Origin of the sequence: Pseudomonas sp. Choline-02u-1 (assembly GCF_002836515.1) — a bacterium.
Classification (GTDB): Bacteria; Pseudomonadota; Gammaproteobacteria; order Pseudomonadales; family Pseudomonadaceae; genus Aquipseudomonas.
Window position 1 is genome coordinate 1 of the sequence record NZ_PJBC01000005.1, and the last position, 57671, is coordinate 57671.

Consider the following 57671-nt stretch of genomic DNA (forward strand, 5'->3'; position numbering starts at 1 on the left):
GCGCTGTTCTATTGTGGGGGTGGGTCAGAGGTGTAGGAGGGGGAGGGGGGGGGGGGGGTGGGGGGAGGGGGTGGTGTTGCCGAGGTTGGTGAGGCCCGAATTGTAGAGTGGGGGAAAAAGAGGCAATTCCTAGGTCGTAGCGTTCTCTTTAACCCAGAAACCAACAATCGTGTTTGTCCGCTATCGGCCAAAAACAGTCGCTCCTAATAAAGATGACTCTGTGCTATCGCGGTATCCGAGTCTGACGCTATAGGCGAAATCGTCATTCAATATGCTTTAATCCCGCAGATCTTGAACGCGTCGTACCGGATCTTGCACCAGCCACTGAAGTCGAAAAGGATTAGCGTTGGGGTCTTCACGGGGAAGTTGAGGGGAGTACAAAAAGCAAAAAACGAGGAGGTATTTATTTTTAGACATAAATACCTGCCCATTATTTAAAAATGATCCTCAATGTAAGCTATAGCTTGCCTTATACCGAGCAAATCTGTTTGAGGGCCTATCCTCACATAAAATAAATCATCATTCTTACTTTGCCCCGCAACTTTCCACTTTAGGAACACTGGTCGATTACTGGGAAGACAGCTCACAGAAAAAACAAATTTACCATCAACTTTTATTACATCCGACCTGACAAATTCAGAAAATTCCGCACCAATTGCCTCCCTGAAAATATTCCAAAAATGAAGTTGAAATTTATCATTATTGGGAAACAAGTCACTATCAATACCCAAGACTTCGCCGTCGTCGTTGACCCCGACCAACAACGTCCCTCCTGAAGAATTGAAAAAACCGGCTATGGTTTTAAGTACCGAAAGCTCCATCTCACGATCTTTAATACCGGTTCGCAGATTTATCCTCAAGGTTGATTTAAATTCGACAACATCTGTTTCACCGCACTTAATTATAGACAGCAAGCTTGTTTGCTGTTGTGATTTATTATCTAAGGCGCGCTTCAGCTGTTGTGGAAGTTCAGTTAGGAGATTCTCTTTTGTAACATAATCGACAGCCCCTAATCGGATCGCCTTGATTGTCTCAGCTTGACTGCCCTCCCCAGAGACAACTATTGAAGGGAGGTTGAGTTTTAATTCATTGATTTTTTGCAAAAGCCACAACCCCCCCCAACGGCCTGGGGGCATGGCCAGATCAATAAGTACGAGGTCATAAGTTTTTTTTTGGATTTTGAGCAGGGCATCTTCGCCGTCATTAGAAAATTCGAAAACTACGTCAGCCAGCCCTAAAACTCGCACTATGCTAGCAATCACTTCCTGTTGGTCGTCAGCCCAAAGAATATTTATCATAAACTGTACTCGCTACTCTGCTCTTCATTATTGTGTACTGAAGGGATCCAGACTTTAACAGCGCCCCCTCCATTTTCACCATTCGAAAAAACTATGCTCCCGCCTAATTCCTTAGCCGTTAACATTACTGCCATGAGACCTATGCCATGGCCATTTTTCTTAGATGTTTTAAGCGGAACACCATTTTCCAGCGCGACTAGCTGTTCCGCCTTAAACCCAGGGCCCGAATCAGATATAACGAACTCCATGCCTTCCAACGTCTCTTCTATACTGTATGAAATATAGACGCTCCCGCTACCAGACATCGCTTCTACAGAGTTCTTGACGAGATTACTTATTAACGCCCGCAAGCGAAGCTCGTCAGTAGAGACCTCAACCTTCGAATCGCAAGGTGAAAAAATCAAATTAATCGAACTCGGAATCCATGACCACAACTCGCTTATCAATGCCTTAATGAATACACTTATTTTTACGGGAGCAACGGTTGCTGAACCAGTTTCCTTGGAAAGATTCTTTACGATATTTAGTGCGACCCTAGCCTTATCCAAGTGGCCGCTAGCATCAGCAGCAAGCAAGTACCGTTCTCGCCCTATGCTTTTATTTCTAGCATACTCAGAAGTAAAGCAGTAGCCCAATATGCTATTTTTTACATCGTGCAATATAGAAGATATACGGTCATTTGCAGCCCTCTCATAAGGGTCTTTAAAATAGTATTCCCACCAAAGCTCCAAGGTGATTTTTCTAGTAACACTTGTTGCGAGCGAACCTATAGATATTACAATAACATCTTCAGATACAACTATTTTAGTTACACCAAGTATAATCTTTAAATCAGTCAAGGTTGAAGACAAAAGCACAGACTCTTGCTCACTCTTTGTGAGACCTTTAATTTCTATGCATAGCTTGTCGTTATCAATATCAAACTCAACAATGATCGCATCATCCTTGGCGTCCACAGCTTTAAAAAAAATGTCAAGTAGACACAAGTGGGCCCCATCGACCTCAAAGACTTCAGCAAGGGGATCAGCCTTGCAGATTATATTTGCCTCACCTCGTCGAAGAAGTTTAAATTCCTCAACAATTTCGCCGATACTGGTAACGGCTACATCTCCACCTTTTAACCGAGTGATGGTTGCTTCAGAAATCAAACTTTTAAACGCACTCATTTTTCGTATATCGTGCGATTCTTGAAGGGGATCCGCTTCAGACAACTCCAATTCGAGATCAGTAATAGTTTTCGACAACCCAATATTTTTGTTTGACGCTAAATTCCTACCAGCATGACCGTAATATTTTATAAGGCCAGCCTTATTCAAGTGTGCTTCCAGATCAACAAACTCACTTATTAGCTCAATGAAGCGTTCAAAACTCGTAAAGTTCATTTTTTTAACAAAATTTACAGCCAGGAAATTTTTATTTATGAGTTTGGAAATCCTTAATGACTCACTTTTCCCTCCCGCATTCCTTGCCAAACTAATGGAGTGCTCAATAAGCCACTTTACATAATGATATTGATTGACCTCAAATGCGGGAGCGTCCTCACTAATAAAAATTGCGTCGAATATGCTTTTGTTGTTCCGAGCGAGTTCCGACTCTAGTACAACATTTGGTTTTCCCTCGCTTATTTTAGAAAGCTGTGTGTCCCCTTGGATCCTTAGGACACTATCAAGGTAGTTCGATTCAATAGTGATACTCGGCGCTGCGCTCCGTTGTTGATTGCGAACTAACACTTCGGTGTTAAATCTAACCTTCAAACCTAAAATCTGGCATTTTTCTTGAAATACTGATTTTACCGGGACGACCTCGTCGCGAGACAAATCCATGTTCTTAGGTTTAGTTACAAAGTGATCTAAAAATATAGGCACGTCGTTAATTAAAGCTTCTGCAGACTCTAACTCTCTTTCCTCAAGTAAGAAAATCACACCAAATAACGCTTGGACAAATTCACACTTAGTGGCTTGAGTTAAGTTTTTTTCGCCAGCCCCTAATAAAAGCACATCGAAAGTTAGAAGCCCCTCATAAATATTACTAATACTACGCTCATTGACTATAGCCCTAACTATCTCTCGAATTCCTCCAGCTTTTGAAAGATCATCCAAGCTGAAATTTCTAATAACCGAATCGAATGCTATCCATTCAATAACGCTAGCTCCCAAAAAGGACAAAACAGTATTGTTTTTACCTATAATTGAGTTCGCCTTTGCCAAATTGTAGCTGCGATGAGTTAAAGCCAGACTAACTAGCGGGGCAGACCAGATTGGCAGCTTCAACTTTTTTATAATCGAATCAAGTCTACGAGAGTTGATCGGCGACGGCATCAACTTCGTCGCTGAAATATAATCGACCTGTTTTTTTGCATTTACCGATTTCTTTTTTCGCTGCACTCGTATGGAGTGATTTTCAATAAAACGCTCTGCGGCTTGGAGTTCAGCCAATCGCTTAGACGGCCCCACACCTTCACATTGAAAGTTTAGAGCTTCCACCTTGACTTTGAATCTCCGTAAGTGCGCAGGTCCTTCCTCTTCAAGTAGAGTATAACTTGGCAACCTCTTGCCAACACTTTGACAATACTCCTGTAGTTTCGTCTTGCTATCTTTTTCCGGGGCTATGTCTATTGACTCTAGGGACAATAGCATATCAATAAACTCATGGTTTAATTTTGTATAGCCAAAATTGTACTGAATAGATCCGACTAGCTGATTGGTAAGGGAGTTATTAACTTCGACGGAGTTCTTTTCGTGCGAAGCCGCTCCGCGACCAAACATCCCTTTATTGGTCAACTTGATCTTGTTGCCTAGCTGCTCATAAACGCAAACTTTTATTTTTCTTTCTGCTAAAGAGCAAGCTCCCGAGGTTTTATCAGCAATATCAACAGCTCGGCAAGCTGAATATAAATTTATTACAGATTTACCAACCGACTCCCACGCATCAATTATTCGATTGTCGAGATTGTATTCTTTTAATTTCGCCGAGGCGCTTTTCCTTGCCGATTTATGATGGAGAGCGGCCAACATAAAATTATGCTTTTCAATTTCTATAACCAGCTTTTTGATGTCATCCATGCCTATCCCCACCCTTGTAATAAATTCTATCGAAGGCCTTTTATGTAATTCTGAGAGCACCCTTAATCACAGTCTAAACATTGAGATGTGGCCAGCACCAGTTTTTTCCTCCTCATTAGGGCCCAACGATTTACCATTCCGACCCAATGCTGCGTAAAGACACGGTAGGGTGCAAAAAATCGCCACGTAAGGAAAGATGTTAGGGATGAACCGTGTCTCTATCCTCGCAGCTATGATCTAAGCACAATTGTCTCCTTTTGACCGTTCTCTTTCGGTCGTCACTGCTGAGTCTGACGATCAAGTCGAATGCAAACGGTCGGTCAGTACTGACGCCCCCTAATTTCATCGGAACTTCTTATGTAATAGGGGTAATTGGGGGGTGGACGTGCCTGTGACTTCCGTAGTCGCAGAATCGTGTCTGATGTCTTGAGTATTCGCGTCCAGCGTTTCCATGGCCGTAATTGCGTTTGCAGCGACACTCCCTGCACTATTTTCAGAGAGCCGCCTGGCCACCTCTTCAATTGCCGCACATATGGCGTGCTGTACAGGAGCAGTGTGAGACCGTCCACTGTGGCTATGTTGACTCCAGAATTACATGGCTTGGGTATCGTCCTTGATTATCTGGTGCGGGAAGAATTAGCTGAACTCACCGCTGGCTGGAGCGACTTATCAACATCTGCTGTCACCTGGGTGACTTAACGGACTTGCCTTCATCCCTTCACTATTGCACCAATCATCTTTAGCCCTAGTTACCTCTCGAACGATGCCACAGATAGACGCTTTGAAATGACTGCTTTTGGCCGATAGTTGCCCTCCAAGAAAGGGCGACTGTTGGCCGATTTACTGCCGTTCATGAACGACGATTTTCAACCAAAAGGAGCCCGTCGAAGGCGTCTAGGAAGTCAGAGGCGATTCGGTTTGTTGCTTCGAATGCCCCGCAGGCGACTGCTGTTTAATGGAAGTCTGGATCGTAGCCGTCTTCGTTGTATTCCTGGATGAGTGACTGAGACGGCCTCACACCAACCTCAACGTTAGCCCAATCTCTTACGCTTTTTGCCACACCATGGAAGCCGGGAAAGAGCGTTGAGCCATCAACGCCAAGTCGCGAACAAAGGTCTAGTAAAGTGGGGGCCTCCCCAATCGGCAAGGTCATTTTGACAAGTGGCGTGTGGCTCCCTGTCATGCTGTAAATCTCTTCAACATCCTCTAGCGCTTCTACCTGATACAAGTCGTCTGGGTTATATCCTTTAACCTCATGGGTAGTGAATGAACCCGACTGAGCCGCCTGATTTTTGCTCGTTCCCCCTGGAGTCCTAATCACCCTCACTGTTTTCCAGTGCATAGCATAAGTGGTGTCCAGAGCCCAGATAGCCAGCCTCGGCATATCTCTGCTATCAATCTCAAGGTTTGCCGAAGAGGCAGCGAAGTAGCAGGCGACAAAGCTTCTCTCAGTCCAGTCTAGGAGGCGAGTGGGCACATCGTAGTGTTGAGCTACGGCCATGATTTCGTATAGTTGAGTCGACGGCCAAGGGATATGCGGACTTTGGAACGAACCCCAACCATCGGCAAGTGTTCCGCTCAACTGTTCGGTGTAACCCGGAACATTTAGCCCTGAGCGATCACAGCCAATCAGAAATTTCCTCAATATCTCCAGCTCAAAGGCCACTTGCCCAGCCGTTGAGGCGTCAAACATCCTCCTTGGCGAGCCATAGGCGAATGAGCCTGTTCCACGCCTGCACACTGATGGTGTCAGCTTGTACTCATCACTTGGCTGACCTCTAAAGATGAATCTTCCAGCATCCCAAATAGGGTTTAGAGGGGACAAGTGGTCCAGCAACTGGCGCGCAGTGTGGAAAGGTATCTCTGTTGGATATGCCATCGTTCCTTGACTCCGCTCCGTTTGGCGATTTCCAGTGTATTGGCCTTTTGATAGGCAGGCTATTACAGTTCACTCAGGTCTATGGCCGCCCTTGAACGGCCGTTAAGAGCAGTACAGCACGTATTCCTTTCCGTTCAGAGTCGATTGCGGGCCTTTGAAGCGCTACGGATTTCGAAGAAACCTCCAAACCTTAACGTAAACTTGTTGTTAGGCCATTGCTGAATGGTCTGCTTTTGGCCGAAAGCTGCCGTTTTCAAGGGTGAAAGTCAGCTTAACAGGCCGATACGGGACGCATCTGTCCCGCCCAACGTGGCGCGATTCCGCCTCATAAACACAAATGTTTAAAAAAACATCTCCAGTCACGCTCCCAGGCTACATATCCTTGCGCCTTTGCCTACAGCTGCGCCAGAATCCGCCGGCTTGTGCGCTTTGGGGCCGGGTTCTATTGTGGTCGGGTCGCTGACGAATCAGCGATCGGGTTTGGTAGCCCGGCTTAGACTTGGCGCATTGCGTCACCCGATTCAGTCCTTTTAGGGGCTGTTGCTTTATGGTGGCCATGCGCAGGGCGTCTTCGGGCGCGCCGGTTTTCCAAGTCACCGGTCTACCAACCTTCGTATGGCCACCACCCCTTCGTTTGGTAGCGAAAAGATGATGGCTCCTTTTCTATGATTTGGAGATTCACTCATGATCAAACCAACCCCCAACCCGCCCGAAACCGACCCCACGTCTCCCTACGAATCCCTAGATTCCAACAAACTCCACGAAGCCGCTGATCGCGCGCTCGATCATTACCTGTCGCCCAACAATCTCCTGCCTCCGCCACGTAAGGCGCGGGGGATGTATGCGGTGACGGCGGATACCAAGAATGAAGAACTGCTGGCTGATGCGAGTGAAACGCTTGCTTCGGCGAAGACGATTGCTCAGGACATTTCCAGCCTGTTGCCCGCTCCGCAGCGGCGGGCGTTGTTGGGGGTTGCTCAACTGATCATGTTGGGGGAGCTGGCGGTGAATCGGGTGATGGATAATTTGGAGGTGGCGGGGTGAGGTAGATGTCTGTGGGCGCCAGAAAGATGATTTGTTATCAGGGCTGGCGCTTTCGCGAGCAAGTTCGCTCCCACAGGGTTTTATGCTGATTGCAGATGTTGTGTACGACGCTGACACCTGTGGGAGCAAACATTGGCGACGGATCTATTTTCTGCCCCACCCAGTGCCGCCATAAAACATTGATGATTTGAGCGCGGCGTCTGTAAGTCAGAAAGCCGGATTTTCCCTACAACGGACACCGATCCGTCCTGCATTCAAACCTGAGTCCGTTCGCCAAAGTCCTGCGTTTTCAGAACGGGACACGGATGTGACCAGACTCATCCCGCTAAGCGAGTTCCATGGGCAGCGAGAGCAGATCCTCGATGCCTACGAAGCCATGGAGCAGTTCCGACAGGCATTGAGTCGTCCGGACGACTTGCCCGGATTCGACGACTTGTTAAACGCCATGGGCCTGCACCGTAGCAACTACATGCAAGGCGCAAATGAGCGAAAACTCATCGATGCTGTGCGTAACGGTGATTGGGCACTGGTGAAGCCGCGCATGGCTACAGACAACGGCGGCGCCTCCTGGAATGCCTTCAACCCCAAACCCGAGCCACCTCCTGCACAACACTTGGTGGAGGAACACGCCTACACCTTGCCGCAACCGGCTGAATCGGGTTTTCACATCGTTCAGAAACCCATGACGCTAGCGGCGCTTGAACGGGAGTTGTACGAAATCAGTCCCGGCGACTCACTGCGTCGCGAATTCCGTTCACTCAATCGACATCTCGGTGAGCGGGTCAAGCCTGGGCAAATGGTCTTGTTCAGCGACTCACGTAACTACATGTGCCGACGCGAAGAAGCACAAATGATGGCGGCTGCGGAGAAGGTGAACGAGGCGTTGAAAGATCTTTCGGATGAAGAAGCTTCGTTCATGGTTGAGCATCATGAGGTCATTGAGCCGTTTCTGGAGGTGTCGGCAGGCACATTGGGCGTTGCGTCATTCATGATCGGGCAGCATCTGGAAGGATTGAAAAACACCCTCAAAGCGTTGGAGCAACTGCATCAGCAGCAATACACCCAACATCGCCATCTGCATTCGCCGGAGTTCTTTGTCAAACGCAAACGCCTGATGGTGAAACTGGATGCCAGCCTTGGGCCGCTGGTACGCAAAGGTTCCGGTCTGCCAGATCATCCAAAACTCAAACGTGCACTGGGATTGTCCACCCGCCGAATTGTTCACCGGTGGGGTAAAGCAGGTGCACCGGCACAACTGCCCGGATATGCGACCAACATTGCGGGCGTTGCCAGAGCAGCGAAGTTCATGAAGGGAGGTGGTTATCTCGGCATAGGTCTGCAACTGGGCGCATCCAGCTCAAAAATCTACGAGGTCTGCGCGTCCGACCGCGAGGCGGAATGCAGGCAAGTGAGGTTTGTCGAGGGAGGGAAAATGGTCGGCGGTACCGCTGGAGCTCTTGCTGGTGGATATCGGGGGGAAAGTAGGTTTGGCGGTATGTGCGAAATTGAAAGGAATGGGAAAACTTGTGTGTGTGCTTGTGGTCGGTGCGGCAGGTTCCGTGGAGACAGGAACAAAGATGACAGAGCTAGGAGAGTTAGTGGGACAAGAAATTCATGAGTATTCCGAGTAATGGAAATCACCAGCACAGTATTTGCCTGGGCATGTGGGGTGCAAATCTTGATGGGCGTGATCAACTGCGCAATGATTTTTTATGCCGTTTATACAAAACTCGATGCTCTGGAAAAACACTTTGCTGAGTGGCTGTACCTATCCATGGACTGTGGTTCATCAGGGGGAAGTTTTTACTCGAGAACTCAGCGGATGACCGCTGTCAGTCGGTTGATTACATCCAAGAGTATCCAACGGCAGGAACCCTTGCTGATCGACGCCGTTCAACGCCTTCCCAGAGGACTCAGGTTCTGGGCGACGAGTCCATTTCATGTCGGCTATTTCGTGTGCGGCGGGACGTCACTGCTTTGGCTGTATGGGAAATACAGAGGTTTTTTGTAGGATCAGGTTAGTTTGATGGTTCGACGTTTCGGGAGAATCAGGGCGATTGGTTTTCCGGGCGGCTTAGCAACGTCTCAAGCCTGGCCAACGGTGGGGCGTCTTGGTTGCGGTCGAATACTTGGATTCCAATCCTGAGCAGCCGCCCATTCTCTGCGCTGGCGATCACCTGTTCACAGCGCAACATAAGCCGTCCTTGATCACATTCAACAGCCTTCACCCCATTCGGCAATCGACCTTCCAGCCGTAGCTCAGCCATCCGGCTCTGCGCAGCAATCAGCGCAATCGATCTATCGCGCAACAGCCCATTACTCTGCGTCATCAACCCCGCCACACGCACGGCGGCTGACATGGCGACGGCGATGATCGCCAGCGCCACCAGCACTTCAATCAGGGTGAATCCTTCCTCTCGCGTTCGCGCGCGCATACATGGCCCAAAAGCAAAACCCAGCCCTCGACGCTAACCCGCGTCCTTGACGGCTTGACGACGGAAACACCCGAGGATTTTCAACATCCCTGACATATCTTCTTGCAACACTGCGCGTCGAATTCGGATCAAGCCAGGGAATGTCGAGATGGATATCGCACCTTTGAACACGCTCAGTCAGTCGCCGCGCATGCCGCGTAGCCAGCAGGGTTTTACCTTGATCGAGATCATGGTGGTGGTGGTGATTCTGGGGATTCTGGCTGCGATGGTGGTGCCCAAGGTGCTCGACCGGCCGGATCAGGCACGGGCGACGGCGGCGAAGCAGGATATTGGTGGGTTGATGCAGGCGTTGAAGTTGTATCGCCTCGATCACGGCACGTATCCGAGCATGAATCAGGGGCTGAAGGTGTTGGTCGAGCGACCGGCGGATGCGAAGAACAGCAACTGGCGTTCGTATCTGGAGCGTTTGCCTAATGACCCGTGGGGCCGGCCTTATCAGTACCTCAACCCGGGCGCGAATGGTGAGGTCGATATCTTTTCCCTCGGCGCCGATGGCCAGCCGGACGGCGATGGCGTGAATGCCGATATCGGTTCCTGGCAGTTGTAAGGCCGGCCGTGAACACAGGTTCGCTCAACGGGGCGAAGCAACGGGGTATGGCGATTATCAGCGCGTTGTTGATTGCCGCCGTGGTGGCGGTGATTGCGGCGGGGATGTTGACGCGTCAGAGCGTGGCGACCCGGGCGCTGGAGGCCGATCAGCAGCGGGTGCAGGGGCGTTGGGTCGCGCAGGGTGGTCTGGAGATCAGCCGGCAGTTGCTCTGGGATGCGCGCCTGCGTGATCCGTTGACCCGGCGTGATCAGCCCTGGGCGCAGCCGTTGCTGGCGGCGGGTTTTGCCGGGCGGCTGGAGGACGAGCAGGGCAAGTTCAACCTGCGCAATCTGGTCGCCAATGAGCGCATCGATGAGGCGCAGGTGCAGGCGTTCGAGCGCTTGTGCGAGCTGATTGGTGTGAGTGCCGTTGTCGGCCAGCGCATTCGTCAGCGGATGATTGCCGGTTATCCGCATTTGCTGAATGCGCAGATTGGCGCGACGGGCAAAGCCGGTTTCGACAGTGGCCGCGCCACTTCGCCGGATGCCGATCACAAACCGCCACCGAAGGTGCCGATGCTTCGCACACTCGATGACTTGCGCAGCGTCGAAGGCGTGACCGATGCGCTGATCGGCCAACTGGCGCCGTATGTGACGGTGGTTCCGGCGACGACGTGGATCAACGGCAACACCGCCACGGCGCAGGTGCTGGCGGCGTATGTGCCGGGGCTTTCGCTGGAGCGGGCGACGGCGTTGATCGCCGAGCGTGATGCCGGGCGCTGGTTTATCAATCGCGGCGATTTTGTCAACCGCTTGCGCATGCCGCAGCTGGAAATGAGCAGCGTCAAAGTCGGCATCACCAGCGACTGGTTTCGTTTGCGCGGTGAGGCGCGGCGTGATCAGCGTCGGGTCAGCCTCGACGCATTGCTGCACCGCAGCGAGGATCGGCTGCCGCAGGTGATCTGGTCGCGGGTGGGCGCATGAGCCAGTTGCGCGTCGCGTTGCCGCCGTTGGCGGAGCTGGCATTGCACAGCGAAGTGAGCTGCGCCTGGCTGGATCGTCAGGGGCAGGTCAGCCGTGAGGATCGGCTCACTTTGAGTCAGTTAGGGCAACGGCCGAAGCAACCACCGCTGCTGTGTTTTCTGCATCCGGCCGACAGCCTGCTCGCCAGCATTGATCTGCCGCCGTTGCCCGCGAACAAAACGGCGGCCGCTGTGCAGTGCGCGGCGCAGGCATTGATGCTCGGCGACAGCAGCCAGATGCATATCGGCCACAGCCCTCGCGATGCGAGCGGGCAGGTGCAGATTGCCTGGGTTTCGCGGCAGCATTTGCAGCGCTTAGCCGCTGTGCTCAAGCAGGCGGGGTTGAGTTTGCGCGGTTTGTATCCGGCGCCTTATAGCCTGCCGGTGCTACCGGATGTTGTCGTGTGCATGGCGGACGGTCACGTACTCAGACGCGAGAGTTTGAACAGCGCGCAGGTTGAGCCGTTGCTCGGCGACGAAGTGGACGAGGCATCGTTCGCAGCTGACGCGACACAGCGCTGGGTCGGCCCCTTGCCAAGTTGGGGTTTGCACGGTGGCCTGCAGCAAACCGCCGGCGAGCAGCGTGGCTGGGGTCGTGCTGTCGGGTGTGTGGCTTTGGCCGTGGCCGTTTGGGTGGTCGGCCTGAACCTCTACGCCGCTCGCGAAGCGCGGCAGGGCCAGCGGCTCAAGGCGCAGATGAGTCAGCGGGTGAAACAGGCGTTTCCTGAATTGCCGGTGATTCTCAACCCGCTGCAACAGGCGCGTCAGCAACTGGAGCAACGGCAAAAAGGCGCGGTCGATGACCCGTCGCAGCACTTCAATCGGCTGGTGTTGCAGGCCGGCACGGGCATGCCGTTCATGGCCGACAGTGTCGAGCGCCTGAGTTACCGCGACGGCGCTTTGCAGCTGGCGCTGGTGAGCGATGCAAACCGTGGCGGCAACGACAAGGATTGGCAAAGCACATTGGCCCAGGCCGGCATCAGCGTGACTGCCGATGACGCAGGCTGGACCTTGCGCCCGAGCGATGAAACCACCGCCAACACCAACGATGACGACGACAGCGGAGCAGACGATGAGTAGGGCGACGCTGGCGATTTACCGTGCGCGCTTGCAGCGTTTCAGCAGCCAGTTGCAGGCGCGGTGGCAGCCGTTGGCGCTGCGCGAAAAACGCATGGTCGCCGCCATGGCGCTGGTGCTTGTCGGTCTGCTGATCTGGCTGACGCTGGTCAAGCCGCCGTTGGCCAGGATCACTTTTTGGCAGAGCGAAACGCCCAAGTTGCGCGCGCAAACCGAGGCGCTGCAAGTGCTGTTGCGTAGCGTCAACGTGCGACCGCAGGGGCAGAGCGTTGGCCAGTCGCTGGAGCAAAGTCTGCAAGCGGCGGGGCTGGCCGGGCATTACCAATTACAAGCGGCGGAGGGTGGCGCGTGGCAGCTGAATGTCGACGCCGCGCCGGCCGATGCGCTGCTCGACTGGCTGCTCAGCCAGCCATCACAACTTTCTCTGCAGGTGGTCGAGGCGCAGTTGCAGCGCGCAAACGAAACCTCGACCGATGTCACCGCCGGCACTTTGTCAGGCACCGTTCGCATGGATCAGGCGCAGGGCGCTAAGGAAGCTTCATGAAGGAGTCACGCTGCAAACCGGCACGTCTGGCGCTGCCGTTGTTGCTGATGGCATTGAGCGCGTGCAACAGCACCACGGCGCCGCAAAACCAGCCGCCGCTGTTGGTCGACAGTGAACTCGGCCGGCCGCTGGCCAACACCCAGCGCAGCGGCGATGCGGTGGCCGATCGCGAACGGGCGCAGGCTCAGGCGCGGCCGGTGCCGAAGCAGTTGCACAACATCAGTCAGCGCGGTCGCAGTGCTGGCGCTGCGCCGGGCAATGCGACCCCGCGCAATCCGTTGGGCGAGCAACCGGTGACGCTGAATTTTGTCGAGGCGGATATTCAAGCGGTGGTGCGGGCGTTGTCGCGGGCCACCGGGCAGCAGTTTCTCGTCGATCCCCGGGTCAAGGGCAATCTGACCCTGGTCTCGGAAGGCCAGGTGCCGGCTCGTCAGGCCTACGACATGCTGCTCGCGGCGTTGCGCATGCAAGGCTTCAGCGTGGTCGATGTCGGCGGCGTGGCGCAGGTGGTTCCCGAGGCCGATGCAAAACTGCTCGGCGGGCCGATCTACAGCGCCGACAAACCGGCCGGCAACGGCATGCTCACGCGCACGTTTCGCCTGCAATATGAGAACGCGGTGAACCTGATCCCGGTGCTGCGCCCGATTGTCTCGCCGAACAATCCGATCAATGCCTATCCCGGCAACAACACCGTGGTCATCACCGATTACGCCGAGAACCTTACCCGCGTCGCGCAGTTGATCGAGAGCATCGACACGCCGAGCGCGATCGACACCGATGTGGTGCAGATCCAGAACGGCATCGCTGCCGATATCGCGCCGATGGTGGCCGACTTGCTCGACGCGCCGGGCAATGATCCGACGCAGAAAATCGCCGTGATTGGCGACCCGCGCTCGAACTCCATCATCATCCGCGCCGGCAGCCCCGAGCGTACCGAGTTGGCGCGCAATTTGATCTACAAACTCGACAACGCGCAGAGCAATCCGAGCAATCTGCATGTGGTTTACCTGCGCAACGCCCAGGCGGCGAAACTTGCGCAGGCGTTGCGTGGTTTGCTCACCGGTGAGAGTGACAGCGGCAGCAGCGACGCGGCGCGTTCGGTGCTCAGCGCGATGGGCAGCAGCACCGGCGGCAACGCCGGGCAGAACGGCCAGAGCAGCACACCGAGCACTGGCACTTCAACGACGACTGGCAGCGGCGCAACCGGCGGCAGTTATGCGCAGGGCAGTGGTGGCGGCACCGGCAGTGGCGGTACGCAGAGCAACGAACAGAACGTCGCTTTCAGCGCTGGCGGCGTGACGATTCAGGCCGACGCCACCACCAACACGCTGCTGATTTCTGCACCGGAACCGCTGTATCGCAACTTGCGTGAAGTCATCGATTTGCTTGACCAGCGTCGCGCGCAGGTGGTGATCGAGAGCCTGATCGTCGAGGTCGGCGAGGATGACGCCAGTGAATTCGGCGTGCAATGGCAGACCGGCGATCTGGGCGGCAAAGGTGTGATCGGTGGCGCCAATCTGGGGGGCGCGGGGCTCAACACGGGGGCGAAGAACAGCATCGACGTACTGCCGCAGGGTTTGAACCTCGGCTACGTCAACGGCACGGTCGACATTCCCGGCATCGGCAAGATTCTCGACCTGAAGGTGTTGGCGCGGGCGTTGAAGAGCAAGGGCGGCACCAATGTGCTGTCGACGCCGAATCTGCTGACGCTGGACAACGAAGCGGCGAGCATTTTTGTCGGCCAGACCATCCCGTTTGTCAGCGGCAGCTACGTCACCGGCGGCGGGGGCACCAGCAACAACCCGTTCCAGACCGTGACCCGCGAAGAGGTCGGCCTCAAGCTCAACGTACGCCCGCAGATTTCCGAGGGCGGCACGGTGAAGCTGGATATCTACCAGGAAGTCAGCAGCATCGATGAGCGTGCGTCCAACAGCGTGACCTCGGCGGGCATTGTCACCAACAAACGGGCGATCGACACCAGCATTCTGCTCGACGATGGGCAGATCATGGTGCTCGGTGGTTTGCTGCAGGACGGCTACAGCCAGAGCAATGATGCGGTGCCGTGGCTGTCGACGATTCCGGGCATCGGCGCGTTGTTTCGCAACGAACGCCGGGCGATCAGCAAGACCAACCTGATGGTGTTTCTGCGCCCGTACATCATCCGCGACAGCGAAGCAGGGCGCAGCATCACCCTCAACCGCTACGACTTCATGCGCCGCGCGCAGGGCGGCTTGCAACCGGAACGCAGTTGGGCGATGCCGGACATGCAGGCGCCGCAATTGCCGGCATCTGCGCAAGGCGTGCCGGCGGTTTTACCCACATCAGGCCCGCGCGCCACGATCAAAGCGGTGCCCATCCAATGACTCTGACACCACCTCTTGATGTGGAAATCGGACCTGTAAGAGCTGCCGAAGGCTGCGATCTTTTGATCTCTGGCCGTTTGGGTCCGTCGAAGAGCAAGATCAAAAGATCGCAGCCTTCGGCAGCTCCTACAGGGAGGTGTTTGTCTTGAGTCGGTTGCCGTATGCCTGGGCCAAGGCGCAGCGCATTCTCTTGTGCAATGGTGTGCTGACCGTGTGCCCGTCAACGCCCGGCTGGTCGATCAGCGAAGTGCGTCGGCAGTTCGGCGCGACGCAGGTTGAGCGGGTGCGCGATGACGAACTCGACGGCTTGCTCGCCGCCGCGTACTCCGACACCGGCAGCGCCGCTGCGGTGGTCGGTGCTGCGGAAAACGAAGTCGACCTTGATCGGCTGATGCAGGACATGCCGGAAATCACCGACCTGCTCGACACCCAGGACGGTGCGCCGGTGATCCGCATGATCAATGCCTTGCTGACTCAGGCGGCGCGCGACGAGGCCAGCGACATTCACATCGAACCGTTCGAAACCCATTCGGTGGTGCGCTATCGCGTCGACGGCACCCTGCGCGATGTGGTGTCGCCGCGCAAGGCGTTGCACGGTGCGCTGGTGTCGCGGATCAAGATCATGGCCCAGCTCGACATCGCCGAAAAACGCCTGCCGCAGGATGGTCGAATCGCGTTGCGCGTAGCGGGGCGGCCGATCGATATTCGTGTGTCGACGGTGCCGACCGGCCACGGCGAACGGGTGGTGATGCGCCTGCTCGACAAGCAGGCCGGGCGCTTGCATCTGGAAACCTTGGGCATGGATGCGCAGGTGCTGGCCAAACTCGACCATTTGATTCGCCAGCCCCACGGCATCGTCCTGGTCACCGGGCCGACCGGCAGCGGCAAAACCACCAGCCTCTATGCGGCGCTGGCGCGGCTGGATGCGAGCACCAGCAACATTCTCACCGTGGAAGATCCGGTGGAATACGACCTGCCGGGGATCAGCCAGATTCAGGTCAACGCCAAGATCGACATGACCTTTGCTCTCGCGCTGCGGGCGATTTTGCGCCAGGACCCGGACATCATCATGATCGGTGAAATTCGCGATCTCGAGACCGCGCAAATCGCTGTGCAGGCCTCGCTCACCGGGCATCTGGTGCTGGCGACGCTGCACACCAACGACGCCGTGTCGGCGGTCAATCGCCTGATCGACATGGGTGTTGAGCCGTTTTTGCTCGCGTCATCGATGCTAGGCGTCCTCGCGCAGCGCTTGGTGCGGCGCCTGTGCAATCAATGCAAACAGGAAGATCCGGCCACGCCCGGAACCTGGCGTCCGGTCGGTTGCCCGGCGTGCAACCAAACCGGTTACAGCGGCCGCACCGGCATCCACGAATTGTTCTGCATCGACGACGACATCCGCACGCTGATTCACCAAGGGGCAGGGGAGCAGGCCTTGCGCGCGGCGGCGTCGAAAGCCGGTATGTTCAGCCTGCGTGAGGACGGTGAGCGCTGGATTCGCAGCGGCGCCACCGCTCCCGAAGAAATCCTTCGCGTGACACGGGACGCCTGATGAATCGCTATCGCTTTGAAGCGGCGGATGCCACGGGAAAAATCGAGTCCGGGCACCTTGAGGCGGACAGCCAGAGCGCGGCGTTCAGTGCCTTGCGCGGGCGCGGATTGACAGCGCTGTCGGTGCACGAGCAAAGCAATATCGCCCGACACGGTGGCGGCGGTTTGTTCAGCGCCAAACTCTCGGACAACGACCTCGCCTGGGCCACACGCCAATTGGCGAGCCTGCTTGGTGCCAGCCTGCCATTGGAAGCAGCGCTGAGCGCGACGGTTGAGCAGGCCGAGAAAAAGCACATCGCCCAAACCCTCAGCGCCGTGCGCGCCGACGTGCGCAGCGGCATGCGTCTGGCGGAATCGCTGGCGTCGCGGCCACGGGATTTTCCCGAGATTTACCGGGCGCTGATCGCCGCTGGCGAAGAGTCTGGCGATCTGGCCCAGGTGATGGAACGGTTGGCCGATTACATCGAGGAACGCAACAACCTGCGCGGCAAGATTCTGACCGCATTCATCTATCCGGGCGTGGTCGGGCTGGTGTCGATCGGCATTGTGATTTTCCTGCTCAGTTACGTGGTGCCGCAGGTGGTCAGCGCGTTCTCTCAAGCGCGGCAGGATTTGCCGGGGTTGACCCTGGCGATGCTCACCGCCAGTGATTTCATTCGCGCGTGGGGTTGGTTGTGCGCGGCGCTCATGGCCGGGGCGTTCTGGAGTTGGCGTTTGTATTTGCGTAATCCGGCGGCGCGGTTGAGTTGGCATCACCGGGTGCTGAAGTTGCCGCTGTTTGGGCGTTTTATCCTGGGTTTGAACACTGCACGATTCGCCTCGACCCTGGCGATTCTCGGCGGGGCCGGCGTGCCACTGTTGCGCGCACTGGAAGCGGCACGGCAGACGCTGTCCAACGACCGCTTGAGCCTGAGCGTCAGCGAGGCCACGGCGAAAGTGCGCGAAGGCGTCAATCTCGCCGCCGCGCTGCGGGTGGAGAATGTGTTCCCGCCGGTGCTGATTCACCTGATCGCCAGCGGCGAGAAAACCGGCTCGCTACCGCCGATGCTCGAGCGCGCGGCGCAGACGCTCTCGCGGGATATCGAGCGGCGGGCAATGGGCATGACGGCGTTGCTCGAGCCGCTGATGATCGTGGTGATGGGCGGGGTGGTGCTGGTGATTGTGATGGCGGTGTTGTTGCCGATCATTGAGATCAACCAGTTGGTGCAGTAGTGGTGTACCGGGTGATTTGATGGTGTCTGGGCGGGCCTCTTCGCGAGCAAGCCCGCTCCCACAGGGGAACGCATTTTCAAATGTGGGAGCGGGCTTGCTCGCGAAGAGGTCGGCAGGGACGATAAATAATCCAGTCTTTTTTCCAAGGCTCAGGCGTCACCCGACCCCTGATCTCACCATTCTCGGGTTCTCCATTCTGTCATCTGCAACCACGCGCCAACGGCTCCAGCCCGATTCAGTCAAACCCGCGATCCAGACGCCCCACAAGACCCCGCAAACACCCGAGAAATCCGCACAAAAATCCCCCCGCAGCTCCCGAGGTTTTTTCCTTTATCTGTCACCGGAAGCTGCGAATTTTTCCCTGCGGCTCCACTGCGGTGGACCCTCCCGGTGTCATGCAAGCCTTCCGAAACCTGTGTTCCAAACCAAGTTGAAAAGGAGATTCTTCATGTTCAAGCGCACTCTGATCGCCGCCTCACTGACCGTCGCCGCTCTGGCTTCCGCCCAGGCCATGGCCGTAACCGGTGGTGGCGCCTCGCTGCCTGCCGCGCTGTACAAAGGTTCTGCCAACAGCATCCTGCCTGCCAACTTCAGCTACGCCGTGACCGGTAGCGGCGTCGGCAAAAGCGCTTTCCTGACCAACAACGCTGCCCAGTTCAGCACCACCGGCACTGTGCACTTCGCCGCGAGCGACTCGATTCTCAGCGCTGCGGAACTGAACACCTACACCACCAACTTCGGTGCTTCTTACGGCCCGTTGATCCAGCTGCCATCGGTGGCCACTTCGGTTGCCATTCCCTATAAAAAATCCGGCCAGACCGCGCTTAACCTGACCAGCGCTCAACTGTGCGATGCGCTGTCGGGCACCAAGACTACCTGGGGCGCGCTGTTGGGTACTGCCGACACCACCGCCATCCGCGTGGTTTATCGCAGCACTTCGAGCGGCACCACTGAAATCCTCAGCCGTCACTTGAACGCGATCTGCCCGACCAAATTCGCGGTCAACACCACCTTCACCAACGCGCGTCTGCCAGCCGGTTCGACGTTGCCATCGACTTGGGTTGGCGTCGCCAACACGGCTGATGTGGCAACTGCGGTGAACGCCGTGGACGGTTCGATCGGCTATGTGGGGCCGGACGGCGTGAATGCCGCCAGCAACGCCGTGGTTGCCCGCGTCAATGGCGTCCAGCCAACCAACGCTAACGTGACGCTGGCACTGAGCACCGCAGCGCTGCCAACCGCACCGGCCAACCCGGCTCAGTGGGCGCCAGTCGTGCCTAACCCGGCCAGCGGTTACCCGATTGTGGCTTACACCAACTTCATCTTCGGCCAGTGCTACAAGGATGCTGCCGTAGCCACCGCTGTGCGCAACTTCCTGACCACCCACTACAGCAACCCAGGCAACAACGTTGCCACCGTGGCCCACAGCTTCACGCCAGTACCCAACAACTGGAAAACCGCTGTGACCGCCAACTTCATCACCAACAGCTCGGGCAACAACCTGGACATCAACAACGCCAACGCCTGCAACGGCATCGGTCGTCCTTTGTAAGCCTTGCATCAAGCGCAATGAAACGGCAGCGGCCTTCGGGCTGCTGCTTTTTTTTGGCCGACGTACACCTGGATCATGAAGTTTGTGTGACATCCGTTCGGTCGTGAGGCGCGTCAACCGCCTATGTCGTAACAGCAGGGCTGACCCGACCTGCCACCAAAAGGACCTGTAGTGATGCTTGCTCGCACCTCCCGTCGCAGTACCCGTATTCAGCCGATCAAACGTGGCGCGGGCGATCCCGCACAGTGGCTGCTCAAGCCATTGGCGCAAGCCGTTGCCTTGTGTCTGGTGGCGGGCAGTGCCGAGGCGGCGACAGCATTCAGTTCTACCTGGTTTGCCGCCAAGGGCGCGGCGCAGCAGGCTTCGGCGTCGCGTCCGGGTGGGGGCGGTCTGCCGGGGATGACCCCACCGCTGGCACAGCAGCAACGGGCCAGCCAGCAGTTGCAGCGCTCTTTGCAGACACTTAACAACACCGTGGCAGCGATTGCCGCGCAGCAGGCCGCACAAGCCGCTGGACGTGCCGCCGCATTGGGCAGCGTGCAAGTCGTTCCGGATGGATTGGGCGAGGGCGGCCTGAAGATCGATAACAGCCTGAGCCAGGGCTGGCTGAACGCCAAAGGCCCGCAACAAACCCAGGCCGACGGCAAGACCACGGTGAAGATCGAGCAGACCGCCGACAAGGCGATTCTCAATTGGGAAACGTTCAACGTCGGCCGCAATACCACGGTGGAATTCGCCCAGCAGGCCAACTGGGCGGTGCTCAACCGCGTCAATGATCCGAGCGCACGGGCCAGCCAGATTCAGGGACAGATCAAAGCGGACGGCACGGTGATGCTGATCAACCGCAACGGCATCGTGTTCAGCGGTGGCAGTCAGGTCAATGTGCGAAATCTGGTGGCGGCAGCCGCGAACATGACCGATGCGCAATTTCGTGATCGTGGTCTGTATTTCGACAGCACCGGCAGTCAGCCAACCTTTACCGATGCTGCTGGCCAGGTGCTGGTGGAGCGTGGCGCTGCCATACAAACGCATCAACCTGCGCTCTCCACCGATGCCGGTGGCTATACCTTGTTGCTTGGCCAGGACGTGCAGAACGACGGCTCGATCAGCACGGCCAAAGGTCAGACGGTGATGGGGGCGGGCGACCGTTTCTACATTCGCAAGGGCTCAGGCACCGACGGCAATGTTTATTCCACCACCTTCGGCAGCGAGGTCATTCCCGGTTTCAAGGCTGACAGCTCGGGCAAGGTCAGCAATACCGGTCTGATCCAGGCATCCACCGGCGACATCACCCTGACTGGCCGCGACGTTCTGCAGAACGGCGTGCTGCTGGCAAGCACTTCGGTGGCGACGCGCGGCACCGTGCATTTGCTCAATCCGGCCAGCGATGCCCAGGGCCGTGTGACCCTGGGCGAGAACGGCGTCAGTGCGATTCTGCTCGACAGCAGCGATCTCACGGCCCTGGACAGCCAGCGCGAGGCGGCGTTGATCGGCGTGAATGCCGACAACCGGATCCGCAGCGATCAGTCCCGCATCGACATCGCCAGCGGTGGCACCGTTGAATTCAAAAGTGGTTCGATCACCCTTGCGACCGGTGGGCAGGTGGCGGTTGCCGCCGGGCGACGCAGTCTGCTGCGCGAGGGGGCGGTGGTCGACGTGTCCGGCGCCCTCGGCGTGAAAGTGGCCATGGAAGCCAACAACATCAAGATCAACGTGCAGGGCAACGAGCAGCGGGATGCGCCGCTCAATCGCGAGAACGGCGCGCTCAACAGCAGCGATATCTGGGTCGATGTCCGCGAACTGGTATTCGTGCCGGCGGGCACCAACGGTTACGCCACCGACCGCTGGTACACCGCCGGTGGGTTGTTGGAGGTCGGCGGATACCTCGGCACTCAGGGCCATGGCGTCGGTGAATGGATGGCTCAGGGCGGTGAGGTGCGGTTTTCCGGAAATGATGTGATCAGCGAAAACGGTTCGCTGATCAATGTGTCCGGCGGCACGCTCGATGTGCAGGGCGGCGAGATTCGCCAGAGTTGGCTGCGCGGTGCGGACGGGCGGTTATACGAAGTGTCGCGTGCGCCGGGCGATATTCTCTACAGCGGTCTTTACAAAGGTTACGAAAGTCACAGCGAGCGCTGGGGTCAGACGGATTATTTCCATAGCCCACTGATTGCACCGACGCGCCGTCAGGAAACGGGGTACACCGTTGGCCGGGATGCCGGGCAACTGGTGATCGCCACGCGCAACGCCGTGCTGGAAGGCCAGCTGTTGGGCGAGGTGTTTCAGGGCGAACGACAAAACCAGGCGCCGCGAGCAGCCCTGGACGGCTATGCCCAGCCTCAGACCGCCCGGGCGCGGCGGGGGCAGTTGGTCGTTGGCAATTACGATGCGGCTTATGTCGCCGCCAGTGCGGGCCTGCTCTATCAACTCGACCCGTTGCTCGATCAGGTGCAAGTGGGGAGCGCGCGTGCCAGCGCAGCGAACGCAGGGCTGACCGACGCGGTCGCTGCTGAGCGCGCCGGCAAACTGTTTCTCGACGCCGGGCTGCTCAATGGTTTCCAGCTGGGCGCGCTGAAGATCTCGGCGAAAAACACGATTGAAGTCGATGAAGGCGTAACCGTGGATCACGGGGGCGACATCACCCTGTTCAGCCCAGATGTGCAGGTCAATGCCGATTTGATTGCGCAAGGGGGCAGCCTGCAGCTGGGCAACGTTTTGAACCAGCTCGCCACCGATCGGCGCGATGACACCAGTCTTCAGGTGCCAACAGGCAAGCAGGCCCGCGTGACGGTTGCGCAGGGCGTGCAGCTGCAGGCGCGCGGTCTGTGGAGCAACCTGTCGAGTAACCCGGACGACGCGGACGGCCTGGCGTACCTCAATGGCGGGACGGTGTCGATCCGCAGCAGCGGCGACATTGTGCTGGCCAGTGGCAGTCTGGTCGATGTCACGTCGGGCGGCGCGATATTGGCCAGCGGCAAGACGCGTGGTGGCAAGGGTGGCGACGTGACCCTTGAGTCCAGCGCCAACAGCGCGCCGGGCCAGTCACGCCTGGTGCTTGATGGCGAGGTGCAGGGTTATGGCGTGAACGGCGGTGGGACGCTCACTGTGCAGGCCAGCAAGGTCCGGATCGGCGGTGCTGGCGCCGTCGCCGAAGAACAGTCCTTGCGGCTGACGCCGGAACTGTTTCAGACGGGGTTCAGCGCCTACAACATCATCGGTCTGAAGGGCATGGAAGTAGCCGATGAAACGATTATCGATGTGCAGATGCCGGTCTATCGATTCGGCGAATCCGCCTCGACCATTGCGTCCGGCACGTCGCCGCGCGCTGCGCTGGAGCTATGGACGCCGACGTTGTTCCAGGAAGACCCGCTCAAGGGTGTATTGACGCAAAGGGCCGGTGCATCAGTTGCATTGCAGGCCGGTGCGACGCTGGCTGGCTTGATTGACCCTGCCAACAGCCCGTTGTCGCTTGGCGAAGGCGCACGGATCAGTGTCGATCCCGGCCAGCGCATCGGTTTGCGCGGGGCAGGGCAGATCACGGTTGACGGTGAGCTCAACACCTGGGGCGGCACTGTCGATATCCGTCAACAACAATTTGGCGCGATCGATGTGGCGACATCCTTGCAAGAGGCTGATCCGACCCTGCACAACCGTTCGATCTGGATCGGTGACCATGCCTCGATCGATGTCGCCGGTCGGGCAGTGACCGCCGTCGATGCGCTGGGCCGCGTCTACGGCCAGGTCGGCAAGGGTGGCTCGATCATCGTCGGCGGCGAAATTGATGCGAAGAAGGTCACCGCGACCGCCGCCGATGCTTACGTCATCGTTCGTCAGGGGGCGCGCCTGGAAGCGTCCGGTGCGCAAGCCGTGATCGATAGCGGTGAACGAGGCCCCGTTCGAGTCGCCACGGATGGCGGGCGGATCAGTTTGAGTGCCTACAATGGTCTGTTCATCGAGGGCAGCTTGCAGGCCAATGCCGGTGGTGCAGGTGCGGCGGGCGGGCGTCTGGAAATCGCTCTGGATACGCCGGCCTACGGTGCCGGGGGATTGACCAACGCCGTGCGGGTGCCGCGGGAATTGATCATTGGCCAAGGGCCTGGATCGGCACTGCCGCAGGCGCTGCAGGCAGGGGAAGCTTCGTCACTTTTACGCTACGGGCGTACGCGCCTGAGTGCTGATCAGCTGATGAGCGGCGGCTTCGACAGCCTGAGTCTGCTGAGCAACGGTCTGATGACGTTCGACGGCGATGTTGACTTGCACATGGGGCAGAGCCTGAGTCTGTTCGCCGGTTCCCTTTCATTGGCCGATTCCGCGCAAGACAGCGCTCGGGTCAACCTCAGCGCACCTTACCTGCGCCTGTCGGGGCCGGGCACCTACTTGAGTTCGGATGTCAAAGTGCGTCCGCGGGTAATGAGCAATCCGACAGCGCAGTTGTCCAGCGCGCAATTCACCGCCAGCGCGAACCTGCTGGATCTGGGCAACTCGCTTTCATTCGGCACCGAAGGGACGCTCGTGCAAACGGCCGCACCCGCGCTTGCAGTCAGCCGTCGTGGCTTTGGTCTGGTCACACTCGACAGCCAGGGTGACATGCGCTTCCTCGAGCCAACCGATGAACAGCAGCGCAGCCGTCTGTGGACTCCGGGTGACATGCACTTGCGTGCTGCGCAGATCTACCCCGCCAGCGGTGTCTCGGCTGATGTGCGAGTGGGTTATCAGACCCAGGCCGGATCGGTGCCGGAGTATACGTTGCGTATCGGCAGCTACGGGCCGGCGCCGACTTTATTGCCTTACTCGGTGTTCGGCAGCCTGACATTCAGCGCGGGACAGATCGAACAGGGGGGCGTCATTCGTGCGCCTTTGGGGCTGATTTCCCTGGGTGATGACTCCATCGTCAAGACCGGTGAGCTTCACCTTCTCCCGGGTAGTGTGACGTCAGTCAGCGCCGCCGGACTGGTCATGCCGTATGGGGGCACCACCGACGGTATCGACTATCGATACAACGACAAGTCGGTTTTCTTGAATGGCATTGCCAGTGCTGCATCCGGGGTCATACTCGATGCGCAATACACCGATGTGCAGGCCGGGGCGGTGATCGATCTTTCGGGCGGCGGCGATCTGCGTGGGGCCGGTTTTGTCTCCGGACGAGGCGGTTCCACCGATGCACGTTTCAATCCGCTGGTACGCAATGCCACCGATGGCACCTTCAGTTTGCCCGGGCTGGCCAGTAATCCCGTGTATGCAATCGTTGCCGGTGATCAGAGCCGCTATGCGCCGATGCTCGCCGAGGCTGGCGCAGTCGATCCGCGCATCGGCCAGCAGATCACCCTCGGTGCCGGCGTTACCGGACTGGCGCCCGGCACCTACGCTTTGTTGCCATCGACCTTTGCCTTGTTGCCGGGCGCCTTCCGGGTCGAAATCAATGGTCAAGCGATGGCGGGTTCCATGGACGGTGCGCTGAAGTTGCGCAATGGCTCGTGGACCACGGCCGGACAGCTGTCGATTGCCAACACCGGTATTCGCGACAGTCTGCCCAGCCAGGTCATCGTGACGTCTGCCGACGTGCTGCGGCGCTATTCGCAGTACAACGAAACCGGGTTTACCCAATTTGTGCTCAACGATGCTGCCCGCCGCGGTCTGCCTCGCGCCCGCACACCGCTGGACGGCAACACGCTGCATCTGCGCATGGTCAGTGGCGGCGAGCACGACACAGCCCTGGATTTCGACGGGCAAGTGCTGTTCAAGCCTGCCGAAGGGGGGGTTATTGGTACGGCGGTGGTTCAGGGCGGTTATACCGGCGGTGACTTTGAAATTCTCGGTGCCGGGCACACGCGTACGCCCGGGTTCGACGGTGTTTCGCTGTATGCCGACACCCTCAACCGCTTGAATGCCGGACGTTTGACCATCGGTGGCACCCCGACTGTGTATTACGGCTCCGAGGGCGGCTCGATCAAGGTGATCGGCAATATCGCGGCGATTCGTCTGCGCGAGGGCGCGATTCTCTCCGCGCCAGAGGTCGTGCTGAGCAGCAACAGTGCCAGTGGCGGCATCACCATCGATGCGGGCGCAGGCATCAATACCTTGGGACGAGGCGCCGTTCCGTACGATGCCGCAGCCGGTTTCGTCTACGCACCTGAGCGGTCTAGTCTGCTGGTGGTCTCCAATGGCTGGACACCGGTGCTTGCGCCTGCCGAGGGCGGGGGCGGGAGCATTCGTATCGGCAACTGTCCGACGGCCGATTGCACCGCTGCGGCGTTGCTGTACTCCAACGGCAGCATCATCGCCGCCACCGACAAGGACTTCGAACTGGGCGAAAGCGTGCGCTTTGGCACTCGCCAACTGGGGCTTTCGGTCGGCGTGGTCAATGCCGGCAGTCAGCAAGCACTGGCCGCAGCCAGCGGCCGTGTACCCGCGGGCCTGACGCTTAACCAGAGCGTGCTGGATCGCCTGTTGCAGGGCGACACGCAATTTGGCGCCCCCGCCCTCGAGACCCTGAGTCTAGTGGCCCGCGATGCGTTCAACTTTTTCGGCAGCGTTACCCTCGACACCCTTGATCCGAAGACCGGCCAGAGCCGCTTGCAGAATCTGGTTCTGGGCAGCCCGGCCATCTACGGCTCGGGCGCTGCCACCGATGTTGCGACGATCCGCACCCGCAATCTGATCTGGAACGGGGCCACTCAGGCCCCGGGTACGGTGGTCAAGGATGGCGCCGGCACCGGCCACGGTACGCTGGATATCCAGGCGCAGCGGATCGAACTGGGTTATGGCCCGAATCCGCAGCCCAATGGCCTGGATCGCAATGACCGACTCACCCTGGGTTTTGCCAACGTCAACCTCAACGCCAGCGAACGCATCACCGCCAACCACAAGGGCAGTCTGGCGGTGTACGAATCCCAAGGGGCTTATGACGCGGTCAAGGGGTTCAGCTACAGCGGCGGTAACCTCAATCTGCACACGCCACTGCTGACCGGCGAAGCTGCCTCGGTCAGTGATCTCAAGGCCGGCAACCGTCTGACCCTCAGCGGCACCGCCACAACGGCTGTGGCGGACGCGCTTGGCGCACAACTGAGCCTGACGGCACGCAACGTTGTGCTCGACAGCCGCATCGTTCTGGCCAGCGGCAAACTGTTGGTCAATGCCGAGGATGATCTGACCCTTGGCAGCGGCGCGCAGGTGGACATGGCGGGCCGGGTTCTGCCGTTCAACGACGTGAAGAAATACAGCTGGGGCGGCGATGTGTCGTTGCAGAGCAACAACGGCAATATTCGTCAGTCGGCGGGTTCGCGAATCGATCTGTCGGCCGTCAACAATCAGGCCGGGCAACTGAGCGTCGTGGCCCTGGGCACTGACGCCGGACAGGTTGACCTGCAAGGACAGATCAGCGGAACCAGCAGTGGCTATTACGATGCGGGCGGCACATGGGTGCCGTACAAGGCCGGTGGCGTGGACATTCGCGCCCAGCGCCTGGAAGGTGATTTGAGCCAGGCCTTTGCCAGTCTCAATCAGCGCTTGAACGCGGGCGGGGTGGTGGGCAGTCGCAGCTTCCAGTTCAAGCAGGGCAATCTGCTTGTCGGTAACGGACTCAAAGCAGGCGAGGTCAATGTCTCGGTGGACAACGGCAACCTGACCGTGGACGGGTTGATCGATGCCAGCGGCGAACGGGTCGGCTCTATCCGGCTGGCCGCGAAGAACGCGTTGACACTGACTGGCAACGCGGTGCTGGATGCCCATGGCCGCGTACTGCGCGTCGACAGCTACGGCAAGATCATCGACGCACCGAACCGCGCCATGGTTGAACTCAATTCGACTGACGGCGTGCTGACACTGGCCGCTGGTGCACGGATTGACTTGCGGCACGGCACCGACGCACTGACGGGTAACCAGGCGGGACAACGCGACGGCCTGTCGCGCGGGACGCTGGAGCTCAATGCACCGCGTCTGGGCGGCGGTGATATTGCGGTTGATGCCAGCGGTACGTTGACTGTTCAAGGCGCCCGCTCCATCGGGTTGAATGCCGTTCGCCGTTACAGCGATGCCGCCGATGGCACCGATCCGGCGGCCAGCGGTCGCCCGTATCAAGTGATCGATCAAGCCTATCTGGACGCCATTCATGCCGACAGCAGCGGTTTCATCGATGCGGCACTGAACAACAGTGATCTGCTGCAGCGCAAATTGGCCGGCCTCAACAACGCGACCTATGCCGATGCGTTTCATCTGCGCCCGGGGGTCGAAATCGTCAGCAAAACCGCCGACGGCGATCTGGTGGTGCAGGGCGATCTCGACCTGTCCGGCTACCGCTACGCCAGCCTTAACCCCCACACTCGGCTCACCTCGGTGTACGGCAGCGGGGAAGCGGGCAATCTGTTGATCCGTGCCGGTGGCAACCTTGATATCTACGGCAGCATCAACGACGGTTTTGCGCCCCCACCGGAAACCGTGGACGACGCCGGCTGGAAACTGTTGCCGGGGATACAGCCGTTCGGCGGCGACCTGATCGTACCGGGCAGTGGTGTCAGCCTTGCCGAAGGGACGCTCTTCCCGGTCGGTGCGACATTGAATTACGACCTGCCGATTCAAGCCGCCACGTTGGCCGCAGGCACGGTGTTGCCGGTACAGGCCACGCTGGCCGCACCCTACTCGCTACAGGGTGGAACGGTGCTGGCCGGCGATGTGCACGACGCGATGGGAAACCTGATATATGCCGCCGGTACGCTGCTCGACAATGCCGTGACCCTCCCGGCAGGCAGCCGATTGGGCGCCGGCATCCGCTTGAACGACGCCACTGCCCTGCAGACCCTGCTCTGGCCCAAAGGCGTGCCGTTGCCGGGTGCCGTTGATGCCGATAATAGAACGGTGGGCGTTGGGTTGAACGGTACGTTGGCGCTGTTGCGCGGTTCGCTGATTCCATCCATGACCAACGTGAAGTTGGTGGATGGCACGGTCTACCTCGACCTGCGTCCCGCCAATGGCGAACAACAGGGGCGTAACTGGGCGATCGCCAGCATGCTGCCGGCGGGGAGTGCGTCGTGGTCGATGCGCATGGTCGCAGGCGCCGATCTGGCCGCAGCCGACAGCCGTAGCGTGAAACCTCAGACCAGCGTCGGCAACTTGCAGATGGCCGACACCCATTATGGTGTGAGCATGACTGAGGTGGCTGGCAAACTGGTCTGGGCCGTGGATAACGAGTATGGCTTTACACCTTACGAACCGGTTCCCGAGGAATATCTTGTGCTCTGTGAGATTGCTCCCGGTGCCTGCGCCCCGATGGCGCGCAGTGTATGGGCCCCTGGCAACTGGATGGGCATGCCGGATTACACACCGATGAACGATGACGAATTGTTCTGGTGCTCCATCGATCCGGCGCTGTGCATTGAAAACAATCCGAGCAAGAGCGCCCAGGCCCACACGCAGATGTTCAGCCTTTTGCGTACTGGCACCGGCGACCTGGATTTGATGGCGGCCGGTAATCTGAGCATGGCTTCACCTTTCGGTGTGTACACCGCCGGCACTCAATCGGGTGACGTCGATGCGCGTTATAACCAAGCGCGCGGCCGGCTGTCGGCTGATGGATCGGTATTGGGCAGCGCTGGCAGCGATTACGAAAAATGGGTCGATGGCGGCAGTGCCAGCCTTTATCAGGCCTGGTATCCACAGATGGGCGGTAACCTGACGATCAATGCTGGCGGGTCTGTGTCCGGCGACGTGCTCGGGCGTCGCTCGGTCGCCACGGGCGACGGTACGCGGGAGCAGGTGCCGAGTGTGGCAGTGGGCAATTGGCTGTGGCGCCAGGGCACCGGCAACAACGATGTACCGACTGCCTGGTGGATCAACTTCGGCAGCTACGCTGCGCAGCCAATGCCGGCACAGGGCGTGGAAACCAAGCCTTATCTGGTGGGTTTTACCGGGTTCGGTACGCTGGGCGGCGGCAACATCAGTCTGAGCGCTGGCGCAGATGCCGGCATGCTAAAGCCCATGGGCGATGACAAGTATGCGTCGTATCCACGTAGTCAGGGGTTGATCGTGGCAGTCGGCAGTACGGGACGCGTGGGCAGCGACGGTAACCTGCAACTGACCGGTGGCGGAGATCTGGATATTCGTCTGGGCGGTGTCCTCAATCCGTCTCTGCAAGCACGTGCCGGCCTGCAAGGTACCGGCACGCCGACCCACGATTTGCAGGGCGCGCTCATCAACCTGCGCGGCGCGGCGCAACTGACGGGCGCAGCGTTGGGCGGAATCAATCTGCAGTACGGCGCTTCTGCGCTGTTTCATGACCCAAGGGAAACGCGCGCTTTCGATCCGTTCAACTCGACGGCCAGCAATGCCAGTGGTGGGCTGGTGCTGATTCCCGGCGACTCCGGCATGCGCCTCAACACTCGGGGTGATCTGGTGCTGGGTGGCGCCACGGATCCGGGTCGCGTGCGGTTACAAAACTCCACACCGTTTACCACGGCCGATGGCGTTTACCATGCGGGTGGCGGCTTGAGTGGTTTCTCGCTGTGGACCGATCACACCGCCATCGATTTATTCTCGGCGGGCGGTAACCTGACACCGAGCACTCAATTGATGGAGACCACCGGGCAGGACCCCGTCGCCGGGCTTAACACGTCACCTACGGATGACCGCTTCGTCATTCCTTCGATATTGCGTGCGGTGGCCGGCCAAGGCTCTATTTACGCGGGACCATCAGCCACTTACGGCGTAGGCAACCCGGCACCGGTCGTGGGCTATTCGTTGCTATTGGCACCTTCCAGCGCGGGGCAACTTGAACTGATCGCAGGGGATTCGATCTATGCCGGTGGCTACGCGATCAATCAGTCAGGGGCCAGCCCGGCGGCACTCGCCACGCCGTTGACGCCTGCGTTCAATGGCTACGCCAACAACCAGTTCAGTCGCCCTGTCATGACCAATGCCGGCAGCGACGGCGTATTGGCGGCAACCAATTCGCGCTATCCGCTGTTTGCCTTTGGTCCCGATAGCTATTCGGGCTTGAGCAGTGTTCAGGGGCCGGCGCGCTTCTATGCACTGACCGGTGACCTGGTAGGAATTCGCACGGGCGAAACGCTGGCGTTCGCGACCACGAAGCGCACCTGGTATGAATCGGCAGGCCCGGTCTGGATGGTGGCAGGGCGCGACATCGTGGCGTCCGGTACCAACCTGGGCCAACCCACGAATGCGCCCACCGGCGGCATGGGGCGCAATAACGAACAGGTCGCATCGACCGGCAATCTGTTCGTGCATAACGATGCGCGCGACATTTCGAGGGTTTCGGCCGGGCGCGACATTCTGTACAGCAGCTTCGACATTGCCGGCCCAGGGGTTCTGGACGTCAGTGCAGGGCGCAATATCATGATGGGAGATCGCGCCAGCATCACCAGCCTCGGCCCTCTCGCGGCGGGTGATCATCGCTCCGGTGCAACTATTGTGATGCAATCAGGCGCGGGCGCGCAGGGGCCGAATTACTCGCGGTTCGTTGCGCGTTATCTGAACCCGCAAAACGTCGCGGATTCGGCTGTGGCCCTGAGCGCGCAACCGGGCAAAGTGGTCAAGACCTATGTCGAAGAACTGCAGAGTTGGCTGAGCCTCGGTTATGGCTTCAAGGGTAGCGATGAACAGGCGCAAGCCTTCTTCGCCGCACTGCCGAGTACCGAGCAGGCGATCTTCGCCCGCCAGGTGTACTTCGCCGAACTGCGCGCCGGCGGCCTGGAATATACCGATGCCAATGGCCCGCGCACCGGCAGTTACCTGCGCGGTCGCAATGCCATTGCGGCGTTGTTCCCGAACACCGATGTGGCGGGCAATCCGATTCGCTACGACGGCGATATCACCCTGTACGGCGGCGCCGGGGTCAAGACGCTGTTTGGCGGCGATATCCAGATGCTCACGCCGGGCGGTGGTCAGGTGTTCGGCATCGAAGGCGCGGCGCCACCGTCGACGGCGGGGATCATCACTCAGGGCTCGGGCGATATTCAACTGTACTCGCAAGGCAGCATTCTGCTCGGCCAGAGCAGGATCATGACGACGTTCGGCGGCTCGATTCTCGGCTGGTCCGCCGAGGGCGACATCAACGCCGGTCGCGGCTCGAAAACCACTGTGGTCTACACGCCGCCAAAACGCGTCTATGACACCTGGGGCAACGTCACGCTGTCGCCGTCGGTGCCGAGCACCGGCGCCGGTATCGCCACGCTCAACCCGATCGCCGAAGTGGCGCCGGGCAACATCGACCTGATCGCGCCGCTGGGCACCATCGATGCCGGCGAAGCGGGGATTCGCGTGTCGGGCAACGTCAACATCGCTGCGCTGACGGTAGTCAACGCCGCGAACATTTCGGTGCAGGGCAAGGCGACCGGCGTGCCCGTGGTGTCGGCGGTCAACACCGGCGCAATCACCTCGGCCAGTTCGGCAGCATCCTCGGCGACCCAAGCGGCGGAAGACGTCGCCCGTCAGCAACAGGCGGCGGCGCGGCAGAATCAGGCCTCGGTGTTCACCGTGCAGGTATTGAGCTTCGGCAACGAGCAACTGGCGCCGTCGCGCGATGGTGCCAGCCGGGCACCGGCGACGGGCTACAACCCCGACAGCCCGGTGCAGGTACTCGGCGCCGGCGCGCTGGATGAACAGGCGAAACAGCAGCTGACCGAGGAGGAGCGTGGGCAGCTGACGTTGTAAAAGACTCTCGTGCAGTACGTTTGGGCGGCCGGTTGGCCGCCTTTGTTTAGAGTGAAGGGGTTAGGGGATATTTTTGTCGAGCGTGAAGCACCCTGAGTATGTCGATCTCCCCATTCACCCGATAAACCAGCAGATAGTTTGGATGAATCACCATTTCGCGAGTGCCAGACACCCGACCGGATCGGTCGCCATGGGGTATGGAAGAAAGTTTCTGCGCTGCGGCAACGGCTTTACGTTGAAAGGAAACCGAAGCAACGGAGTTGTGCTGATCGATGTAATCAATGATGTCAGCCAGTTGACGAATAGCCTTGTAGCTCCATTTAACCCGCAGCGCGGCGCTTCCTGCGGTTTTCTTCATTCATCTGATCGAGCAACACCATTGCTTCGGCATGGGGAATGCCAGGGTGCGGATCATCAAGTGCTTCCTGGATCTGCGCACGAAACCAAAGGTCGTATTCCGCAGCCTCTTCTTCGGTTTCGAAGTCTGAAACGATAAGTGAAAGTTCAGCGCTCATCATGACCTCCATGATCAATGTGAAGCAGTCTAAGGGGGATGTGGCTTGTTGTCGTCACTGGCGGGACGAGGGAGACATCATCCGCAAACAGACGATGCAAATCTGTCAGACGCTTCGCTTGTGATGCACGTGAAGTCGATCAGCTGTGTAGTTCGATTCTGTAGGAAATCAGCTTTTGATCATCGGGCTGACGGCCGCCGCTCAAAGCCGCGGCCACAGCCACGCTGCAGTCAGTTACCGTCTGCAACCTTGCGCTCGATCTCATCGACTTTGCGCTGCAGCTCTTCAGCTTCCTGCTCTTTGACCCGAGTGGAAGAGGGCGTGATGATTTTGTCCACGCCTTCGGTCTTGCCATCGCGGTCCTGCAGATCGCGTTCGACCACGTTCACTGGTTTGCCGCTGGCATCGGTGGGCGGGGCGTTGGGGGTTTTGTCGTCGTTGGGGTTCATGGCGCTGGCCTCCTGTGGGTGTACATATTGGAGACAGCGCGGCGGCAGACGTTCGAAATTTTTCAGCTGCGAGGCCCTCTCCCGCAGGAGAGGGCACAGCGGTTGTTTCAGTCCTTAAGAATGTCGCGATCCTTGGTTTCCGGCAGGAAGAACGTGCCGAGTATTGCCGTCGCCACTGCAATCACGATCGGGTACCAGAGCCCGTAGTAGATGTCACCGGTGGCGGCGACCATGGCGAACGCCACGGTCGGCAGGAAGCCGCCGAACCAGCCGTTGCCGATGTGGTAGGGCAGCGACATCGAGGTGTAGCGGATGCGCGTCGGGAACAGTTCGACCAGCCACGCGGCGATCGGGCCATAAACCATGGTCACGTAGATCACCAGCACGGTGAGCAGGAGCAGCATCATTGGGTAATTGATTTTCGCCGGATCGGCTTTTTCCGGATAACCGGCGTCTTTCAACGCTGCGCCGAGGCTGGCGGTGAAGGCGTCGTTGCGGGCCTTGAAGTCGGCGGCGGGGAGGGCGCTGCCTTCGAAACTTTCGATGACGCGATCACCTATGCGCACCTGCGCGACCGTGTTCGGTTCGGCAGCAACGTTCTCATAAGGAATCGCGCGTTTCGCCAGCAAGGTTTTCGCCAAGTCACAGGAGCTGGTGAATTTGGCCTTGCCCACCGGATCGAACTGGAATGAACACTGATCAGGATTGGCGATCACTTTGACCGGATTTTTCTCCTGCGCGACGAACACGTCCGGGTTGCCGTACTGGGTCAGCGCAGTAAAGATCGGAAAGTAGGTCAAAGCAGCCAGAATGCACCCGGCCATGATGATCGGCTTGCGCCCGATGCGATCGGACAGGCTGCCGAAAATCACGAAGAACGGTGTGCCGATCAGCAGCGATCCGGCGATCAGCAGATTGGCGGTCTGCGCGTCGATCTTCAATGTTTGCAACAGGAAGAACAGCGCATAGAACTGCCCGGTGTACCAGACCACCGCTTGCCCGGCGGTGCCGCCGAGCAACGACATGATCACCACTTTGAGGTTGTCCCAGCGTGCAAAGGATTCGGTCAGCGGCGCTTTCGATGCCTTGCCTTCGTCTTTCATTTTCTGAAAGACCGGCGACTCGCTCAGTTGCAGGCGGATGTACACCGACACGGCCAGCAGAATGATCGACAGCAGAAACGGAATCCGCCAGCCCCACGCCTCGAACGCCTCGTTACCCAGCGCCGTGCGGCAGGCGAGAATCACCAGCAACGACATGAACAGGCCGAGGGTGGCGGTGGTTTGAATCCACGAAGTGAAAAAGCCACGGCGGTTGCGTGGCGCGTGCTCGGCCACGTAGGTCGCCGCGCCGCCGTATTCACCACCCAGCGCCAGACCTTGCAGCAGACGCAGGGTGATCAGGATGACCGGGGCGGCGACGCCGATGGTCGCGTAGCCGGGCAGCAGACCGACGATTGCCGTGGACACGCCCATGATCACGATGGTGATCAGAAACGTGTGTTTGCGCCCGATCATGTCACCCAGACGCCCGAAGACGATGGCGCCGAACGGCCGCACCGCAAACCCGGCGGCGAAGGCCAGCAGGGCAAAGATGAACGCGGTGGTTTCGTTGACGCCGGCGAAGAAGTGCTTGGCGATGATCGCCGCCAGCGAGCCGTAGAGATAAAAGTCGTACCACTCGAAAACCGTGCCCAGTGAGGAAGCGAAGATGACCTTGCGCTCCTCCTTGGTGATGCCGCCGCTGCGCGGTGGCGTGCCGGTGGATGCTGTGTCGATTGTGGCCATGGGTGTTCTCCGTCGTGCTTATTGTTGTAGGCCGGAGTCCCCCGTTACTGCCTGTCGCACTCTGGCCCGTTGGCATCTGCCGCCGTTGCTCTAGCGTGAAGCTTGCACAGTCTGACCGCCTCGCAGGGCTGCAAGGTTTCCTGAAGCATAATCAGCTTTTGCCAGATATCCACTCGGCCTACGCTTTGACCCAGCGCTGCCGGCTCCAGGCACTCAACCAGTCGACCAGAAACACCAGCAGCAGCATCGCCAGAATCACCGTGCTGGCCTGCGCTTCCTGGAACAGGCTCAAACTGACATAGAGCATCTGGCCCAGACCGCCAGCGCCGACAAAACCCAGCACGCTGGCCATGCGGATATTGTTCTCCCAGCGATACAGGCAGTAGGCGAGCAATTGCGGCGCGAGGTTCGGCAGGGTGCCGTAGCAGAACGCGACAATCGGATTGCCGCCCTGCAGGCGGATCGCCTCGGCCGGTTGCGGCGGCGTGTTTTCCAGCGCTTCGGCGAACAACCGACCGAGCACGCCAGTGGTGTGCAGAGCGAGGGCGAGGGTGCCGGCGTTCGGTCCGAGTCCGGCGGCAAGCACCATCAGCGCCGCCCAAACCAGCTCTGGAATCGCCCGCAAGCCGTTGAGCAGCAGACGCGCCGCGCTTTGCAGCGGCCAGCCGAAACGCCCGGCAGCGGGCAGCGCGAGGACGATGCCGAACAGCGCCGCGAGCAGGGTGCCCAGCGCGGACATCGCCAGTGTTTCCAAAGAGCCGTGGACGATGGCTTTGAGGTAGCCCGCGCTCAAGTCAGGGCTGAGAAAACGCTGCACATAACTGCCCATCTGCTTGAGGCTGTTGGCGCTGCCGAGTTCGGCAAGATCCAGTTCCAGATAAGCGAAGGAAGCGAACGCCGCAAATGCGATCACGACGATCAGCAGCAGGTTGATCAGGCGTCTCATGTCAGCCTCCAGCGCAGCAGGCGGCTGAGTTGGTCGGCGCACAGCACCAGCAGCAGGAACGTCAGCAACATGCTGGCGACTTCACCGCCGGCGAACATGCGGATCGACAGGTCGATCTGTTGCCCCAGGCCACCGGCGCCGACAAAACCCATCACCACCGACGCGCGGATCGCGCACTCCCAGCGGTAGACGGTGTAGGAGAGCAATTCGGCGGCGACATTCGGCAACGTGCCGTAGGCAAACGCCGCCAGTCGACCGCTGCCGGCCTGCAACAACGCATGCGCCGGGCGCTGGTCGGTGGATTCGAAAATTTCTGCGTAGACCTTGCCGAGCATGCCGCTGTAGGTAATGGCGATGGCCAGCACACCCGCCGCCGGGCCGAGGCCAACGGCACGCACAAACAACAGCGCCCAGACGATCTCCGGCACGCTGCGCAAAAAGATCAGCAACCCGCGTACCGGCCAGCGCAGCAAGCGCCCGGGCAGGCTCGGCACGCCGCCCCGCGAAGCGGCAGAAAGCGACAGTGCGCGACTGGCGATCAGACTTGCCGGTACCGCCAGCAGCAGGGCCAGGGCCACGCCCGCTGTGGCAATCGCCAGGGTTTGCAGGGTGGCTTTGAGCAGCAGTTGCAGAAACGCCTGATCGTGCGCCGGTGGCCAGAATGCCGAAACGAAACGGCCCATTTCGTTCTGGCTATCGGCCTGAAACAACACGCCCAGGTCCAGCTCACTGAGCTGAATGCCCGGCCACAGCAGGGCCAGCGCCAGCAGCGTCAGCAACAGTCGCGGCCACGCCGCCGGGTCCCGTGAATCGGCCTTCAGCATCGCGGAATCTGCACAATCAAAGGCGCGACCGCTGGCGCAGGCGATTGCAGTTGTTCATTGGCGTACAGCGCATCGAGCTTGTCGCGACTGACTTGATCGGATGGGCAATCGAAAAGAATCTGCCCGTCGCGCAAGCCAATGATCCGTGGAAAGTGCGCCAGCGCCAGATCCACCGCGTGCAGGCTCGCCACTAGCGTGACGTTGTGCTCGCGAGCATGGCGCGACAGGATCGACAGCGTGTGGCCGGCAAGCACCGGGTCCATGGCCGAGACAGGTTCGTCGGCGAGCAATATTTCCGGCGCCTGATACAGCACCCGCGCAATGCCGACGCGCTGCAATTGCCCGCCGGACAATTGCTGGCAATGGGCGAACAGTTTGTCGCCCAGATCCAGCCGCGCCAACGCCGCGCGCGCCCCCGCCACGTCCAGCGGATGCAGCAGGTTCAACAGACTTTTACCCAGACTCCACTGGCCGAGCTTGCCGGCCAGCACTGCGGTGATGACGCGCTGGCGCGGCGGGATGGGTGGCGCCTGATGCACCAGACCGATGCGCGCACGCAGGCGCTGACGCTGACGGGCTGACACGTGCCAAGCGCGCTCGCCGAGCACTTCGATGTCGCCACTGCTGGGCTTCAGCGCAGTTGCGAGCAGATGGAGCAGGCTCGATTTGCCAGCGCCGGACGGGCCGATGATCGCGACTTGTTCGCCGGCAGCAATCTGCACGTCGATATGGCGAAGGGCATCGACGCCATTAGCATGGCGCAGGCTGCCCTGGGTGAGGCGTAGGGTCATTTCAGCAGTTCGGCGGCGCGGGCGGCTTCCTCGATGCCCTTGTAGTTCTCGGGCTTGGTCTCGATGAAACGACTGGCGGCCTGCAGATCAAGAATCTTCTTCTGCTCGGGATTGGCCGGGTCGAGGTCGAGGAAGGCTTTCTTGATTTTCGCCGCCAGCTTCGGATCAAGGGTGCCGCGCACGGTCCAGTTGTAATCGAAGTAGGTCGGGGTGGTGGCAAAGACCTTGACCTTGTTGGTGTCGACCTTGCCGGCGTCGACCAGTTTCTGCCAGACGCTGGCGTTCAACACACCGGCATCGACCTTGCCGGCCTGCACCCAGGCAACGGTGGCGTCATGCGCGCCGGAGTAGGCGACGCGGCTGAAATAGCCTTCAGGCTTGATGCCGTCGTTCTTCAGCATGAAGTAACGCGGCATCAGGCTACCGGAGGTGGACGACACCGAACCGAAGGCGAAGGTCTTGCCCTTCAGGTCGGCGAGGCTTTTCACGTTGGGGTCGGCGGTGATGAATTTGCTGGTGAACTGCGCGTCCTGCTCGCGCTGCACCAGCGGGATCACCGGCGTCGTGGCATCAGTCTTCAAACGTGCCTGCACAAAAGTGAAACCGCCGAGCCAGGCCATGTCGAGGCGATCGGTGGCCAGGGCTTCAACCACGGCCGGGTAGTCGGCGACGGGGACAAACTGCACCTTCATGCCCAACTGCTGCTCAAGATAGGCACCCAGCGGTTCGAACTTGCGCAGCAGCTCGGTCGGGGCTTCGTCGGGAATCGCGCTGACGCGCAGGACATCAGCGGCTTGCGTCATCAGGGCAGAAAAGGACAGCGCCAGACCGGCGGTGAGGGCGAGGGTACGCTTGAACATAGAATTCTCCGTTTCATAAGCGTCAACATTTGAAGGGCTGCCGCTACAGAGCGGCGCGCCACGTCAGGGTAGACGAAACGGCGAGGTTATACGCATTCGCGGGAGAATTGGCCAGCCTCCGTGCCGGCGCGTTGCGTCAGTTTGTGCTGGACCGGTCAAGCGGCTTCGGGCAGTTTCGCAATCACCTTGATCTCGAAATCGAAACCCGCCAGCCAGGTCACGCCGACAGCGGTGACGGTCGGAAACGGCGCTTCACCCCAGAACTCCGGCACCACTGTCCAGATCGTTTCGAATGTCGAGTGCGGATCGACCATGAACACGGTGACATCCACCGCATCATCGAAGCTGCAACCGGCCGCAGCGAGGATGGCGTTGAGGTTGTTGAAGGCGGTGCGTACCTGATCACGCAAATCCGCTTCGGGTGAACCGTCCTCACGGCTGCCGACTTGTCCGGAGACAAACAGGAAACCGTTGGAGCGAATCGCCGGCGAATAACGGTGACGCTCATACAGGGCATGGCGGGCAGGTGGAAAAACAACATCGCGCTTGGACATGGGGCTGACTCCATCAGTGGTTGATGGGCTGACTTTAGGTATTTGCACCTGCCGGATAAACGCGCAAGCTTGGCGTTCACTGTTTGTGAATTTCAAACAATCGAGGGGTGTGGATGGACCGGTTCGATGCGATGCAAGCCTTTGCCCGGGTGGTCGAGGCGGGCAGCTTCACCAAGGCTGCCGAAACCTTGCACATGAGCAAGACCACGGTGACGCAACGGGTGCAGCAACTGGAGGCGCGGCTGCGGGTCAAGCTGCTCAACCGCACCACACGCAAGGTCAACGTAACCGCTGATGGCGCGGCGTATTACGAGCGGGTGATCAAGCTGTTGGCCGACATGGACGACGCCGAAACCAGCCTGCCGGGTGCCGCCGCACGGCCGCGCGGGCGTTTGCGCATCGACGTACCCAGCCCGTTCGCGCGGCACATTCTGGTACCGGCACTGCCGGAGTTTCACGCGCGCTACCCGGACATCCAGATCGACATGGGCGTTAGCGATCGCATCGTCGACATCATCGATGAGAACGTCGATTGCGTGGTACGCGGCGGCGAATTGCTTGATCAATCGCTGATGGCGCGCAAGCTCGCCGACCTGCCATTGGGTGTTTTCGCCGCGCCGGCTTATCTGGCTCGTGAAGGCACGCCTGTACACCCGCTGGAGCTGCAAGACTCCCATCACCGCGTCGTCGCTTTCCTCTGGGCGCGCACCGGCAAACCTCTTCCGTACACAGTGCACAACGGCAGCGAGCGCCTGCAGATCAAGGGTCGCCACGTGCTAGCGGTCGACGACGGCAATGCCTATCTCGCGGCAGGGCTGGCCGGCATGGGTGTGCTGTGGCTGCCAACGTATATGTCTGATGCTCATGTGGCGCAGGGTGAGTTGGTGCCGTTGTTCGGTGACTGGCAGCTTGAATCAATGCCGCTTTATCTGGCCTATCCACCGAATCGACATGTCAGCCTCAAGCTGAGGGTGTTTATTGACTGGATGGTGGAGTTGATGACGGCGCCGGCGCCAATCGTGACGCGTCGGTATCGGCCATGATTGACTCTTGCGTGGAACCGGCCAACTATCGCCGCATAACAATGACCGATGGACCCGACCTTGATTGAACGACGTCAATTCAGCGGTGGCATGAAGGGCAAGAACCTTCGCTATCTGAATGAACAAAACTGCGATAACTCCGGCGTCACCCGCACCGGTTTCCTGTTGCTCGAACACTTTTCGCTTCCGGCCTTCACCCAGGCGCTGGACACCGTGGTCACCACCAATCTGTTGCGCCCGGGACTATTCTCGTCGCGTACTTTCGGCCTGTGTGATGGCGAGGTGGTCAGCGATCTCGGGCTTGTCATCCGCCCCGACACGCGTCTGGATTCTGCCGCGCTTCACGATCTCGATTTGCTGGTGGTGTGCGGCGGCTATCGCACCGAGCTGCGCGCCAGTGATGAGTTCATCAGCCTGCTCAAGGCAGCGGCGGAGCGGGGCGTGAGCCTGGCCGGATTGTGGAACGGTTCTTGGTTTCTTGGCCGCGCCGGGCTGCTCGATGGCTATCGCTGTTCAATTCACCCGGAACATCGCCCGGCCCTGACCGAAATCGCCAAGAGCACCCATGTCAGCAGCGAACCTTATGTGATCGATCGCGACCGGCTAACCGCATCCAGCCCGTCCGGGGCATTCCACATGGCGCTGGACTGGATCAAGGGGTTGCACGGCAAGGCATTGGTCGAGGGCATCGAAGACATTCTTGCCTTCGAAGAGTCGCGTTATCGGCGGATCAAGCCGGATGAAAACATCTGCGTCAGCGCGCCACTGCGTGAAGTGATCAAACTGATGGACGCCAACCTCGAAGAGCCGCTGGAACTTGAGCAACTGGCGGTCTATGCCGGCCGCTCACGGCGCCAGCTCGAGCGCTTGTTCAAAGAACAACTGGGCACCACGCCACAGCGCTACTATCTCGAACTGCGCATCACCGAAGCGCGGCGCCTGTTGCAACACACCGAGCTGTCGCAGGTGGAAGTGCTGGTGGCGTGTGGTTTCGTCTCACCGAGCCATTTCAGTAAATGCTACAGCTCCTACTTCGGTTATCGGCCTTCGAAGGAAAAACGGCTGGTCAAATAGCACCAGCCCTTTAGTGACCTCGAGGGGGTTCTTCACAGGTGGTCGGCATCCACTACTGCCTGGGCGAACGCTTTCGGAGCCTCTTGAGGCAAGTTATGTCCGATCCCACCTTCAATCAGCCGGAACTGGTACTTACCGGTAAACCGCTTGGCGTAGTCTTCGGGTGCCGGATGCGGCGCGCCATTGGCATCACCTTCCAGCGTAATCGTCGGCACGCTGATCGACGGCGCAGTCGAAAGCTTCTCTTCCAGTGCGGCATACTTCGCTTCGCCCTGCACCAGGCCCAGACGCCAGCGGTAGTTGAACACGGTTATCTCGACGTGATCGGGGTTCTGCAACGCTTTGGCGCTACGGTCGAAAGTGGCGTCATCGAACTTCCACTGCGGCGACGCGAGTTGCCAGATCAACTTGGCGAAGTCGTGGGTGTTCTTCTCATAGCCGACGCGACCACGCTCGGTAGCGAAGTAGAACTGGTACCACCACTGCAATTCGGCTTTCGGCGGCAGCGGGTTTTGCCCGGCGGCCTGATTGCCGATCAGATAGCCACTGACCGCCACCAGCGCTTTGACGCGCTCTGGCCACAGCGCTGCGACGATATCCGCCGAACGCGCGCCCCAGTCGTAGCCGCCCAGCACCGCTTGTTTGATTTTCAGTGCGTCCATGAAGTCGATCACGTCGCTGGCCAGCGCCGCCGGCTGGCCGTTGCGCAGGGTGTCTCTGTAGATGAACTGCGTATCGCCATAACCGCGTGCATACGGCATCAACACGCGATAGCCGTTGGCCGCGAGCAATGGCGCGACTTCGTCATAGCTGTGAATGTCGTAGGGCCAGCCATGCAGCAGGATCACCACCGGGCCATCAGCCGGGCCGGTTTCGGCGTAGGCCACGTCGAGTACGCCAGCCTTGACGTGCTTCAGCGCGCCGAATGGGGAGGGCGCGGAATAGCTGGCGGCAGTCGGCTCAGTCGTTTGCGCCTGAGCGCTGCCAACCGCGCCGAGCAATGACAGCGCCATGACCGACAAGCCGAGCGCGTGACTGATCTTTGAAGTGTGCAGAAGCTGTTTCATGCTGACGTCTCCTTTGCAAACCTGTGGCCAAGGGCTGGATGAACCCTTGTAACCTTGGGTGCATTGAAGCGTGGCGAGGTATCTGCTCCGTGTCGCCGGAGGGGGTTTTTGCAAACGCGTGTATGGCAGCGGGGCGCGTACACAGTGTGATACACGCAGGCCAGACCCAACGTTTTCGCACAAAAATAATAAGTGGCTGTTTTAAAACAAAAAATATTTTATCTGGGGCTTCCCAAACGAAACGAATGTTGATAAATTGCGCCCCGTTCTCACAGCGAACCCAACGGGCCGCTGGAAAGAGCAGTAGGGGCGTCGCCAAGCGGTAAGGCAGCAGGTTTTGATCCTGCCATGCGTTGGTTCGAATCCAGCCGCCCCTGCCATCTTCGAAAAAAACGCCAACTTCGCAAGAAGTTGGCGTTTTTTTATGCCTGCGGTTTGGCCTGGCATAGAGAAGTCGATGTGCGCGACGCCGAAGCACCGCGCACATCAATCAGTCAGTGCGGTGCGCGCGGGATGGTTTTCATCAGGTCTTCAGGACTGATGTGCCCGACCACGCTGCCCGGCTGCGGCAGGTTGAGGATGTGGCCTTTCATCTTGCCGATGATGTGCATCTCGCACGGCTTGCAATCGAACTTCAGCGTCAGCACCTCATCGCCGTGAATCAATTGCATCGGCGCGACCTTGGTGCGCACGCCCGTGACGCCTTTGGCCTGTTTCGGGCACAGGTTGAAGGAGAAGCGCAGGCAATGCTTGGTGATCATCACCGGTACTTCACCCGCCTCCTCGTGCGCTTCATACGCCGCGTCGATCAGTTTGACGCCGTGACGGTGGTAGAAGTCGCGCGCCTTTTGGTTATAGACGTTGGCGAGGAAGGTCAGGTGCGAATCCGGGTACACCGGCGGCGGTGTGGTTTCGGCCTTGCGGCTGCCGCGCGGGTGCGCCGCGACACGCGCCGCCGTCAGCGCTTCAATGACTTCACGACGCAGGGATTTTAGCTGCGAGTTCGGGATGAAGAACGCTTGCGGCGCATCCAGTTTGACGTCGGTGGCGTGGTACTGCGTCGTACCGAGCTGACCCAGCAGATCGCGCAGTTGCTCCAGCGCCTGTTCCGGCTTGTTGGCAACGCCGAACGGCCCGTTCAGGGTGACGCTGGCGCTGATGCCTTCTTCGCTGGTGGCGGTCACTTCCAGCTGCTCTTCGCGCAGACGGGCGAACCAGCTCAGGGCTACGCGACGTTCCGAAGACGTTTTCTGCAACGCCTGTTGCCAGTTGTGGTCGAGGTTGCGGTTCAGCGGGTGGTTCGGGCGCAGCTTGAACAGGCCTTCGGGCATTTCGTTCGGCTCGACGCGATAGCGGTAGCGCTTCTCGCCATCTTCCTCGAACTCGCCTTTGGCCTCGGCGATGTTGGCGCGGAAACCGACCACTTCGCGTTTGACCAGCACGTTCAGGCCATCGCCGTTGGACAGTGGCTCGTGAGTGATGACTTGCATGTCACGTTTGCCGACTTTTTCCACCGTGCCGACCGGCAGGCCGGTGAAGGTCGGCGAATCGAAGGCGCCGATGTCGATCTTGCGGTCAGTGACGAAATAGTCGGTGCTGCCACGGTGGAAGGTTTTTTCCGGGTCGGGCAGGAAGAAATGCACGGTGCGGCCGCTTGAGGCGCGGGCCAGGTCCGGCCGATCTTCGAGTACGTCGTCGAGGCGCTGGCGGTAATAGGCAGTGATGTTCTTCACATAGCCCATGTCCTTGTAGCGACCTTCGATCTTGAACGAACGCACGCCGGCCTCGACCAACGCGCGAATGTTGGCGCTCTGATTGTTGTCTTTCATCGACAGCAGATGTTTTTCGTAGGCGATCACGCCGCCCTTTTCATCTTTAAGGGTATACGGCAAGCGGCACGCCTGTGAGCAGTCGCCACGGTTGGCGCTGCGGCCGGTTTGCGCGTGAGAGATGTTGCACTGGCCGGAGAACGCCACGCACAGCGCGCCATGGATGAAGAACTCGATCGCGGCATCGGTTTCATCGGCGATAGCGCGGATTTCCTGCAGGTTCAGCTCGCGGGCCAGCACCAACTGCGAGAAACCGGCCTGATCAAGGAACTTCGCCCGCTCAAGGGTGCGGATGTCGGTCTGGGTCGAGGCGTGCAGCTCGATCGGCGGGATGTCCAGCTCCATCACGCCCAGATCCTGGACGATCAACGCATCGACACCGGCGTCATACAACTGATGGATCAGCTTGCGCGCTGGCTCCAGTTCGTTGTCGTGCAGGATGGTGTTGATGGTGGTGAAGATGCGCGCGTGGTATCGGCGGGCGAATTCGACCAGTTCGGCGATTTCGCTGACTTCGTTGCAGGCGTTGTGGCGCGCGCCGAAGCTCGGGCCGCCGATATACACGGCGTCAGCGCCATGCAGGATGGCCTCGCGGGCAATGGCGACATCGCGGGCAGGGCTGAGCAATTCCAGGTGATGCTTGGGCAAGGACATAGTTTTTTTAGTCAGGCGGTCACGGTCAAGGCGCGCATTCTACCCGTGAAACGCGCGGCGGGCACGTGTGTGCTGCCCGATGGTGGTTGGCGATCGGGTCAGTTCGGCAGGCTGTTGTGTCGAATGTTCCGGCCCCTTCGCGGGCAAGCCCGCTCCCACAGGGTTTTCGCTGTGCTCATGAGTTTGCTCATAACCAAATACATGTGAGAGTGAGTTTGCCCGCGAAGACTTTGTCTGATTCAAAGGGTGCTCGGCAGACCCCCCGCGATATTGGTCAGCCCTTGGCCGCCATCGCGGTCACTTCCACGCGCATTCCTTCAACCGCCAGTGAGGCAACGCCCACTGCTGCGCGCACAGGCCACGGCTTGGCGAAGTAGCGTTTATAGACTTCGTTGAACGCTGCGCGATCACCCATATCGGTGAGGTAGATAGTCAGATGCAGAACCCGATCCATCGAACTGCCGGCACGCTCCAGTGCGACTTTAAGCGCCTGCAATGTGCATTCGCTTTGCTCGGTGATGCCGCCAAGTTCCAGGCTGCCATCGGCGCGGGTCGGGATCTGGGTAGAAACCATGATCCCGCCGAAAGTGGCGACATCGGAAGAGATCGAGTCGGTGTCCGGATCGGGCGTGAAGGTGATGTCTTGGTTGGCCATGGGTATCTCTTGTTGGAGTGAATGATGATCGCGCCAGTTTACAGATTCCCTCCAGCCATGGCCCGTAAGGTTGCCAGAGGCACGTTTGTATAAGCGTGTATCCACCCTCAACGGATACACATGACAACACCAAACCGGGCGTTCGAGACACATCCGCCTTACATGCCGAGACCAAAGTAGCTCTCACACCCACACTGCGTTCAAGAGGGCATCACCATGTACCGTCCACTGTTTCTGGCTTCTGCCGTTGTCTTCGCTTCCCTGACCGGTTTCGCTCATGCGCAAGATGCGCCGGCCATGAGCTGGCAGAAAGGTCTGAGCCGTACCGATCTGGTTCGCCAGGATCTGGGCGCCGACAATCGCGAAGTGATTCAGGCGCGCATCGACTTCGACGCCGGCGTCAGCGCGCCTCGACATGCGCACCCCGGCGTTGAAGTCGCCTATGTGATCAGCGGCACGTTTGAGTATCAGCTCGAAGGGCAAGCGCCGGTAACACTCAAGGCCGGCGATTCGTTGTATATCCCGGCGGGTGTCGCGCATGTGGCCAAAAACGTGGGCGACGAGAAAGCCGTGGAACTTGCCACTTACGTGGTGCCAAAGGGCGAGCCGCTGCTGATTCTCAAGCCGTGATGCGTCGGGCCGCTATTTCGAGCGCGGCTTGCTCATTGCACGCTTGATGCGCATCCAGTCCTGAAAGGCCGCCGTTCGTTTCGCGTCGGCCAGAGCCTTGGCTTCGGTAAAGCGAGCCCAGGCTTCAGGATTGTCCGTCTCGGCTTCAATGATTGTATAAGCCGCCTCTTCCAGAAGATCCGCCTCGCGGAACATGGCGGCATTGTCAGCCATCTCGTCATCCCACGATCGGCCGAAACCAAATCTCAATGTGCGCTCAGTCATTTTGCGTGATCCTCCTCCCAGACCAGAGGCACCGATTCTCGCCATTGCACCTCGGTCACGCCAAAGCGTTCCGCCATCGGTTTTGAAAAGCGTTTCAACGGAGGCCGGCCGGGGCGGGGAATGGGTGTGATGCCCGCATCACAACTTGCCCATTGCCAGGCTTCGGCATTGTTCATGTTTTTTGTGCGAATGACGAACGATCTGGCCTTTCCGTGAAGCAGGTAATCGATCACGTACAAATCCGCTCCGCTCATACAATTCCTCCGGCTGCTTATAAAGAGGGATATCTGGCGAAATGAATAATTCAGAGAAATTTCCTGTGACCGGGATGACCGGCTGCCCCTGCTTACATAGCGTTGTACGGCCGGTTGATACGTGCCCAAGTTGAGCCCGAATGCGGTGGACATCCGTACTGTTCCGGGGCTTGGGGTGTCGATCTGAAAGGATTGAAACGCGCCCGCAACGACGCGTTATTGAGTAGAAGCATCACGAATAAATGCACGAGCAGACGAAGTCGGCATGAACCTCGGTGTTTTCCACGGCCGTGATCAGGCCTGAATGCAACGCTTCTTCAGGATTGATGATGCGCGGGGCCGCTGTGAGATATTTCTCTGTTTCCAGCGCATTTTTACCCTGACTCGTACGCTCGGCGACGATTTGCGCGTAGAGGTGCAAGTCATAATCCAGGCTCATGGCGTACTCCGACATCCGCGAGTGATCAACTGAACCTTGCAGGTGCCAATGGAAGGGATGAAACAGAAACTTGCTGTGAGTACAGGCGGTGCGGCGCTGGCCGGCGAGGAAGACAATATTGCCCATTGATTCAACGGTGCCCAGATTATGGGTATGCACCGGAATGGGCAGGGCAAGGAGAAAGTTGTACATCGTGAAGCCGTAACTGCATTCACCGCCCATCGTGGCGATATTGACGATGAGTCGCGGCGCATCTTCCTTTACGGCGAGCGAGGCTTTATCGATCAATTGACCACAGGTCGACGCATTGATCGGGCCGGTGAAGTTGATGACATGAACAGGCATGGCGATTCCCTCGGCTGGTCAGGACTCCTAAGCAATAGCTGTGATCTTGCTGAAATGAAAGTGGGCAGGGGAGACAAGCTCCCCCGCACCCGGCGCATCAACTGTTGCGCCCGCCACCATGGCTGTTTTGACCACCCTTGCGTCCGGCTTCAGAGGCTTTTTCTCGATCATTGGCAAAGTTGCCGCCGCTGTTCTGGCCACCTTTGCTTCCGGCTTCTGCTGCGCGCTCAGGGTCGTTCTTGAAATTCCCTCCGCTGTTCTGACCGCCCTTGCTCCCGGCTTCAGCGGCGCGTTCCGGATCGTTTTTGAAGTTACCGCCGCTGTTCTGGCCGCCCTTGCTACCGATTTCCTGATAGAACTCTTTGTCGTGCGAAGCTGAAGTGGCTTCCCCACCTTTTTTGCCCGCTTCGTTTACCGACATGCCGCCTTGTTTATCTTGTGTCATTTCAAACTTCCTCAATTTTCTATATGGCGCCTTGTGAATAAAAGATGCACAAACTACGTGCCGTCGTCATTCCCAAAGTGCCCGCTAGTTGGCTGATTGGTTTGCTTTATTGGTCTTGCTTGTCTTTTAGCTACAAGTTTGACCGGTCTGCTAAGAACAGCGCTCATAAATTGGCATTGTATCCGGGGTGCGGGAGTTTTCAGAGTTAACTGTCAGTTCCCGGCGCTCATAGCATTCCTGCTGAACGCTCTCTCTGTGTCTTGGACTGACTTGCTGTCTTTCAACACAAGGTGACACCGACGGGCTGTCCGACCTTGTCACGTGCGAACTGCGCGCTGCTTCGGGATACACTTCCGCTCCCTTGTTTCGTTGCACTTCGCCTCGTGCAAAAGCCGTTACCGTTTTCATGATTACGCTCCATCAGCTGATTTCAAAGGGCAGCAGGGCTGCCCTTGTGCCGCTCACTCAGGACTTGCGACCACCGCCGTGGCTGTTTTGACCGCCTTTGCGACCAGCCTCGGATGCTTTTTCACGGTCATTGGCGAAGTTGCCGCCCGATGCCTGGCCGCCTTTTTTGCCAGCTTCAGACGCCTTCTCACGATCGTTCGCGAAGTTACCTGGATTTTTATTTCCTGTAGTCATGATAGCTCTCCGATATCAATTAACGTTTCGCTAGTTATGTCCATTGTTGCACCGGACATCTACTCCGATTACGAGCCGGCGAAAAATGTTTTGAAAATTTTTGTTTAGCCCGATGAACGGTAAGTGCGTGATGAAACTTATACAGAGTGCAGTTTTGCATGCCGCTTCGTATAACTTTTCTATGCGTGGGGTATGGCAAGGGAAGAGTCAGTTTTTTGTTACCGTTTCGCTGCGTTTGATAAACCATTTGTCGGCGGGAAGTTGAACTGGAGTTCGCTCGTCTAGAGTCTGTGAAGTATCTCTACAACTGTGCCGAGGACAGAACCATGACCAATCATCACAAAGATCAACCGTTCGCTGAGGATCCGCAAAAAATCAAGGAAGCCGGCAAGAAGGGCGGAACTTCAGTCAATGTGAAAGTCGATCGGGCGGAGAAAGCGCGCGTCGGTGGGCAGCACAGCCATGGCGGTACGCGCACGGGCAAGGGGGACTGAGGCCGATGATCGCGGTCCTCTCTGCGCCAATGCAGAGAGGACTCCTTCACAGAGCTCATCTGAAGCGGGGCAGTGGCCGATCCTGCGGCTTGAGCGTTGAAAGTGTGTCGCGAATCAGCGGCGCGTCCTTTTCAATGTCGTGCAGCCGATCGCGAATGCGCAGCGCCGTCGGATGTCCGCCCTGATGATCGACCCAGTCGGCGATCTCTTTGCACGCGGCTGCAAGGCGCGCCTGGCGGGCGTCGAGCAGGGTGAGGAGGGTAGTGATGGACTCTTTCTCGGACATGGAACACCTCCGTTCAATGAAACCGCTGAACTGCAACAAAAAGCCCGCCTGTCGCGAGCGTTTTGCCGGTGGGGGCTGCTCCATCAGCTGGTTTCAGTATAGACCCGCTGCCGCCGGGCATCAGCCTGAGTGCTGGCGGGCCGGTAATTGAGAACTGGCTGCGTTGAGGCGCTGACATTCGCGGTGAGCATCCGCTTGCTCATCAAAGCCATCGCCAAAAAAGCCGCCAGTGCGTGTGTCGCAGATGCGAAACCACGCCGATGCTTCGGCGGGTTCCTGCTGGCTGTCTGCGGCGCGGCGCCCATGAATGACGATTTTGTTGCAGCGTTTCACGACGAATATGTCTTCCATGGCGCCACCGCAGTTGATTCGTGTCAGATCAACTATAGAAGCCCTGCGCGATCGTGCAAAAAATACCCAGCTCAGCTCGTCGGCGGAATACATGTGAGAGCTGACTTGATCGCGAAGGCAGTGTGTCAGACACAGACGATTCGCCTGCCCCGACGCTTTCGTGAGCAAGCCCACTCCCACAGGTTTCGCGGTGGACTCCAAATTCAAGGCACCCCGCAAACCTCATGTGGGAGCGGGCTTGCGAAGGCGTCGGGGCAAGCTCAGATCAGTTGCCTGACGCACGATGAGCCTCTGATATCGGCGATCAAGAAGCCTCAGTCACCTCGCACATGCGCTCGAGAAACATCGCCAGTGCCACTTCCTCGGCGCGCAGGCCTTTGCGGACTCGCGGGCGGGGCAATTCGGCGAGGGCACCGAGCATGAAATGTTCAACTACGGCGGGGTGGATGTAGCACTTGCGGCACACCGCTGGTGTGTTGCCCAACTGTTTGGCGACGTTCTTCACGGCTTCGACCACGTGGCGCTTGGCTTCGGTTTCCGACTCATGCTGCAACTCGCGCAGCACCGACAGTGCCAGGGCACTGCCTGCCCAGGTGCGGTAATCCTTGGCGGTGAACGCCGCGCCCGTGAGTTTTTGCAGATAGGCGTTGACGTCGGAAGAAGTGACCGTATGCCGTTCGCCGTTTTCGTCGAGATACTGAAACAGGTTCTGCCCGGGGATTTCCAGACAGCGCTTGATGATTCGCGCCAGGCGTCGATCCTTGACGGTGATCTGGTGCTCGATGCCACTTTTGCCACGGAACTGGAACAGGATCGCACTGCCGTTGACCTCGACGTGACGGCTGCGCAACGTCGTCAGGCCATAGGAGCGATTGTCCCGCGCGTATTGGGTATTGCCGACGCGGATCAGGGTGGCATCGAGCAAGGTGATAACCGTAGCCATGACCTTGTCGCGGCTGAAACCCGGCGCATCAAGCAGCGCCTCAAGCTGGCGTCGCAGCTTAGGCAGGGCCAGGCCGAATTCGCGCAGGCGCGAATATTTGTCGGCATCGCGCACTTCGCGCCAGCGTGCGTGATAACGATATTGCTTGCGCCCGCGTGCATCGCGCCCTGTGGCCTGCAGATGTCCGCAGGGATCGGCGCAGATCCACACATCGGTATACGCCGGCGGCACCGCAAGAGCATTGATGCGTTTGATTTCGTCCGGGTCGGTAATGCGCTGCCCGGACGGTTCGAAATAGACGAACTTGCCGCGCAGTTTTTTCCGGGTGATACCAGGCTGAGTGTCATCGACGTAATGCAGATCGGCGGGCAGAGCATCTGTCAGCACGGTATCGGGCATGGCGGCTTCCTTCGGTCATACGGCAGTCTGTAACTGCATTGACCGCAGGCGCTGGCCGTCGTGCCGAATGATTTACGCGAGCACCGCTACCGCCTTGATCTGCGCCCATAGCCGCTGGCCCGGATGCACGTCCAATTGATCGCGAGAAAAGCGCGTGATTCGCGCCAACAGCGGCGTGCCACCGGCGTCCAGGCGGATCAGCACGTGCGCACTGTTGTCAGCCGCCTGTTCGCTGATGATCGTCACCGGCAGCCGATTGAGGATACTGCTGGCCGCATCGTTGTTCAGAGCCAAGCTGATGTCTCGCGCGTGTACCTTGCAGCGCAGGGCCTGACCCACGGCCATGGGCGCATGGGTGACGCGAATGTTCATTTCAGTGGCCGGCAATTGCAGGCTGAGCAATTGATAGGTGGCGTCGTAGGCGCTGACCTGGCCTGCGATGATCACCCCGGCGTCATCCCCCAGCGCCAAAGGCAGATCCAGACGCGCGAGGGTCTCGCCGATCGGGCCGCTGGCGAGCGCCTTGCCTTCGCTGAGCAACACCAGATGATCGGCCAGGCGCGCGACTTCGTCCTGGGCGTGGCTGACGTACAGCAGCGGAATATCCAGCTCGTCGTGCAGGCGTTGCAGGTACGGGAGGATTTCGCTTTTGCGGCGGCTGTCGAGCGCCGCCAGTGGCTCGTCCATCAGCAACAGTTTCGGACTGGTCAGCAGGGCGCGGGCGATGCCGACGCGCTGCCGCTCGCCACCGGACAGGTGCTGCGGATAACGCTCAAGCAGATGCCCGATGCCGAGCAATTCGGTGGCCTGGTTCATGTCGACCCGGCGTTGCGACCTGGCGATGCGTTTGAGGCCAAACTCCAGATTGGCCAGCACCGACAGATGCGGGAACAGGCTGGCTTCCTGAAACACGTAGCCAAGCGCACGTTTATGCGGCGGGACGAAGATGCCCTTGGCGCTGTCCTGCCAGACGTCGTCGTTGATCTGCACAAAACCATGCTCTGCGCGCTCCAGCCCGGCGATGCAGCGCAGGCAGGTGGTTTTGCCCGAGCCGGAATCGCCAAACAGCGCAGTGACACCGCGGCCCGGCACTTGCAGATCGACATCCAGTTCGAACCCCGGATAAGCGCGTTTCAGACGTACATCGATCATCGATCAGCTCCAGCCTGCGCGGGTCTTGCGGCTGGAATACAGCGCCAGCAACACCAGAAACGAGAACACCAGCATCGCCGCAGACAGCCAGTGCGCCTGGGCATATTCCAGTGCTTCGACGTGGTCGTAGATTTGCACCGAGACCACGCGCGTCTTGTCGGGAATGTTGCCGCCGATCATCAGCACCACGCCGAATTCACCCACGGTGTGAGCAAATCCGAGGATCGCTGCGGTGATGAAGCCTGGGCGCGCCAGCGGCAGGATCACGCTGAAAAACGTGTCCCAGGGATTGGCGCGCAACGTCGCGGCGACTTCCAGCGGTCGAGGGCCGATCGCTGAAAAGGCATTTTGCAGCGGTTGCACCACGAACGGCATGGAGTAGATCACCGAACCGATGACCAGCCCGGTAAAACTGAACGTCAACGTGCCCAGCCCCAGCCATTGAGTGAACTGACCGAGAAAACCGTGCGGCCCCAGTGCCAACAGCAGATAAAAACCGATCACCGTTGGCGGCAACACCAGCGGCAGGGCGACGATGGCGCCAATCGGGCCACGCAACCAGGACGAAGTGCGCGCCAGCCATAACGCGATCGGGGTGCCGATCACCAACAGGATCACTGTGGTCAGTGACGCCAGTTTCAGGGTCAGCCAGATCGCGGCGAAATCGGCATTGGTCAGCGACATTTACAATTGGTACCCGAAGGACTTGATCACCGCAGCGGCTTTCGGGCCTTTGAGGTAATCGAGCAGGGCCTTGGCAGCGGCGCTGTCCTTGCCTTTGTTCAAGAGCACCGCGTCCTGTTTGATCGGATCATGCAGGGCGGCCGGGACAATCCATGCCGAACCGCTGCTGACTTTGCCGTCCTTGTAGATTTGCGAAAGAGCGACGAAGCCCAGTTCGGCGTTGCCGGTGGAAACGAACTGGTAAGCCTGGGTGATGTTCTGGCCTTCGACGATTTTGCTTTTCGTGGCTTCGCTCAACTGGAGTTTTTCCAGCACCTGGGTGGCGGCGAGACCGTACGGTGCGGCTTTCGGGTTGGCGATGGACAAGTGCTGGTATTGGTTGGTTTTCAGCACGTCACCCTGTGCATCGACATAACCTTCTTTTGCCGACCACAGCGCCAGGGTGCCGATGGCGTAGGTGAAGCGCGACCCTTTGACGGTTTCGCCTTCCTGCTCAAGCTTTGCCGGGGTCGCGTCGTCAGCAGCGAGAAAAACTTGGAACGGTGCGCCATTCTTGATCTGGGTGTAGAACTGGCCGGTTGCGCCGTAAGCGGCGACCAGTTTGTGGCCGGTGTCTTTTTCGAAGTCGGCAGCGATGGCCTGGATTGGCGCGGTGAAGTTGGCGGCGACCGCCACTTGCACTTCGTCAGCCTGCGCGGCGCCGAAGCTGAAAAATGCTAGGAATGAGGCGAGGCAGACAGGGGCGAGGCGTGTGGCAGCAAGTGTCATGTAAAGGCTCCGTGATCGGCGGTAAATGCTTTGCTTTGGATAACGCCGATACACGGGCGCGATCGCTGTATACGGAAATATATAGCGATACGCCGCCAGGTGGCGAGGGAATAAATCCGCTCGCCACGTAAATTCAGTGGCGGTTGAGTTTCGCCAAGGCGCCTTCGGCGAGTTGCCGGGTCAGTTCAGCGCTACCGATATCCTTGCCGAGCGTCAGCGCCTGTCCGGCCCAGAGGTTGGCAAAGTCGGCGTCATCCTTGGCCCGCAGCGGCATCAGCGCACCGCCGGCCAACGGGAAGGCTGGCGCTTGCGCTGAAATCGGGCCGAGTTCGCGCATCGCCCGATTGACAATGCCCCGCGCCGGACGTCCGGTGAAAATGTTGGTGATGGCGGTCTGGCTTTCCTTGGCGGTGCGCAGGGCCTTGTGGTGTGAGGCGCTGACTTTGGCTTCCGGCGTGAACAGGTACGCCGTGCCGACTTGCACCGCCGAGGCGCCGAGCATGAAAGCTGCGGCAACGCCTCGCGCATCGCTGATCGCGCCCGCCGCGATCACCGGCACTTTCACCGCGTCGACCACCTGCGGCACCAGGGCGAAGGTGCCGACCTGGGTGCTCAGATCATCGCTGAGAAACATTCCGCGGTGGCCGCCGGCTTCATAACCCATGGCGATGATCGCATCGCAGCCGTGTTGCTCCAGCCAGATCGCTTCTTCGACTGTGGTGGCAGACGAAAGGATTTTCGCCCCGGTTGCCTTGACCCGATCAAGCAGGGCTATTTCCGGTAGCCCGAAATGGAAACTCACCACCTCGGGTCGGAACTCTTCGAGCACGGCACACGCTGCTTCGTCGAACGGAGCGCGGTTGGAAACCGGCGTCGGCGCGTCGAAATCGGCACCCAGTTCGCGGTAGTAGGGTTCGAGCAGGTTTTTCCAGTCACGGGCCCGCTGTTCATCAGGCGCCGGTGGCTGGTGGCAGAAGAAATTGACGTTGAACGGCTGGGTGGTGTGCTGGCGAATCGTTTTCAACTCTTCGCGCAGTTGCTCGCTGCTCAGCATCGCTGCCGGCATTGAACCGAGGCCGCCGGCATTGCACACGGCAATCACCATCGAAGAGTTGGTCGCACCGGCCATCGGGCCCTGGATGATCGGCAGTTCGATACCGAGAAGATCAAGGATGCGGGTGTCTGGCCACTGGTTCATATAGCAATTCTCCGAACGATGAAACGGGCAGGGACGGCACGCGGTTTTTAACAGCAAAACCGGATGCGCGGCCAGTCTGAAATTCTGAACATGACGTGCAGTTTTTCAGCGTCGGTGCAATCCGCCACCGCCACCGCCACCGCCAAACGAACGGTTCATCATTTGTGAAGAATGGTTGAAGTTGTGCGTGCGCTGATTGCCGAGATTACGTGCGGCGGATTCGCGGTTGAGATTCTGCAGCTGCGCATTGTTGTTTGCGGGTCTGGTCCGGTTGGCACCGCTGCCGGCCACGGACTGCCAGCCGTTGTCGGTTTTCTTGTAGACGTTGCCGTCGCGCCCGGCATAAACATTGTCGCCGACCCGCGCGGCGCCGCCGTTGCGGCCATGGATACCGCCGTATTGCGTGGTGTTGCCGGTATTGGGGTTGTAAACGGCGCCGCGATTGGCACTGACGTGAGTGCCGCTGCGGACGTTGCCAGCGCTAACCCGTTCTCCGGCGATGGCGCCGCCGTTCGGGCCGACTGCCACGCCGCTGCGCCCGGCAGCGTAGTTGCCGGTGTAGGCGTTGTGCACCGCGCCACGTTGCCCGGCGGCGGCAATGCCGGTACGCGAGTTGTACGAGGCGCCAACCTGACCGGCCCAGCGATTGCCGGTCCAGGCGTTGTAACCGGCGCCATAACGGCTGACCGTCGCGCGATCACCCCACTGATGATAAAGATTGCCGGTGGTTCCGGCCCAGCCACCCGGGCCCCAGGCCACCGCGCCGCCGCGATAACCGTAAGCGGCGCCACCCCAGGCCAGCGGCGCCGGGTACAGACGCGGGCCCCACGCGTAGCCCCAGCCGTAATTTCCCCACCACGGATAGGCTCCCCAACCCCAGCCCATGGCGACAGTGCTGCTGCCCCAGCTCCAGCCGAATCCAAAGCCAAAGGACCAGCCAGTCCACGGCGTGTAACGAATCGCGACGCCGAAACCGTAGGTCACCGGCGGCCCGTACCAGACACTGCCCACCCACGGCGTATACGGATAACCGGTGCCGTACACCACAACGCCAGTCGCCGGGTCCAGCGTCGAGCCTTGATAGCCTGGCGTATAGCCGACCACCACGGTATCGCCGCTGGATTCGTAAACCTTCACGTACGTGAGGTAGTGCATCGGCGAGCTGGGCGGAATCGAATAAATCACCGCTGGCACTGAAGTGGCCACACTCCACGGCCCGTTCAGCGAGGTGGCGCTGAACCAGATGCCGTTCTCCACGGCCCACCAACTGTCGTTGTCGACGCGAATGATCGGTGTGGCGCTGTTGATCACGTATTGCAACGGCGTATTGCTGATCGCTTTGAGCTGCGGCTCACCGTCAAATTGCGGCGCCGTCATCTTCACCGCGCTTTTCCTGATCGCCGACGTCTGAGGGATGGTCGCCGCAATGGCCGCCTCCTGCGCCTGTGGCGTGCCGGCTACCGAGGCTTTGACGTTCTCTTTGGCGCTGTCGTCAGGAATCTTGGCAAAGTCGGCCGGCAGTTTGTCTGCCGGGACAAAGGTCCATGGCCCGCTCATGTCGCTGGCGCGAAACCAGCGCCCGGAGATCAGCACGTAACTGTTCTGGTCGCCGATTTCCTTGAAGATGTGCCCGGTGGTGTTGCTCACGTACAACAGGCTGGTGCCCTGAATCGGTTGCCATTGCGCGGCGCCGTCGGTAACCAACAGTTCGGTTGGCGCGGTGGCGATGAAGATTTTCGGCTGCGGCGGCTTGGCCAGGCTGGGAATCTTGTCCTTCGGATCGCTTTGTCCGGTAAGCAGGTCCACCTGGCGACTCTTGATCGCCGCCTGTTTGGCTTTTTCCAGACTGGCCGGCGGCGCAGCAAGGCGCGTGTAATCGCCGGCCAATTGATCGGCGACCATCCAGCCGTCAAATACATGCAGGTAGTGTTTGCCTTCGGCGTCTTTGAGCAGCAGTGGGCGCGTATTGATCACCCGTTGCAGCTCCGTTCCTTCCACCGGCCGATAAGCCGCCTCACCGTCGATGTACACGAGGATTGCCGGTCTGTCGGAACTGATTATGATCGGCGGGGTGTTTTCCAGCGGTGCGCTGTCGGCTTTCTGTTCAGCGTTGAGCACGCCGACCGCCGCTTCCAGTTGATCGAGGGAGATGGTTTTCTTGCGGCTCTCGGCATCTTTTTCCAGGATGGCGAGCCATGTGTTGGCCTGTTTGGCGTCGGCGGGGAAATCGGCCTCGATGATCTTGTACTGATCGAGCGCGACCCAGCGGGTGGTCTTGTCGACGAGAGTGTGCGCGCTGAACTGGACGATGCCGTAGGTGGATTTGCCATCGGCGGCGGTGGCTTCGACGGCCGCGCGGGCATTGAGCGTATAGCCATCCCAGCTGTCGAGCTGCGGCTGATACACCGTCAGCTTGCTCTTGCCGCTGCTGATCACCTGCGGCCATGTCGGCTCGCTTGGCGCCGCGTTCGGCTTTGCCGCTGGTGCGGCTGCCCAGGCATTGCCAAGCGTCAGCAGACATAACATCAGCAACGAGGGTAAAGCGCTCAGCAAAGGCATCGTCAGCTCCATCGACACACCGGTTGGCAAGGCGCAACCGGGAAAACACAACCGTCGAAAAAGCATAGCCGCCCGCCGTGGATTTACCCGGCTGATCGAGCAGTTAGCGCAAAGTCGAGTGTGGCAATGTGTTGCGATGTGCTATTTCAAGGCATGCTTTTTCCAAATAATCTTCGAGGGGCCGTCATGTTCAATGCCATTCTGATCGACAAAGACGACAACGGTTATCGTGCCTATCTGCAGCAAATCGATGAGCAGCAACTGCCAGAAGGCAACGTCAGCGTGAACGTCGCGTACAGCACCCTGAATTTCAAAGACGGCCTGGCGATCACCGGCAGCAGCCCGGTGGTGCGCAAGTTTCCCATGGTGCCGGGGATCGATCTGGCGGGGACTGTCGAGTCCAGTTCGCATGCGGATTTCAAGGCAGGCGATCGGGTGCTGCTCAACGGTTGGGGCGTCGGTGAAAGCCACTGGGGCGGGCTG

The 57671-nt window shown here is 59.2% G+C and carries 46 protein-coding genes, 1 tRNA gene and 1 pseudogene (1 of these 48 running past the window's edge); 18 read left to right on the plus strand and 30 right to left on the minus strand.

Annotated features, from left to right (window positions below; translation table 11 throughout):
- Positions 1-434: 434 nt before the first annotated feature.
- From CXF97_RS05950 to CXF97_RS05965, 4 genes and pseudogenes are all read right to left on the minus strand, one after another.
- On the minus strand, positions 435-1298 hold the full coding sequence (locus CXF97_RS05950) for a response regulator (protein ID WP_101157110.1): 864 nt from the start codon (positions 1296-1298) through the stop codon (positions 435-437).
- Positions 1295-4360 carry an ATP-binding protein gene (locus CXF97_RS05955; protein WP_101157112.1) on the minus strand — a complete coding sequence of 1022 codons (3066 nt, stop codon included), beginning with the start codon at positions 4358-4360 and terminating at the stop codon, positions 1295-1297. Before CXF97_RS05955 ends, CXF97_RS05950 begins: the two co-directional genes overlap by 4 nt.
- Before the next feature lie 392 nt (positions 4361-4752).
- Positions 4753-4968 (minus strand): annotated as a pseudogene (locus CXF97_RS28400) (hypothetical protein); the annotation flags it as partial.
- Between the two features lie 344 nt (positions 4969-5312).
- Positions 5313-6239 carry an FRG domain-containing protein gene (locus tag CXF97_RS05965; protein ID WP_256589708.1) on the minus strand — a complete coding sequence of 309 codons (927 nt, stop codon included), beginning with the start codon at positions 6237-6239 and terminating at the stop codon, positions 5313-5315.
- A gap of 684 nt (positions 6240-6923) precedes the next feature.
- Here CXF97_RS05965 and CXF97_RS05970 point away from each other — a divergent pair.
- From CXF97_RS05970 to CXF97_RS05980, 3 genes are all read left to right on the plus strand, one after another.
- Positions 6924-7283: a DUF6124 family protein gene (locus tag CXF97_RS05970; protein ID WP_016774969.1), complete on the plus strand. Its 360-nt coding sequence runs from the start codon at positions 6924-6926 to the stop codon at positions 7281-7283.
- Between the two features lie 307 nt (positions 7284-7590).
- The gene (locus CXF97_RS05975) at positions 7591-8901 is read left to right on the plus strand and encodes a hypothetical protein (protein ID WP_101157114.1); all 1311 of its coding nucleotides are present in this window, start codon (positions 7591-7593) and stop codon (positions 8899-8901) included.
- 12 nt (positions 8902-8913) lie between these two features.
- A complete protein-coding gene (locus CXF97_RS05980; RefSeq protein ID WP_101157116.1) occupies positions 8914-9294 on the plus strand; it encodes a hypothetical protein in 381 nt (126 codons plus the stop codon).
- Between the two features lie 37 nt (positions 9295-9331).
- Here CXF97_RS05980 and gspI read toward each other — a convergent pair whose 3' ends face one another.
- Positions 9332-9718 carry a type II secretion system minor pseudopilin GspI gene (gene gspI, locus CXF97_RS05985; protein WP_101157118.1) on the minus strand — a complete coding sequence of 129 codons (387 nt, stop codon included), beginning with the start codon at positions 9716-9718 and terminating at the stop codon, positions 9332-9334.
- 148 nt (positions 9719-9866) lie between these two features.
- Here gspI and gspG point away from each other — a divergent pair, with 148 nt between their 5' ends.
- From gspG to CXF97_RS06030, 9 genes are all read left to right on the plus strand, one after another.
- Positions 9867-10325, plus strand: a complete 459-nt coding sequence (gene gspG / locus CXF97_RS05990) for a type II secretion system major pseudopilin GspG (RefSeq protein ID WP_024013159.1) — start codon at positions 9867-9869, stop codon at positions 10323-10325.
- A 47-nt stretch (positions 10326-10372) separates the two neighbouring features.
- Positions 10373-11290: a type II secretion system minor pseudopilin GspK gene (gspK, locus tag CXF97_RS05995; RefSeq protein ID WP_101157121.1), complete on the plus strand. Its 918-nt coding sequence runs from the start codon at positions 10373-10375 to the stop codon at positions 11288-11290.
- Entirely contained in the window at positions 11287-12408 is a 1122-nt protein-coding gene (gspL, locus tag CXF97_RS06000; protein ID WP_101157123.1) for a type II secretion system protein GspL, read from the plus strand. The genes gspK and gspL overlap by 4 nt, the downstream gene beginning before the upstream one ends.
- Positions 12401-12949 carry a type II secretion system protein GspM gene (gene gspM / locus CXF97_RS06005; RefSeq protein ID WP_101157125.1) on the plus strand — a complete coding sequence of 183 codons (549 nt, stop codon included), beginning with the start codon at positions 12401-12403 and terminating at the stop codon, positions 12947-12949. The genes gspL and gspM overlap by 8 nt, the downstream gene beginning before the upstream one ends.
- Complete coding sequence (gene gspD, locus CXF97_RS06010) at positions 12946-15312, plus strand: type II secretion system secretin GspD (RefSeq protein ID WP_101157127.1); 2367 nt, start codon at positions 12946-12948, stop codon at positions 15310-15312. The genes gspM and gspD overlap by 4 nt, the downstream gene beginning before the upstream one ends.
- Positions 15313-15457: 145 nt before the next feature.
- Positions 15458-16864: a type II secretion system ATPase GspE gene (gene gspE / locus CXF97_RS06015; protein WP_101157129.1), complete on the plus strand. Its 1407-nt coding sequence runs from the start codon at positions 15458-15460 to the stop codon at positions 16862-16864.
- A complete protein-coding gene (gene gspF / locus CXF97_RS06020) occupies positions 16864-18075 on the plus strand; it encodes a type II secretion system inner membrane protein GspF (protein WP_101157131.1) in 1212 nt (403 codons plus the stop codon). The genes gspE and gspF overlap by 1 nt, the downstream gene beginning before the upstream one ends.
- A gap of 448 nt (positions 18076-18523) precedes the next feature.
- On the plus strand, positions 18524-19627 hold the full coding sequence (locus CXF97_RS06025; protein ID WP_101157133.1) for a substrate-binding domain-containing protein: 1104 nt from the start codon (positions 18524-18526) through the stop codon (positions 19625-19627).
- Positions 19628-19801: 174 nt separating this feature from the next.
- A complete protein-coding gene (locus CXF97_RS06030; protein ID WP_101157135.1) occupies positions 19802-32287 on the plus strand; it encodes a filamentous haemagglutinin family protein in 12486 nt (4161 codons plus the stop codon).
- A gap of 46 nt (positions 32288-32333) precedes the next feature.
- On the opposite strand, the gene CXF97_RS06035 is transcribed toward CXF97_RS06030, so the two are convergent.
- The 9 genes from CXF97_RS06035 to CXF97_RS06075 all read right to left on the minus strand — a co-directional run bounded on the left by CXF97_RS06035 (position 32334) and on the right by CXF97_RS06075 (position 39013).
- Positions 32334-32645 carry a type II toxin-antitoxin system RelE/ParE family toxin gene (locus CXF97_RS06035; protein ID WP_101157137.1) on the minus strand — a complete coding sequence of 104 codons (312 nt, stop codon included), beginning with the start codon at positions 32643-32645 and terminating at the stop codon, positions 32334-32336.
- Positions 32608-32802 (minus strand): stability determinant, encoded by a 195-nt coding sequence (locus CXF97_RS06040; RefSeq protein ID WP_101157139.1) that lies wholly within the window; start codon positions 32800-32802, stop codon positions 32608-32610. Before CXF97_RS06040 ends, CXF97_RS06035 begins: the two co-directional genes overlap by 38 nt.
- 230 nt (positions 32803-33032) lie before the next feature.
- Entirely contained in the window at positions 33033-33251 is a 219-nt protein-coding gene (locus CXF97_RS06045; protein WP_056789562.1) for a hypothetical protein, read from the minus strand.
- A gap of 107 nt (positions 33252-33358) precedes the next feature.
- Entirely contained in the window at positions 33359-35038 is a 1680-nt protein-coding gene (locus CXF97_RS06050) for an MFS transporter (RefSeq protein WP_101157141.1), read from the minus strand.
- A gap of 178 nt (positions 35039-35216) precedes the next feature.
- Positions 35217-35984, minus strand: a complete 768-nt coding sequence (gene phnE, locus CXF97_RS06055) for a phosphonate ABC transporter, permease protein PhnE (protein WP_101157142.1) — start codon at positions 35982-35984, stop codon at positions 35217-35219.
- Positions 35981-36808: an ABC transporter permease gene (locus CXF97_RS06060; RefSeq protein WP_101157144.1), complete on the minus strand. Its 828-nt coding sequence runs from the start codon at positions 36806-36808 to the stop codon at positions 35981-35983. Before CXF97_RS06060 ends, phnE begins: the two co-directional genes overlap by 4 nt.
- Complete coding sequence (locus CXF97_RS06065) at positions 36802-37599, minus strand: phosphonate ABC transporter ATP-binding protein (protein ID WP_101157146.1); 798 nt, start codon at positions 37597-37599, stop codon at positions 36802-36804. Before CXF97_RS06065 ends, CXF97_RS06060 begins: the two co-directional genes overlap by 7 nt.
- Positions 37596-38459, minus strand: a complete 864-nt coding sequence (locus CXF97_RS06070; RefSeq protein ID WP_071172619.1) for a putative selenate ABC transporter substrate-binding protein — start codon at positions 38457-38459, stop codon at positions 37596-37598. Before CXF97_RS06070 ends, CXF97_RS06065 begins: the two co-directional genes overlap by 4 nt.
- 155 nt (positions 38460-38614) lie before the next feature.
- Positions 38615-39013 (minus strand): RidA family protein, encoded by a 399-nt coding sequence (locus CXF97_RS06075; RefSeq protein ID WP_101157148.1) that lies wholly within the window; start codon positions 39011-39013, stop codon positions 38615-38617.
- Positions 39014-39126: 113 nt separating this feature from the next.
- Here CXF97_RS06075 and CXF97_RS06080 point away from each other — a divergent pair, with 113 nt between their 5' ends.
- Together CXF97_RS06080 and CXF97_RS06085 are read left to right on the plus strand one after the other, a co-directional pair.
- Positions 39127-40056 (plus strand): LysR family transcriptional regulator, encoded by a 930-nt coding sequence (locus tag CXF97_RS06080; RefSeq protein ID WP_101157150.1) that lies wholly within the window; start codon positions 39127-39129, stop codon positions 40054-40056.
- Positions 40057-40104: 48 nt separating this feature from the next.
- Positions 40105-41130, plus strand: coding sequence for a GlxA family transcriptional regulator (locus CXF97_RS06085; RefSeq protein WP_101157152.1), 1026 nt, complete (start codon positions 40105-40107; stop codon positions 41128-41130).
- A 32-nt stretch (positions 41131-41162) separates the two neighbouring features.
- Here the strand turns inward: CXF97_RS06085 and CXF97_RS06090 are convergent, their stop codons facing one another.
- Entirely contained in the window at positions 41163-42143 is a 981-nt protein-coding gene (locus tag CXF97_RS06090) for an alpha/beta fold hydrolase (RefSeq protein ID WP_371918373.1), read from the minus strand.
- A 359-nt stretch (positions 42144-42502) separates the two neighbouring features.
- Between CXF97_RS06090 and CXF97_RS06095 the strand changes: the two genes are divergently transcribed.
- Positions 42503-42577 (plus strand) — tRNA-Gln (locus CXF97_RS06095).
- A 114-nt stretch (positions 42578-42691) separates the two neighbouring features.
- Here the strand turns inward: CXF97_RS06095 and CXF97_RS06100 are convergent.
- Positions 42692-44680, minus strand: a complete 1989-nt coding sequence (locus CXF97_RS06100; RefSeq protein ID WP_101157156.1) for a U32 family peptidase — start codon at positions 44678-44680, stop codon at positions 42692-42694.
- Between the two features lie 274 nt (positions 44681-44954).
- Positions 44955-45335, minus strand: coding sequence for a RidA family protein (locus CXF97_RS06105; RefSeq protein WP_101157158.1), 381 nt, complete (start codon positions 45333-45335; stop codon positions 44955-44957).
- A gap of 216 nt (positions 45336-45551) precedes the next feature.
- Here CXF97_RS06105 and CXF97_RS06110 point away from each other — a divergent pair, with 216 nt between their 5' ends.
- Positions 45552-45965 (plus strand): cupin domain-containing protein, encoded by a 414-nt coding sequence (locus tag CXF97_RS06110; RefSeq protein WP_101157160.1) that lies wholly within the window; start codon positions 45552-45554, stop codon positions 45963-45965.
- A gap of 12 nt (positions 45966-45977) precedes the next feature.
- Here the strand turns inward: CXF97_RS06110 and CXF97_RS06115 are convergent, their stop codons facing one another.
- From CXF97_RS06115 to CXF97_RS06135, 5 genes are all read right to left on the minus strand, one after another.
- Complete coding sequence (locus CXF97_RS06115) at positions 45978-46229, minus strand: hypothetical protein (protein WP_101157162.1); 252 nt, start codon at positions 46227-46229, stop codon at positions 45978-45980.
- Complete coding sequence (locus tag CXF97_RS06120) at positions 46226-46483, minus strand: DUF6555 family protein (protein ID WP_101157164.1); 258 nt, start codon at positions 46481-46483, stop codon at positions 46226-46228. Before CXF97_RS06120 ends, CXF97_RS06115 begins: the two co-directional genes overlap by 4 nt.
- Before the next feature lie 232 nt (positions 46484-46715).
- Complete coding sequence (locus tag CXF97_RS06125; RefSeq protein WP_101157166.1) at positions 46716-47267, minus strand: ATP-dependent Clp protease proteolytic subunit; 552 nt, start codon at positions 47265-47267, stop codon at positions 46716-46718.
- A 97-nt stretch (positions 47268-47364) separates the two neighbouring features.
- Positions 47365-47712, minus strand: coding sequence for a general stress protein (locus CXF97_RS06130; protein ID WP_101157168.1), 348 nt, complete (start codon positions 47710-47712; stop codon positions 47365-47367).
- 465 nt (positions 47713-48177) lie between these two features.
- Positions 48178-48354: a general stress protein gene (locus tag CXF97_RS06135; RefSeq protein WP_039764047.1), complete on the minus strand. Its 177-nt coding sequence runs from the start codon at positions 48352-48354 to the stop codon at positions 48178-48180.
- A gap of 326 nt (positions 48355-48680) precedes the next feature.
- Between CXF97_RS06135 and CXF97_RS06140 the strand changes: the two genes are divergently transcribed.
- The gene (locus CXF97_RS06140; protein ID WP_101157169.1) at positions 48681-48848 is read left to right on the plus strand and encodes a general stress protein; all 168 of its coding nucleotides are present in this window, start codon (positions 48681-48683) and stop codon (positions 48846-48848) included.
- Between the two features lie 55 nt (positions 48849-48903).
- Here the strand turns inward: CXF97_RS06140 and CXF97_RS06145 are convergent, their stop codons facing one another.
- The 8 genes from CXF97_RS06145 to CXF97_RS06180 form a co-directional block, all read right to left on the minus strand.
- Positions 48904-49134, minus strand: a complete 231-nt coding sequence (locus tag CXF97_RS06145; protein ID WP_101157171.1) for a hypothetical protein — start codon at positions 49132-49134, stop codon at positions 48904-48906.
- Positions 49135-49254: 120 nt separating this feature from the next.
- The gene (locus CXF97_RS06150) at positions 49255-49485 is read right to left on the minus strand and encodes a hypothetical protein (RefSeq protein WP_101157173.1); all 231 of its coding nucleotides are present in this window, start codon (positions 49483-49485) and stop codon (positions 49255-49257) included.
- A 304-nt stretch (positions 49486-49789) separates the two neighbouring features.
- Positions 49790-50827, minus strand: a complete 1038-nt coding sequence (locus CXF97_RS06155; protein ID WP_101157175.1) for a DNA topoisomerase IB — start codon at positions 50825-50827, stop codon at positions 49790-49792.
- A 72-nt stretch (positions 50828-50899) separates the two neighbouring features.
- Positions 50900-51979 (minus strand): molybdenum ABC transporter ATP-binding protein, encoded by a 1080-nt coding sequence (modC, locus tag CXF97_RS06160; protein ID WP_101157177.1) that lies wholly within the window; start codon positions 51977-51979, stop codon positions 50900-50902.
- 3 nt (positions 51980-51982) lie between these two features.
- A complete protein-coding gene (gene modB / locus CXF97_RS06165) occupies positions 51983-52663 on the minus strand; it encodes a molybdate ABC transporter permease subunit (protein ID WP_101157179.1) in 681 nt (226 codons plus the stop codon).
- A complete protein-coding gene (gene modA / locus CXF97_RS06170) occupies positions 52664-53431 on the minus strand; it encodes a molybdate ABC transporter substrate-binding protein (RefSeq protein WP_101157181.1) in 768 nt (255 codons plus the stop codon).
- A gap of 133 nt (positions 53432-53564) precedes the next feature.
- Entirely contained in the window at positions 53565-54629 is a 1065-nt protein-coding gene (locus tag CXF97_RS06175) for a nitronate monooxygenase family protein (RefSeq protein ID WP_101157183.1), read from the minus strand.
- 105 nt (positions 54630-54734) lie between these two features.
- Positions 54735-57188: an autotransporter gene (locus CXF97_RS06180; RefSeq protein ID WP_101157185.1), complete on the minus strand. Its 2454-nt coding sequence runs from the start codon at positions 57186-57188 to the stop codon at positions 54735-54737.
- 186 nt (positions 57189-57374) lie between these two features.
- Between CXF97_RS06180 and CXF97_RS06185 the strand changes: the two genes are divergently transcribed.
- Positions 57375-57671, plus strand: partial view of an MDR family oxidoreductase gene (locus CXF97_RS06185; protein ID WP_101157187.1) — the beginning only. The gene runs 687 nt beyond the window's last position; the window shows 297 of its 984 coding nt (coding positions 1-297); the start codon lies at positions 57375-57377; its stop codon lies off the right edge, out of view.

Bases quoted from the DNA above. Each gene is read 5' to 3' on its own strand.
- CXF97_RS05950 (WP_101157110.1), bottom strand. From the start codon at position 1,298: ATGATAAATATTCTTTGGGCTGACGACCAACAGGAAGTGATTGCTAGC.
- CXF97_RS05955 (WP_101157112.1), bottom strand. From the start codon at position 4,360: ATGGATGACATCAAAAAGCTGGTTATAGAAATTGAAAAGCATAATTTT.
- CXF97_RS05965 (WP_256589708.1), bottom strand. From the start codon at position 6,239: ATGGCATATCCAACAGAGATACCTTTCCACACTGCGCGCCAGTTGCTG.
- CXF97_RS05970 (WP_016774969.1), top strand. From the start codon at position 6,924: ATGATCAAACCAACCCCCAACCCGCCCGAAACCGACCCCACGTCTCCC.
- CXF97_RS05980 (WP_101157116.1), top strand. From the start codon at position 8,914: ATGGAAATCACCAGCACAGTATTTGCCTGGGCATGTGGGGTGCAAATC.
- gspI (WP_101157118.1), bottom strand. From the start codon at position 9,718: ATGCGCGCGCGAACGCGAGAGGAAGGATTCACCCTGATTGAAGTGCTG.
- gspG (WP_024013159.1), top strand. From the start codon at position 9,867: ATGGATATCGCACCTTTGAACACGCTCAGTCAGTCGCCGCGCATGCCG.
- gspK (WP_101157121.1), top strand. From the start codon at position 10,373: ATGGCGATTATCAGCGCGTTGTTGATTGCCGCCGTGGTGGCGGTGATT.
- gspL (WP_101157123.1), top strand. From the start codon at position 11,287: ATGAGCCAGTTGCGCGTCGCGTTGCCGCCGTTGGCGGAGCTGGCATTG.
- gspM (WP_101157125.1), top strand. From the start codon at position 12,401: ATGAGTAGGGCGACGCTGGCGATTTACCGTGCGCGCTTGCAGCGTTTC.
- gspD (WP_101157127.1), top strand. From the start codon at position 12,946: ATGAAGGAGTCACGCTGCAAACCGGCACGTCTGGCGCTGCCGTTGTTG.
- gspF (WP_101157131.1), top strand. From the start codon at position 16,864: ATGAATCGCTATCGCTTTGAAGCGGCGGATGCCACGGGAAAAATCGAG.
- CXF97_RS06025 (WP_101157133.1), top strand. From the start codon at position 18,524: ATGTTCAAGCGCACTCTGATCGCCGCCTCACTGACCGTCGCCGCTCTG.
- CXF97_RS06030 (WP_101157135.1), top strand. From the start codon at position 19,802: ATGCTTGCTCGCACCTCCCGTCGCAGTACCCGTATTCAGCCGATCAAA.
- CXF97_RS06035 (WP_101157137.1), bottom strand. From the start codon at position 32,645: ATGAAGAAAACCGCAGGAAGCGCCGCGCTGCGGGTTAAATGGAGCTAC.
- CXF97_RS06040 (WP_101157139.1), bottom strand. From the start codon at position 32,802: ATGAGCGCTGAACTTTCACTTATCGTTTCAGACTTCGAAACCGAAGAA.
- CXF97_RS06045 (WP_056789562.1), bottom strand. From the start codon at position 33,251: ATGAACCCCAACGACGACAAAACCCCCAACGCCCCGCCCACCGATGCC.
- CXF97_RS06050 (WP_101157141.1), bottom strand. From the start codon at position 35,038: ATGGCCACAATCGACACAGCATCCACCGGCACGCCACCGCGCAGCGGC.
- phnE (WP_101157142.1), bottom strand. From the start codon at position 35,984: ATGAGACGCCTGATCAACCTGCTGCTGATCGTCGTGATCGCATTTGCG.
- CXF97_RS06060 (WP_101157144.1), bottom strand. From the start codon at position 36,808: ATGCTGAAGGCCGATTCACGGGACCCGGCGGCGTGGCCGCGACTGTTG.
- CXF97_RS06065 (WP_101157146.1), bottom strand. From the start codon at position 37,599: ATGACCCTACGCCTCACCCAGGGCAGCCTGCGCCATGCTAATGGCGTC.
- CXF97_RS06070 (WP_071172619.1), bottom strand. From the start codon at position 38,459: ATGTTCAAGCGTACCCTCGCCCTCACCGCCGGTCTGGCGCTGTCCTTT.
- CXF97_RS06075 (WP_101157148.1), bottom strand. From the start codon at position 39,013: ATGTCCAAGCGCGATGTTGTTTTTCCACCTGCCCGCCATGCCCTGTAT.
- CXF97_RS06080 (WP_101157150.1), top strand. From the start codon at position 39,127: ATGGACCGGTTCGATGCGATGCAAGCCTTTGCCCGGGTGGTCGAGGCG.
- CXF97_RS06085 (WP_101157152.1), top strand. From the start codon at position 40,105: ATGGACCCGACCTTGATTGAACGACGTCAATTCAGCGGTGGCATGAAG.
- CXF97_RS06090 (WP_371918373.1), bottom strand. From the start codon at position 42,143: ATGGCGCTGTCATTGCTCGGCGCGGTTGGCAGCGCTCAGGCGCAAACG.
- CXF97_RS06100 (WP_101157156.1), bottom strand. From the start codon at position 44,680: ATGTCCTTGCCCAAGCATCACCTGGAATTGCTCAGCCCTGCCCGCGAT.
- CXF97_RS06105 (WP_101157158.1), bottom strand. From the start codon at position 45,335: ATGGCCAACCAAGACATCACCTTCACGCCCGATCCGGACACCGACTCG.
- CXF97_RS06110 (WP_101157160.1), top strand. From the start codon at position 45,552: ATGTACCGTCCACTGTTTCTGGCTTCTGCCGTTGTCTTCGCTTCCCTG.
- CXF97_RS06115 (WP_101157162.1), bottom strand. From the start codon at position 46,229: ATGACTGAGCGCACATTGAGATTTGGTTTCGGCCGATCGTGGGATGAC.
- CXF97_RS06120 (WP_101157164.1), bottom strand. From the start codon at position 46,483: ATGAGCGGAGCGGATTTGTACGTGATCGATTACCTGCTTCACGGAAAG.
- CXF97_RS06125 (WP_101157166.1), bottom strand. From the start codon at position 47,267: ATGCCTGTTCATGTCATCAACTTCACCGGCCCGATCAATGCGTCGACC.
- CXF97_RS06130 (WP_101157168.1), bottom strand. From the start codon at position 47,712: ATGACACAAGATAAACAAGGCGGCATGTCGGTAAACGAAGCGGGCAAA.
- CXF97_RS06135 (WP_039764047.1), bottom strand. From the start codon at position 48,354: ATGACTACAGGAAATAAAAATCCAGGTAACTTCGCGAACGATCGTGAG.
- CXF97_RS06140 (WP_101157169.1), top strand. From the start codon at position 48,681: ATGACCAATCATCACAAAGATCAACCGTTCGCTGAGGATCCGCAAAAA.
- CXF97_RS06145 (WP_101157171.1), bottom strand. From the start codon at position 49,134: ATGTCCGAGAAAGAGTCCATCACTACCCTCCTCACCCTGCTCGACGCC.
- CXF97_RS06150 (WP_101157173.1), bottom strand. From the start codon at position 49,485: ATGGAAGACATATTCGTCGTGAAACGCTGCAACAAAATCGTCATTCAT.
- CXF97_RS06155 (WP_101157175.1), bottom strand. From the start codon at position 50,827: ATGCCCGATACCGTGCTGACAGATGCTCTGCCCGCCGATCTGCATTAC.
- modC (WP_101157177.1), bottom strand. From the start codon at position 51,979: ATGATCGATGTACGTCTGAAACGCGCTTATCCGGGGTTCGAACTGGAT.
- modB (WP_101157179.1), bottom strand. From the start codon at position 52,663: ATGTCGCTGACCAATGCCGATTTCGCCGCGATCTGGCTGACCCTGAAA.
- modA (WP_101157181.1), bottom strand. From the start codon at position 53,431: ATGACACTTGCTGCCACACGCCTCGCCCCTGTCTGCCTCGCCTCATTC.
- CXF97_RS06175 (WP_101157183.1), bottom strand. From the start codon at position 54,629: ATGAACCAGTGGCCAGACACCCGCATCCTTGATCTTCTCGGTATCGAA.
- CXF97_RS06180 (WP_101157185.1), bottom strand. From the start codon at position 57,188: ATGCCTTTGCTGAGCGCTTTACCCTCGTTGCTGATGTTATGTCTGCTG.